Source organism: Nocardia sp. NPDC056000 (assembly GCF_042269265.1).
GTDB lineage: Bacteria > Actinomycetota > Actinomycetes > Mycobacteriales > Mycobacteriaceae > Nocardia.
This window is the reverse complement of record NZ_JBHJXS010000027.1, coordinates 1-44,176: the sequence shown is the minus strand read 5'-3', so window position 1 is coordinate 44,176 and position 44,176 is coordinate 1. Positions and strand designations below refer to the sequence as shown.

Sequence of the window (44,176 nt, the reverse complement as noted above, 5' to 3'; positions counted from 1 at the left end):
GGCCGGCCCGCCGTCGCGCCCGTTCCCGTTTTGGTTGGTCGGCCGATCCCTGCCGCGACTCCGTCCGACCCCCGCCGCAGAGTCTTTGTCCGGCATGGTTTCCCGTGAAACATCGCGCGAATTCCCTTCGGGGTGATCGATTATGCGTGTCGCGGGTGCGGGATTGCTGTTCAACTTCCGTATTGTGTCCGGTACTGGCAAGCTATGAACGTCGAGCGTGAGTGCCCCACAGTGGCGGTGCCCGGCGGCCTTCCCTACGCGCATCCACTCGGCCACGTGTCTTTGAGTTCTCGGGGTTAGGAGCCTGTATGTCCAACGGTCCGGCGAATGTTTCACGGGAAACAACGTCCCGGGTGCCCGGCATGCTCGATACCGGAGCTTTCGATGTAGAGGAGTTCAGCCGCACCCCGTTCGGAAATATCTCCCCCACCGAGACCCCGATCGCAGCGGAAGCGCAGCGCGCCAGCCAGGTTCTGCACCCCGGCAATACCGCGATCCCGCGCCCGCGCGAACAGCGCGTCATCACCATCGCGAATCAGAAAGGCGGCGTGGGTAAGACGACCACCGCCGTAAATCTGGCGGCGGCGCTGGCGGTGCAGGGGATGCGCGTGCTCGTGGTCGATCTCGATCCGCAGGGCAATGCCAGCACCGCGCTCGGCATCCCGCATCACTCCGGCATTCCGTCCAGCTACGAACTGCTCATCGGCGAGTGCACCGTCCGTGACGCCATCCAGCAGAGCCCGCACAATGAACGCCTGCTCTGCATTCCGGCGACCATCGATCTCGCCGGTGCCGAGATCGAACTCGTCTCCATGGTCGCCCGCGAGGGCCGGTTGAAGGCCGCCATCCAGGAGGCGAACCTCGCCGGATACGACATCGACTACGTCATGATCGACTGCCCGCCCTCGCTCGGCCTGCTCACGGTGAACGCGCTCGTGGCGGCCAAGGAGGTGCTGATTCCGATCCAGTGCGAGTACTACGCACTGGAGGGCGTGGGTCAGTTGCTCCGCAATATCGGTCTGGTGCAGGCGCACCTGAACCCCGAATTACATGTCTCCACCGTTGTTCTCACCATGTACGACGGCCGCACCAAGCTGGCCGACCAGGTGGCCGAGGAGGTGCGCGCGCACTTCGGTGACGCGGTGCTGCGCTCGGTCATCCCCCGCAGCGTGAAGGTTTCCGAGGCGCCGGGCTACGGCATGACCGTGCTCGATTACGATCCGGGTTCACGTGGCGCCATGAGCTATTTGGATGCGGGACGTGAGATGGCAGCCAAGGCGGCGCGCCCGGAGCCGGTGCCGACCACCGACGCCGGATCCAGTGTGTAATGACAATCGCGGCTGCGGTGCATGGTGAACAACGAAAGGGGTCCTAGACCGATGAGTCAGGCGAAGAAGGGTGGACTGGGACGCGGTCTCGCCGCGCTGATCCCTACCGGACCCGCAGTCACACCGGGGGGCCTCGGCAGCGCCGCAGCCAATGTCGTCATCGGGCTGGATCCGATCGGCCCGCAGCCGGCTTCGGCCTTCCTGCATCGGGTTCCGGATCCGGAGGAGCCGGCGGCGGTCGACGAGGTGGACGCGGGCGCGGTCTATCGGGAGATTCCGCCCGAGCAGATCGTGCCCAATCCGAAGCAGCCGCGTCAGGTTTTCGATGACGAGGCGCTCGCCGAACTCGTGCACTCGATCAAAGAGTTCGGTCTCATGCAGCCGATCGTGGTGCGTCAGATCGCGACCGTGCCGGAGCCGCAGTATCAGCTCATCATGGGTGAGCGGCGCTGGCGGGCGAGCCAGAAGGCGGAACTCGAGGCCATCCCGGCGATCGTCCGCGAGACCGCGGATGACGCGCTGCTGCGGGACGCACTGCTGGAGAACATCCATCGCGTGCAGTTGAATCCGCTCGAAGAGGCGGCGGCCTATGAACAGCTGCTCGAGGAATTCGGCGTCACCCATGAGGAATTGGCTTCGCGAATCGGCCGTTCCCGACCGGTCGTGACGAATATGATTCGCCTGCTGAAACTTCCGATTCCGGTGCAGCGCCGGGTAGCGGCCGGCGTGCTTTCCGCCGGGCATGCCCGTGCGGTGCTCGCGCTGGAGGCGGGAGCCGAGGCGCAGGAGGAGCTCGCGAAGCGGATCGTCGCGGAGGGCATGTCGGTTCGCTCGACCGAGGAAGCCGTCAAGTTGGCGAATCGGAATCCCGATAGCGTGGTCACTCCCCCGGCGCCGAAGCGTAAGCCGATTCAGATGCCGGGTTTGCAGGATGTCGCCGAGCGACTGTCGGAGTCCTTCGACACTCGCGTCACGGTGGCGCTCGGTAAGCGCAAAGGCAAGATCACCGTCGAGTTCGGTTCCATTGACGATCTCGAGCGAATTGTCAGCCTGATGGAGCAATCCAAGCTTTGAAATCGGCCCTACTCTGGGGTCGAGGCTGAAACGTCACTGTGACGTACACGATCCCAGGCCCCGAGAGGCGTGTTGCTTTGATCGCTTATTCTTGCTGGCGAGTAGATATCGATGCGGCGTGAGTGTGGATGAATCGGACAGCTGGAGGCTGAGCAGAGCGGTGTCGACCAGCGTTACCGCATTGACCCTCGGCGGACTCGACAAACTCCCCTCGCACGCGCGGCGGTGCGTGTTCTGGGAGATGGATCCGGCAGTGGCAGCGGACTCCCGCGAATTCAGTGACCCGGTCTTCGAAAAGGAGGCCTGGCTCTCGACCGTACTCCTGGAGTGGGGGTCGTGTGGGCAGGTCGCTCTGGTCGACGGACAGTCGGCCGGGGTGGCGCTGTACTCACCACCGAGCCGGGTGCCGCGCGCCGGGCTCTTCCCCACCTCCCCCGTGAGCCCGGATGCCGTCCTGCTGACCACGCTGCGGGCCGAAAGTCCCTATCAGGACACCGATGTCGCCCAGCAGCTCATTTCGGCCGTGGTAGCCGATCTGGTGCGTCGTGGTGTGCGCGCCATCGAGGCGTTCGGAATGCGCTGGGATCCACCGGCTACCGCGATGGCGGACCGGTTCGGTTCCATGACGCTGCTGGAGCGCATCGCACCCACTCCCCCGCGTGCGTCCAAGACTCCGCCGCCGTCGGCGGGGTGCGCACCGGACACCTGCATGATCGATGCCGATTTCCTGGAGGAGGTCGGTTTCAAAGTGGTTGCCGCGCATCATCGTTTTCCGCGGCTGCGGCTGGAACTCGATAGCGACCACCTGTGGAAGGAAGACGTCGAGCGCGCGCTGGATCAGCTGCTCGCGGCGGCGGCGATGACGATGCCGAACCGGCTCGTCACCCTCTAGCAGAGGCCGAGACGAACAAACCCCGCTGTGCCGAGGAATCGGCGCAGCGGGGTTTCTCGTTGTTCCGGTGAACTCAGATGCGGTCGGCCGCGGCGAGTTCTTCCGCGAGCAGTTCCGCGAAGGTGTACGTGCCGGTCGGCTGATCGTCCTGGCCGAGCAGGTACAGCCGCTTCACCGAGATGAGGATCGCCTCGGCGATGACATCGCGCATGCGCGGGTTGGTCAGCACCGTCGAGTCGTAATCGTTTGTCAGATAACCGATGTCGACCTGGACGGTCGGCATCTTGGTGAGTCGCAGCAGATCCCAGGTGCGGGCGTGCGTGCGGCAGTCCTGAAGTGAAGTGCGCGCGACGATTTCACGCTGGATGAACCCGGCCAGCACCTGGCCGATCATCGAGGTGGAGCCGTGCGAATTGCCGAAGTGGAAGCTGGCGACACCGCTGGCGGAGGTGCTCGGATTGCCCGCGCAGCGCAGCGAGATCATCAGATCGGCGTCGAAGGTATTGGAGGTCTCGGCGCGTTCGGCATCGGAGGGGTTCGCGCCCCAGGGCCGGGACAGGAAGGTTTCCATACCCGTTGCGGCCATGCGTCCTTCGAGGCGGCTGGCCAGATCCCAGAGGATCTCCGATTCGTAGACGTCACCGAATTCGCTGGGCACCGAGGAGCCCTTGTCGGGTCCGCCCATGCCCGGATCGATGACGATGCGCTTACCGGTCAGCTGCGGACCGGCGCGGTGTACGACTTCTTCCTCGGCGATGCGATGCGGATTGCCGCCGGTGACGCGCGCGCCCAGCAGTTCCAGCGAGCGCAGCGTGTCCGGCCCGCAGATGCCGTCCCCCGCGAGACCGATCTCGCGCTGGAAGGAGGTGAGCCCCTCATGTGTGTGCGGCCCGAAGTAGCCGTCCACCCGGCCCACGTAGAACCCCAGATCCTGCAGTCGCCGTTGCAGCGTGGCGACGTCGTCGCCGTACAGCGGTGCGGACAGCTGATAGATCAGGGTGCGTGCGCCGAGGCGGTAGGAGGCTTCCTTGAGGGCCCGGTAGGTGGCCGGGCCCACCACGCCGTCGACGAGCAGGCCGCGATGCTGCTGGAAGGCGCGCACCGCGGAGTCGAGGTCGTGGTCGAAGGTGGCTTCGATGTTCTTCCAGTACTCGCCGTTGCCATTGCCGTTGGTGTCGGCAATGGGGTGTGAGTTCAGGAATCCGAGACTTGCGAGGGTGCTCCGAACCTCAGCTACGGCTGGTCCAGTATCGCCGTGACGAAGTCGGTGCATGCGTAAGAGCCCTTTCCTTCCGCCAACCCGGGTACCCACTCGTGCACAGGTTTACACACCTGTGCACGACCGGAGCGTCGGTCGATTGTCTCAGACCCGGACCAGATTTCGGCAACTGTCGAGTGCAGGCATCGTACGGCGCGTCGTTAGATAACACCCTCGAGTTCGCGCAAGAGGGCCGCTTTGCCCTTTGCGCCGACGATCCGCTTGATCTCCTTGCCCCCTTGGAACAGCACCATGGTAGGCAACGACAGAATGCCGTAGTCCTTCGAGGCCTCCGGATTGGCGTCGGCGTCGACCTTGGCGATGGTCAGGGCGTCGGCGTGGGTGGCGGCGATCTCCTCCAGCACGGGCGCGACCATCTTGCACGGACCGCACCAGGCCGCCCAGAAGTCGACCAGTACCGGCTTCTCGCTGGCCAGCACGTCCTGCGCGAACGTCTTATCGCTGACCGTGATGGTGGCGGAGGTCTTGGCGTCGGACATGGTCGCTCCTTAGTTGTTCACTTCTACCGGCTGGCCGGCGTGATCGAGAGTATTGGTAGAGATGTCGCCCTGCTCGGCGAGCCAGCGTTCGGCGTCGATGGCCGCGCGGCAGCCGGTTCCGGCGGCGGTGATGGCCTGGCGGTAGGTGTGGTCGACCAGATCGCCCGCGGCGAAGACGCCCTCGGCCGAGGTGTAGGTGGACTGCCCCTGCACCTTCACGTAGCCCTCGTCGTCCAGTTCGACCTGGCCGGTGACCAGTTCGCTGCGCGGATCGTGGCCGATGGCCACGAACAGGCCGGTGGCGGGCAGTTCGCTGGTCTCGCCGGTGCGGGTGTCCCGGATCGTGAGGCTGGTGACGGCCGAATCCCCGTGCACCGCAGTGACTTCGGAGTTCAGCAGGAAGCGGATCTTGTCATTGGCCTTGGCGCGCTCGAGCATGATGCGGGAGGCGCGGAACTCCTCGCGGCGGTGGATGATGGTGACGCTGGAGGCGAACTTGGTGAGGAAGGTGGCCTCCTCCATGGCGGAGTCGCCGCCGCCGACCACCACGATGTCCTGGCCCTTGAAGAAGAAGCCGTCGCAGGTGGCGCAGGCGCTGACGCCGCGGCCGAGGAGATCCTGCTCACCCGGGATGTTCAGGTAGCGCGCGGCCGAGCCCATGGCCAGGATCACGGCGTAGGCCTCGAAGGTCTCACCGCCGACGGTGACCTTCTTGATCTTGCCGGAGAGGTCGAGGGCGTCCACGTCCTCGGTGCGGATGTCCGCGCCGAAGCGTTTGGCCTGCTCGCGCATCTCCTCCATGAGATCCGGGCCCATGATGCCGCCGCGGAAGCCGGGGAAGTTCTCCACCTCGGTGGTGGTCATGAGCGCACCGCCGAATTGGGTGCCTTCGAACAGCAACGGCTGCAACTCCGCTCGCGCGGCGTACACGGCAGCCGTGTATCCGGCCGGTCCGGAACCGACGATGATCAGGTCGCGAACAGCGGTAGTCAAGAGGGCCTCCGAAGGCAGATGTGAAACAGGCAGGTCGGTCAACAACAGGGTAAACGCTGTTGTTCCCGAACCCGCGTGGACCGGGCGCGCGCGTGAGCCGCCACACTCCGGGCGAAACCGCCCGGGCGTGCGGACTACATATCCCGCTGACCAGTGCCGTTGGGACTCAGCCGATTACCGGCACGCGGTATCGAACGGGCTTGCGCGATGCCGATCCACCGCCGGCGCGGACTCAGCCGATATCGACGCTGGTGAGCAATTGCGGATTGGTGGCGGTGCAGCCGTTGCCCAGCACCACCGCGGTGATCTGCGGGGCGCGCGGACCGGCGAGCAGCACCAGCACGGCCTGCTGGCCGCCGTAGGAGACGCTGCGGCTGCCGAGCACCCGATTGTCCAGCTGTGCGGCCGTCAGACAGTCCGATAGCGCGCTGCCGTGGGCGAGCGGGCCGCTGATGTCGTGGCGGCCCATCGCGGCCAGCGCCATGGACGGCGGGAAGTCGGCGGGCAGCTGATTGTCGGCGGGCTGGGCTGCGGCGGGCGCGGCGCTGCGGTTGTGCATGGCGTCGAAGGCCACCACCCCGCCCGCGAGCACGGCCGCCGCGGCCGCGGCGGCGCTGAGCCAGCGCTGGCGGCGGGTGAAGCGTTCATCGGGCCGGACCGAATCGGTGTCCGGTTCGTACTCGTCGTCGTCGAGTTCCTCGGGGGTGAGGTCGCCGAGTTCGCGCGGGTCGAGCTGACCGGTGTCGAATACCGCGGAGCCGTTCAGCACCGGCATGGGTGCGGTGGAAGGTGGTGCGGGATGGGTGGATTGGCGCGGCACGGGTAACCGGTGCACGGTGGCGATCTGCCCCGGATCGGTGATGTCGGTGGCGGCCAGGTCACCGATCATGCGCTCGAGCCGGGTGGTGATCTCGTCCGGCATGGGGTGGATGAGGTGGTCGTTGCGGCCCAGATCGCGCAGGCGCAGGTTCACCTGGTCGAGTGAGCGCAGATAGCGCATGGCCGCGGGATCGCGGCGCACTTCCGTCCACAGTTGTGCGGACAGATCCGCCGGGACGTTCCCGGCGTGCAGATCGGCGAGCAGTTCGTCGGACCAGGGCGGGCGCGGGATGGTTCCGGCGGTCGCCGTTCCCGGTGCCATTGATCCTGCGAGTACTGCGTCGTCCTCGTTCATTGCCCCTCCAGATCGGACCCGTGTGGGAAATCGCAGACCTGTCTTAGTTTTCGACGCACCGGAGTCGCGTCCGGTTCCCCGGATATCCTGCTCCGCGCGCGGCGGAATCAGGTGTTCATCGAGTGCAGATGTTCTTCGAGTCGCCGCCGCCCGCGGGCGCACCGGCTTTTGATGGTTCCGGCCGGAACACCGAGCAGCACAGCGGCTTCCGCGATCGAATAGCCTTCGAGCTCCACGGCGACCAGGGCGGTGCGCTGTTCGGCGGGTAGCGTGAACAACGCGGCATCGACCACGAGCGTTGCTTCCAGGCTCGCGAAATCGTCGCGGGGACAAAGGGGTTCGAGTACGGACTCGTCGGACAAAGGTACCGTGCGCCGGAGTTTGTTGCGACGGATGCGATCCAGGCACGCGTTCACCACTATTCGATGCAGCCAACTACGCACTTCGGACTCGCCGCGGAAGCCGCCCGCGCAGCGATGGACGGACAGCAGGGCGTCCTGAAGTGAGTCGGCGGCGTCCTCGGGGGTGTAGGAGGTGCGCAGCGCGATCTGCCAGAGATGGTCGCGATGGCGGCGTAATAGCTCGGCGAAGGCGTGCCGCTCGCCGAGGGCGTGGGCGGCGAGCAGATCGCGATCGGTGGCCTCGCAGACCCGGTGGCGGGTGCGGACAGCCGTCGCTGAGGCCCGAGTTCGTGACTCGGTCGCTACTCCGAAATCGTGAGCTGACGACAATGCGACTCCTGAAACCAGCAGAGAGTACGCAAGATCATATCGAAGATAACGATTCGGCAGCAATGGAATGCGCGATAAAAGCGCAGCTAGCGGGCGTTTTCGGGCGAACCGGACAGCGTCTTCGATAACCGGAACGACCCGAAAATCACGAAACTATGGAGCGGCCTCGAATCGGATCTCCCCGATGGAGGTCTGGTACTGACCGCCGTTCTGCGCCAGCGCGGTGATCCACACCAGCACGTAGCGGGCGGGCTGATCGGCCTGCACCGCGATCTCGGTGGTGCCGTTGCCGAGCGTCGCCGCCCCGATCAGCTGGGTCTGATCCAGCGTCGGTGAGGCGGTCGGCGAGGTGCGGATCTCCACCTGGGTGCCCGGCGTCGGCGAATCGATGATCACCTTGGTGAGCTTGCTGGGGCTGCCCAGCGTCGTCAGCACCCCCACCCCCTTCTTGAGGGCGGGGAACTGCTGGAAGTACGCGTCGGTGCGCCACAGCGTGCCCGGATTGTTGTCCAGTACCGCGCCGATGCTGCCGACCCCGTCGGGCGTGCCCTCGGGCGAGAACACCATGGCCCCGGTGACCGGCACCGGAACGCCCGCCGCCGCACCCGCGGTGGTCTGCGGCGAGCCCGGTGCGGGTGGGGCCAGGCTGGAGGTGGTGAGCCCGATATTGCGCTGTTCGTTGAGCGGCGCTTCGGAGCTGCCGGGCGCGAACACGCTCAGCAGCCACCAGATGATGACGCCGACCACCAGCGCGGCCAGCACGCCGAGCCCGACCAGGATCCACATCATCCGCTGCGAGCGTTCCTTCTCGGCGGCGAGCAGTTCCGGATCGGCGAGGGTCTCGTCCGGTGCGGACGGCGGCCGCTGGCCCAGGCGCAGCACCGGGATGAGATCGGTCTTCTGATCCACCACGGACGCCTGTTCCAGCACGTGCTGGACGGTGGCGGCGGTGCGCACGCCCTTGTTGGATTCCAGCGAGCGCACCGCGACCGCGGAGATCTCGAAGGGCACCTCGGGCCGAATCGTCCTGGGCTCCACCGGAGTTCCGTCCGGGCCGAAATCGGCCAGCGGCAGTCCGCCGATGGTGGCGGCGGTGCCGGTGACCCCGCCGACGCGGATCGGCCAGTGCGCGGTGATGAGCGCGTACAGCATGGCCCCGAGGCCGCGCACGTCCGATTGCGCGTCCGAATCGCCGAGGGTGCCGGGAAAGGCGAGCACGGCGTCACCGGAGGCGCTGATGCGCACCCGGTCCGGATGGTCGATGGAGAGCGAACCGCCGCCGCGGTGCGCGAGTTCGGCGGCCGCCGCGAGCGCCCGGATGGCGCGTGCGGCTCCTATCGGCGACGGGACGGTGTCTGCCATCTCCTTGAGGGAGCGACCGGGCGTCCATTCGGCGACCACGATGCCGCCGGAGGAACCGCGCACCACGTCGAGCACGCGCGCCAGGCCGGGCGAGTTGATTCGCCCGAGGCGCAGCGTGCGGGACAGGATGGCCTGCGGTCCGTCGTGCCCGGAGTTCTCGGCGGCCTGCTGGTCGGCGTCGACGAAGGTGAGCGCGACCTCGCGGTCGAGTTTCACGTCCAGCGCCTGCCAGAACTTGAGCCCGCGCGCGCCGCCGTGCCCGGCGAGCAGCCGGTACCGGCCGCCCGCGACCGAGGCGCCCGGCAGCAGTTTGGGCCCGCGCTGGATGCGTTTGGTGGCCTCCACCCGCATGGGTGGCATCTGCGGCGAAATCGCCTCGTAGACACCGGTTTCGGGGCCCGCCTGGGCCTCCTCTAGGTCGTCCGGATCCTCCCGGTCGTCCCGCCCGGTGTTCCGGTGCGTGGAATCGGCCGTGCCGCCCCGCTTTTCATCCGCACGATCCGGAGTCGGGGGCGCATCCGTGGAGAGCCCACCGCCCGCGGCCGCTGCGGATTCGGCGGCCGGGACGCCGCTCGCCGCGTCGTCGCTCACCCTCGTTCCTCCTTCGCCCTGGTATGTCGGAGACCGATGCTGTTGGGCCGGACCAGGTGTCCTGCGGACACCGTCGTCCGAAGCGGCGCGAGCACCCGGATCCGCCCTGCCACCGAGGTCGGGGAGGGCGTGTCCGGAGCTTGCGCTTGCCTGCCGAACAGGGTACGGGAACTCACCCTTGCCGGTGATGTCAACCGCATCGGGTCGGATGACGGGCAGCACCATGGTCTGCGCGTCGAGATAGGGATCGAACCGGTAGTAGTACGGCGCGGCGCGCAGATCCGGCTTGGGCAGCAGTGTGGTTTCGCCGAGATCGCCGACCAGTCCGCCGTCGAGTTCGAGATCCGGTGCGGGCGCGGTGAAGCCGAGTCGCCGGGAGATGGCCACGGTGATGGCGACGATCTCCGGGATGCCCGCCAGGCGCATGAGCCCGAAGGCCACGCCGAACATGATGAGCGCGGTGAGGCCGACGCGCACCAGTGAGCCGAGTCCGCCGAACGAGTCCGAGAGCCGGTGCAGCCCGATGACCTTGTCCGCGATCAGCATGACCGCGCCACCGGCGAGGGAGGCCAGCACGACCCGGGTGACGGTGCGCCCGACATTGGTCATGCGCAGATCGCCGAGGCTGCGGTGCAGCAGGAATCCGCCGATGACCGCGCCGGTGACGAAGCCGAGGCCGTTGGCGACGCTGAGCGCGATGACCACGTGCCGCTCATCGAAGAACACGGGGGCCAGCGCCGAGAGCGCGATCTTCACACCGGTGATGCCGAGGATGATCCAGGTCGGCGTCCACGCCTGTTCGCGGGCATAGAACACCCGTAGATGAATCAGCACGAGTGCGTAGGGAATCAGCGTGAAGGCGGACCAGGACACGGCCTCGCCGAGTCGCGCGGCCTGCCCGAGCCCGAAATGCCCGTAGCCGAACAGGGCTTCACCGATCTGCGGTCCGGCGAAGGTCATGAAGGTGACGACCGGGACGAGCGCGATCATGGTCAAGCGGGTGGCGGTGCCGAGATCGTCGACCACGGCCGGTGTGTCGTCGGCGGCGGCATTGCGGCTCAGTCGCGGCATGATCGCGGTCAGCAGGGTCACGCCGAGTACGCCGTACGGCAATTGCAGTAGCAGCCAGGCGTTTTGGTAGATGGCCGGTCCGGCCTTGTCCCAGTGCGAGGAGATGCGGGTCGCGAAGGTCCAGCCGACCTGGCTGATCAGCACGTACAGGATGATGGCCGCGCCCATGCCCGCGAACTGCTTGAGCCGGGCGTCCACGCCCCACAGCGGCCGCAGATCGATGCCCTCGCGCCGGATGGCGGGCAGCAGGCTGACCATCTGCACCACCACGCCGAGCGTGACGCCGATGCCGAGGATGAGCAGTTTCGGCTCGCCCATGCGCACCGGGTCGAGGCTGATCTCGCCCGGTGTCATCCGGTACGCGATGAGCACGGTGAGCACCACGAGGTTGTTCAGCACCGGCGCCCACGCACCGGGTTTGAACACCCCGTGCGTATTGAGGATGGCCATGAGCAGCGCCGAGGTGCCGTAGAACAGCACGGCGGGCAGCAGCAGGAAGGCGAGCGCGGTGGTGAGCGCGGTGCTGACCTTGCCGTCATTGGAGAGGAAAACGTGCGTGGTCAGCACCGGCGCGAGGATGAGGACTATCAGCGTGCCGGTGCCGAGCACGGTGAGCGCGGCGGTGAAGAGTCGCCGCACGAAGGCGCTGCCGCCATCCGGGTCCTCTTTCTCCGCGCGCACCAGGGTGGGCACCACGATGGCGGTGAGCACCGCGCCGAGCAGCAGCTCGGAGATCATGGTCGGGATGGTGCTGGCGACGGTGAAGGCGCTGGCGATGGCCGGGCCGAGCACGGTCAGCAGCAGCAGCTGTTTACCGAATCCGGTGATGCGGCTGGCGAGGGTGGCGATGGCGATGGAGCCGGAGTCGCGGACCAGGCGAGCGTTGGAGCTCTCCGGTTTCTCGGCGACGGCGACCCGTTGTTCGCGGGTGCTGGGTCCGCCGGTTACGCGCGGCAGCGGTTGTGATTGCCGCGGTAGCGGATTCGACCGCGGGGTCGGGTAGCGCTGTCCGCCGGTCGGCGTGTTGTACGGTCCGCCGCCGGGCGGCTGATTGGGGTCGCCGGGGCGGTGTCCCCAGTGGTAGCGGTCCTCGGGTGCGACGTGTGCGCCGCGGCCCTGCGGTGGTCCGGCGGGCCGGGGTGGCTGCGGGTTGGCCTGCGGTCCGGGTTGCGGGCGGCGCAGGGGCTGACCGGGCGGGCGCTGCATGATCGGACCGGATTCGCCGGTGCGCGGGCCGGGTCCGGGCCCGGTGGGCGGACCGGACGGTTGACCGGCTGGGCGACCGGGCATGACGGTCGGAATTCCCTGGGACGGCGGATTCCCGGTGCGCGGGCCTTGATTCGGCGGTCCGGGCCGTTGCGGGCGCTGCGGTGGGATGCCGCGTTCCCAGGGTGCGGAGGGTGCGCGGCGCGCGCCTGCCCCCTCCGGGGGAACGGGTCGCCCGCCCGCGCGGGGTGCGCCGCCGTCGGGGCGTCCCGTCGGCCGCGGTCCGTCGTAACCGTCGGGTCGGCCCGCGGGACGCGGTGCGTCGTAACCGTCGGGACGGCCGGAGGCATTGCCGTCGGGACGGCCGGAGGAGCGGGGATCGTCGCCGTACTCGCTCATCACGCCTCCTTTCGTTGCTCGCGTTTGGCGCGCGAGAACCTGTTCACCCGGCGTCGGGTTTCCGGATCCAGCCCCTCGTCGGCCGGATCGGACTGGCCGCGGAAGCGGTGCCAGAGCCGGCGTCCGGCCAGCAGGAGCAGCAGCGCACCGGCACTAGCGGTAATTATCGCCAACACACGACCGTAAGCGTTGGATCGCACGGATACCGATACCGCATTGCCGAGTGGCACCCCGTCGGGTGTGGTAAGTGCGATGGGTATCACCAGGTTTCGGCTGTCCGAGACCTCGGTCGGGATCTGGAAGGACCGGGTGCCCTTGGCGGGTAATACCTGTTCGCCGATATCGGTGATGTTCGTCTCGGCGGGCGCGTCGATCCGGAATTTGATGCGGATGGCGACGGGCAGGTCGTTGCGGGCGACCAGCAGCAGCGGGCTCTGTTCGGAGGCGAGGGTGTAGACGCCGCCGGGCGGCAGCACGGTGACCGAGCGGAAGAGGTCGTCGACGGTACGGGTGGTCTGGTCGATGCGGCGTTGCGCGAAGGTGTCGGCCTGTGCGCCGCCGGCGCGCCGATCGGACATGGTGAGCGCCCGGATCAGATCGTCGCGCAGCGGGGTGAGGAACCCGCGCGGGCTGAGTTCCTGCTGCGGCACATCGGCCAGCGCGCTCATCAGTTCGGTGATGTTGTGCGCCTGCTGCCGGACCGGTTCGGCGAAGTGCCCGGGGACGGCCTCATCGGCCGCGGCGGGCAGATAGTCCAGGTCGTAGGGCTGCGGATCGACCTGTTGCGCAAGCAGATCGGTGAGCGCGCGCGGGGCGGCGAGGTTGTCGCGGTACATCAGGTCGAGCTGTCCGAGCAGGGCGGTGGCCTCGTCGCGGTTGGGTCCCCACTGCTGGGGCGGCATGAGCAGCAGTGAGCGCGGGCGGCCGGGTTGCGGGTTGAGCGCGGTCCAGGTGATGGCGCCGAGCGCGTCCTGCAGCCGGGCGGCGCGGGAGTCGTTGGTGACGTCGTAGCGGACCCGGTCCGGGGTGTACGGCGGGGTCGGCGGGTGTGAGCCGACCGCGGCCAGGGCGGTGGCGGACCAGATGTCGAAGGTGGCGGCGTGCAATTCGGGTGCGCCGGGCGCCGGATCGCCGCCGCCGGGTGCGGGCAGCGTGAGCCCGTCCAGTCGCACCACGTCGGGGCTCACCGAATCCGCCGGGGCGGCCGGGCTTTTGGCGCTGGAGATATTGGAGCGGCCGTCGGCGGGCGTCACCGCGTTGTCGGCGAGCAGGGCGGTGCTGTAGCCGTGGTGGGCGAGCAGTTGCGCGCCCTCGGTGTCGATGCTGCCGGCGTCGGGCAGCGCCACCCCGCGCACGGATTTCACCGCGAGCAGCTGGTCGACCAGGTCGGCGGGTGCGTTGAGCGCCCGATCGGAGAGCGTGATGTCGCCGGTGGCGGCGAGGGCGCCGGGATCGACCTGTGCGAACGGCAGCGCGACCACGCACATGCTCGGTGCCAGGGAGCGCAGCCGGTCCAGCCAGGCTTTGGCGGCGTGATCGCCGGTGCCCGCGCGGGTGCTGCCGTCCGGATCGGACGGGCTGGCCAGGACGCGATAGCCGTCCTTCATATCGGAGACGGTGATCAGCAGGTCCGGGTCGACGGCCAGGCACAGCGAGGTGTTCAGGCTCTTATCGCGCGGGGTATCGGGTTTGAGCGTGGTCTCGAGCGCGGACAGCAGTTGGTCCAGGCGTCCGCCGGAGGTGAGCGAGGCGGCCAGGTCGTCATCGGTGAGCAGCGCTTCGCCGTCGGCGGAGCCGGGCTTACCGGCGACCAGGCGCGGCCGGTCGGCGAGCGGCCAGAGCATGGTGGTGGCGACGGGTCCGCCGTCCGGGGCGGCCGGAACCGCCGGTGGCGCGGGATGTTTCGGGTCGGCGGCCGCGGCGGGGATGCCGAGTACCGGCAGCAGGAAGCGGGCGTCGTCGAGCCGGGCCTGCCCGCCGTACGCGGGTTGCCCGTTCACATTCAGCAGCAGCGGATAGATGCCGGGTGCGGTGATGTCGAGAGTGGATATGCCGCTGGGCAGTTCGGTCGCCGAGTGCAGAGCGACGGTGAGGCTGAACTGCTTTCGCTGACCGGGCGTCAATTGGTCTGCGACATCCTGGAATTCGCCGGTGATGTCGTAGCTGCCCTGATCCAGGCGCAACGCGGAGCGCAGTCCGCTGGGGTTGGTGACGGGTGCGGCGCGCTGGATGCGCACGCTGACATCGTCGACCTGCCGGTCGCCGATATTGGTGACCGTCCCCGACACCACGAAATACGGGTCGCTGGTGGCGGTGATCGCCGTCGGCGTCACCGAATCCAGCGACAGTTTCAGGAATTTCGGCCCCGTGGACGTATTGCTACCGGTGGGCTCGGCCGCCGCCGGATGCGCGGTGAGCACAACCGGTACCCCGGTGAGCACAGCCAGCACCACCGCGACGAGCGACAGGATCCAGCGGTGCAGCGCCCCCGCGGTGTCTTGCCCAGGACGCCCAGACCCCGCACGCGTCATTGTCTGCCGTTCTCCATCCGGTCGATCAGCCGGTTCGCGACCTCGGCCAGCCTGCGTTCGTCAGCGTAGGCGAGCCGGGAATCGAGCTCGCTCAAGGGAACCCAGGCCACCTTGGTGACTTCGACGTCGGCGTCGGAGAGTTCGCCGTCGAGGAAGCGCATCAGATAGTGGTGCACGGTTTTGTGTACCCGCCGGCCCTCGGTGACGAACCAGTAGTCGATGCTGCCGAGTTCGGCGACCACGCTGCCGTTGATGCCGGTTTCCTCGGCGACCTCGCGGATGGCGGTCTGCTCGGCGGTCTCGCCCTCTTCTATATGTCCCTTGGGTAGCGACCAGAGCAGTCTGCCGCGGCGGTCGGTGCGCCCGATCAGTGCGGCGCAGCGCTTCTCCCGGGGCCCGTCGAGGCCGTCGACCACGAGTCCACCGGCGGAAGTCTCCCGCACCGTGCGCATACGAGGTTTCGCCGCATTACCGGCCGAACTACGGCGCCGGGGCTGGCGGCGTCGACTGTTCGCGCGATCGGCCGGAGACACCGCGCCAGCATATCCCGCCTCAGCGCGCCTTCTGCCGGTTGCCAGGTGCCGCGCGCCTTACGTCGCGGGCGCACGCTGGGAACGCGACGCTCCGATCAAAGGGTTTGCCCGGTCCACTAAGCTCGGATTTCGTGGTTTCGCAGAAGTCCGAGGAAGCAAACGTGGATCGCCGAACCCGATTGCTGGCCTCGGCGGCGATCACGGTGGGCCGGTTGTCCGATGTCCTGACCCCGCTCGGGGAATTGTTCGCCCAGCACGGGCATGAGCTGTATCTGGTGGGCGGCACGGTGCGCGACGCGGTGCTGGGCCGGTTGGGCACCGATCTGGATTTCACCACCGACGCGCGGCCCGAGGCGGTGCAGGAGCTCATGCGCGGGTGGGCCGATCATCTGTGGGATACCGGCGGGCTGGCGTTCGGGACGGTGAGCGCGTCCAAGGCCGGACAGCAGTTGGAGATCACCACCTTCCGCGCCGATTCCTACGATCGCGTATCGCGCAATCCCGAGGTCACCTTCGGCGACACCCTGGAAGCGGATCTGGTGCGCCGCGATTTCCGGGTGAACGCGATGGCGGTGCGCATCGGTGAACTGGGCGAACTGGAGTTCGTCGATCCCCTGAACGGGATGGAAGACCTGCTCGAGGGCGTGCTGGATACTCCTGCGCTGCCGCGGGATTCGTTCAACGACGATCCGCTGCGGATGCTGCGCGGTGCGCGCTTCGTCTCGCAGCTGGGTTTCCGGCTCGCGCCGCGGGTGCGCGAGGCGATTGTGGAGATGGCCCCGGAGATCGACCGCATCACCGCCGAGCGGGTGCACGCGGAGCTGGACAAGCTGATCGGCGGCGAGCATCCCACCGAGGGCATCGACATCATGGTCGAGACGGGGCTGGCCGAGCGGGTGCTGCCCGAGGTTCCGGCCATGAAGCTGGAGATCGACGAGCATCACCAGCACAAGGACGTCTACGAGCATTCGCTGACGGTGCTGCGCCAGGCCATCGATCAGGAGGAGGGCGATCCGGATCTGGTGCTGCGCTGGGCCGCCCTGCTGCATGACATCGGCAAGCCGCCCACCAAGAAGAATGAGCCCGGCGGCGGGGTGAGCTTCCATCACCACGAGGTGGTGGGCGCGAAAATGGTGCGAAAGCGTATGCGCGCCTTGAAATACCCCAAGCAGTTCACCGAAGACGTGGCCCGCCTGGTCTACCTGCACCTGCGCTTCCACGGCTACGGCAAGGGCCAGTGGACCGATTCCGCGGTCCGCCGCTACGTCACCGACGGTGCCGAACTGCTGCCCCGCCTGCACAAACTGGTCCGCGCCGACTGCACCACCCGCAACAAGCGCCGCGCCGCCCTGCTCCGCTCCACCTACGACGACCTCGAAGTCCGCATCGAGAAACTCGCCGAACAGGAGGATCTGGCCCGCGTCCGCCCCGACCTGGACGGCAACGCCATCATGGAACTCCTCGACATCAAACCCGGCCCCGACGTAGGCAAAGCCTGGAAGTTCCTCAAAGAACTCCGCCTCGACCGCGGCCCCCTCCCCCGCGAGGAAGCCGAAGCCGCCCTGTTGGAATGGTGGCAAACCGCCAAGAGCTAGAAGACGATCAGTGTCGTTCCGGCGACGATGGCCGACCGGATCTGCGCCAGGTCGAAGGATCCGGCCAGTCCGGGCAGGTCGGCGGTGAACCGCACGTGGTCCCCGAGCCGCTCGGTACGACTGATCCGCGCCTGATTCGGCAAATCCACCAGCGGAATCGGCTTCAGCGTCGTAAGTCGTTTCGGCGCACGCACTTTCCGCCAGTGCGCACTGTGCACGGTGATGGTGAGCAGATTGTCGGTGATATCGGCATCGACCAGCGCCCTGATCCGTTTCCGTTTATGTCGTGCCAGCGCGAGCCCGTCCGCGGCGGGTTCCAGCTCCCAGTCCGGCTGCCAGCTGTTGACCCAATCCAGCAGCGCGGCACGCGATATCACCCCGGTGACATCGAGTTGCGCGGCCCGCAGTTTGGTCGGCACCCCGGGTACCAGCCGCACCCCGTGCGCGATGACCGTCAGTTCCTCGATCGGATGCTCATCCCAATACATTTCGGTGAGCACGGTTTTGGTCTGGAAATGCGCTCCCCGCCGCCGCACCTTGAGCGTGTGCAGGTTGGCCCGCACATCGTGTCCGAGGAAGGTGGCGCTCACCTCCTGCCCGCCGAATCGGCTGAGTATCCCCTCGGATAGCAGCGTCATGAGCACATCGGGCATGAGGGCGGTGACGGTGCCGACCCCGAGGTCGGCGACGGGATCGAGCCAGGCGGTGGTGAAGCCGGTCCACTGGTCGACCCAGGTCTGGTCGAACAGGCGTTTCCCCAGGTCGAGCCCCATGTCCACCGCCCGCAGGGGTGACCAGGCCCTGGGATCGAAATACGTGGCCATGATTGTTTCGAGCGTACTGGCCGGTGCCGACATGGGACATGGTGTGCCCAACAGGTGAACCGCGTCCGGATATGACCTGAGTCACGAACATTCCGGCAGGCATGTTGTCCGCGGCGTCGCCCGCGACCACAATCGTTGGCATGACGGTGGACCTGAACAGCGATCTGGGCGAGGGTTTCGGCACGTATCGCATGGGTGATGACGCCGCCATGCTGGACGTGGTCACCAGCGCGAACATCGCCTGTGGTTTCCACGCGGGCGACCCGTCGATCATGCGCCGCACCTGCGCGCTGGCTGTCGAGCGGGGTGTACGGATCGGCGCACATATCGGTTATCGCGATCTCGCCGGTTTCGGCCGCCGCGCCATCGCGGTCCCGCCCGCCGAGATCCGCGATGAAACCCTGTATCAGCTGGGCGGTCTCGATGCTTTCGCCCGCGCGGCGGGTGACCGTGTCCGCTATGTGAAACCGCACGGCGCGCTCTATCACGCGGCCGCCGCCGATCCGGCGCTCGCGTCCGCGATCGTCGCGGCCATGCGCGAATTCGATTCCGCCCTCGCATTGCTCGGCCCGGCGGGTACGGAGATGGAGACCGCCGCGAACGCCGCCGGAACCCCTTTCCTCGGTGAGGGTTTCGCCGATCGCGCCTACACCGCCGACGGCCTGCTGGCCCCGCGCGGTACCCCGGGCGCGGTGTTGTCGCCGGATAATGCCCTGGCCCAGGCTCTTTCGATCGCCCGCGACGGCAAGGTGATCACCGTCGACGGCGGCACGGTCGCGATCTCGGCGGCGAGCATCTGCGTGCACGGCGATTCCCCCGCCGCGGTGGAAATGGCCGCCCGCATCCGAGCGGCCTTGGCCGATGCGGCAATTCCCGTCCGCCCCTTCACCTGATGCTCGCGGACTCTCGTCGCCGACCCGTCCGCAGTGCGCGTTTTCACCCGCCGCGCGCCGAATCGCGCGATATTTCATATGCGGCGTATGAATTCCGGCGCGGCGGCCCGATGATCGTGGTCCGCGCACGGGGTGGTGTTCGGGCCGCGGCATTCGGCGGTGGCGGTCGCCGGTGGGACAACTTCGAGTAGTGAGCGAGGGTCCGATGCGGAGCGAGATACGTGCGGCGGGAGATTCTGCGCTGCTGGTGATTCCGGCGGCGCGAGCGCTGGTGGCCGATCTGGTCGTGGCATTGCGGCCCCGGCCCGAGGGGGTGGTGGATGTGCTGCCCGCGGCCGAAACAGTACTGGTCACCCTGTCGGAATCTCTTGCCGCCGAACCGGTCCGCGCGCGCTTGAACGCACTGCTCGCTCGACTGGAAGCGGATGCGCGGGTGGGCGCGGGTGCTCCGGTAGCACCCGGCGGGCGATCCCTGCCCGACGCGCCCCCGGCCGGTTCCGATCCCGACGCGGAGCCGATCCGCATCCCGGTGCGCTATGACGGCGCGGACCTACCCGAAGTGGCCCGCCTGCTCGGACTGACCCGGGACGAGGTGATCGCGCAGCACACGTCCACCGTATGGCGTTGCGCCTTCGTCGGTTTCGCCCCCGGTTTCGGATATCTGGAATCCGCGGACGGCCGTCTCACGGTGCCGCGCCGCCCGGAGTCGCGTACCGCGATTCCGCCGGGCGCGGTGGCGCTGGCGGGCGGTTATTCCGCCGTCTATCCGCGTCGCAGTCCGGGTGGCTGGCAGTTGATCGGCAGTACCGACGCACCGCTGTGGGATGTGGATCGTGATCCGCCCGCTCTGATTCGCGCCGCGGCCGCCGTCCAATTCGTCGATGTGGAAGCGAGTCTCGCGTGATCCGGGTCGAGCGGGTGGGCCCGCTGGCCACGATTCAGGATCTGGGGCGTCCCGGCTGGTTCGATTCCGGTGTGGGTATCGCGGGGGCGGCGGATCGCGCCTCATTACGGCTGGCCAATCGCCTGGTGGGAAATCCGGAGGGCGCGGCCGGTATAGAGGTGCTGCTGGGTGGGCTGGAGTTGCTGGCCGATCGGCATCTGACGGTTGCCGTGACCGGAGCGGCCGCGCCCGCGTCGGTGGACGGCCGTCCGATGGGTGCGGCCAGTGTGCTGGAAATCGAAGCGGGCCAACGGCTTCGACTGGGTTTCGCAATGACCGGTTTGCGCAGTTACGTGGCGGTGCGGGGTGGCATCGATGTGCCCGCGGTACTCGGATCACGCAGTCGCGACACACTGTCGGGTCTCGGCCCGGATCCGTTGCGGGCGGGCGATGTCCTGCCGGTCGGCCCGCCGCCGCGGTTGTATCCGATCGTGGATGTGGCTCCGGTCTTGCCGCCGGCGTCGGGCCTGCTCACCGTTCATGTGATTCCGGGTCCGCGCGATGACTGGTTCTCGTCCGTCACAGCTCTTTTCGCGGGCGACTGGACGGTCTCGTCGGCGACCGATCGCATAGGTGCGCGCCTGGATCGGCGCAGCGGTCCCGCCCTGGAACGTCGCGTATCGAGCGAATTGCCCACGGAGGGAATGGCACTGGGCTCGATTCAGGTCCCGCCGAGCGGTCAGCCGGTGGTGTTCCTCGCCGATCATCCGATCACCGGCGGTTATCCGGTGATCGGCGTGGTGGCCGATGCCGAAGTGGATCTGGTCGCGCAGGCGCGGCCGGGTCAGCGCATCCGCTTCCGGCCCTGCCTGACATGACTCCGGTTGTGCCGCACGCATTTCAGCTGATCGCGGGCGGATCCGTGCTCAGTCTTCGCGATTCAGCGTGGCGTGCATGAGATACACGTTGTAGCTGTTCCAAGCGGACATCGTGAAGTACAGGTCCTTCGCCGTCGACCACGGATGGATGAACCCGCCGTACGCGGTCGGATAGTCGTCGGTGTCCAGCAGCGCGACGGGTTCGGTCCAGGTGCCCTGCGGTTCGGCGGCGGTGCGCAGCACGATCTGATGCCGTTGCAGATCGAGGTACACCATCTGCCATTGCCCGCTGTCCTGGTCGTAGCGCACGGACAGTTCGCTGGCGGTGCCGGAAACCAATGGGGTGGCGAGCAATTCGTTGGCCCCGTCGGCGGCGGTCCAGCCGCCGTTGATCCAGTACTGGTAGGCGGATTTGTTCAGCACCTGTGCGCGCGGCACCCGGGCCAGCCCGATGACGCCCATGCGCCCGTTGGGCGTTCCGAACATGTAGACGTAATCGCCCTGCGGCGCCATGGTGGCGACCTGGAAGCGGCCGAGTCCGAACAGGTTGTCCCAGCGCGCCCATTGGGATTTGGTCCAGGTGCGCCCGTTGTCGTCGGACCAGGCGAGTCCGCCCTGGTTGGTCCACCACATGCCCGGGATCCGGCTCCAGCGGTTGACCGACATATAGCTCAGGTACTGCCGGTCGCCGATGGCGAATCCGGAGGTCGGGATGGTGGTGATCTCGAAGTTCCGGATCTTACGGCTGTCCAGGATCTCGGCGGCGTGGCAGCGGGTGTCCTGGACGAAGTCGTCCAGCACCAGCCCTTCGGAGAGGTCCCGATTGCTGCTGTAGGCGATGGTGTTGCTGCGCCAGTCCTGGTCGCCGGTGCCCGCGCCGATGGGTTCCCAGCCTTTGCCGAAGGTGTCGCCGAAGACGACGGCGACCTGTCCGGGCTTGTTCTCCCACATCAGGCCGAGGTCGGTGCCGTCGACGCCCCAGCGGATATCGGTGCGGTTGACCGACCCGTGCCCGGTGATCTGGTTGACCAGGTCCACCGAGTCGACCCGGGGCAGTGCGACCGGTGCCGCAGCGGGTGCGGCGGCGGGCGGTTGGACGGCCGGTTCTGGCATGGGTTGCGGTTCGGGTGGTTCACCGCCGGGGACCGGGATGGGGATGGGTTCGGTCTCGGGCGTGATCTCGATGCGCGGCAGTTTCGGCAGCGAGCCGGAGCCGGAGCCGCCGGGCGCGGTGGTGGTCGGGGCGGGCGCGTCGGTGGTCGGATCGCTTTCCGCCGGAGCGCCTTCCGGCGGTGTGGTGACCGGCGGCGGCTTGGGATTGTCGCGAATGTCCGGGCAGGGCGCGGCGCACGGATCCTCGGGCAGCGCCTGGGGTTCGATGCGGGTGTTGTCCGGCGGCGGTCCCGGAATCGGCACCTGGGTGATCTCGGGGACCGGTATCTGGATGCGAATGGTCGGATCCGGCTGCGGCGGAGCGGGTTCGGGCGCGGTCTCGCGTCTGAGCGGATCGAATCCCGTTTCCCCGCAACTGTTCACCGGCGGCGGCTGCCATTGCGGCAGCGCCCCGGCGGGTGCGGCGGGCAACAGGATCGCGCCGACCGTCAGTACGCCTGACAGGATCAGGGCATCGGTCGTGCGGAATCCCATGCGGCGCGGGTCTCCTCGTCCGGGTTGCGCGAGATCGAACGGCCCCCACCGTAACCGGCGAGGGCGTCTTGCGCGTTCAGGGGTGGCGGTTTTCGCCCGGTTGTGATCGAGCCGATACCAGCGCGATGGCGGCGATTCCACAGCAGTACACCCCGGCCGCCACCAGCACGACCATCGGTGAGCGCCCGTCGGCCGGAATCCACAGTGCGGTGCCCGCCAGTGCGCCCACGTAGGTGATGTTGAAAATGGTGTCCTGCAGCGCGAATACCTGTCCGCGATGCAGATCGTCGATATCGATCTGCATGGCGGCGTCACCGGTGAGTTTGATGGTCTGCCCGGCCAGCCCGAGCAGGAACGCGGCCGCGAGCAGGCACAGTTCGGCCCGCCGCTCCCCGGTCCCGTCGGCGATGGTGATGGGCGTGACCAGCGCGACCTGCACCACGATGGCGGTGAGCAGTCCGGCGACGATGGTGCGCGAACGCCCCAGCCGCGGAATGAGAATGGGCGCGATGACGGCGGCCAGCAGCATTCCGGCCCCGGTCGCGGAGATGGCGGCGCTGAATTTGGCGATGTGATGCCCGCCCCCGCCGCCGCTGCCGGATCCGCGCCGCAGCACCAGCACCATGAGCAGCGTGTCCGCACCGAATACCGCCCGGTGCGCCGCGATTCCGATCATCGCGGTGGTGACCTCCCGCGACCGCCACGCCGCCCCCGCCCCGGACCGCAATCCGGAGGCAATGGCCCGCAGCGAGCTCTCGGCGGGTGGCGCGCCCGCGCCGGATTGCCCGGACTCCCGCGCCGCGTCGGACCCGGCGAGTGGTTCGTCCGGGTCCGGCCCCAGCGCGTGTCTGCGGAATCCGGCTGCGGCCCAAGCCCCCACGATCGATCCGATGGCGCTGACCGCGACCGCGGTGGCCGAGGCGCGATCCCCCGCGCCGATGGCCGCGATGAGCCCGAAGGCGACGCCCGCGCCGAGGATCGCGCAGCCGGAGGCCACGGTCGCCAGGATGGAGTTGGTCGCCACCAGTCGCCGCTGTGCGAGCACGCGCGGCAGCGAAGCCGACACGCCCGCACCGACAAACCGCGACACGCCGACCACCGAGAGTGCGAGCAAGAGCAGCGGCGTCTCGCGCACCCCGCCGAGCAGGCTCACCGCGGTCACGCCGATGAGCAACCCGCGCAGGATGTTCGCGATGAGCAGTACCGTGCGCCGGTCCCACCGATCCAGCAGTGCGCCCGCGTACGGCCCGATGATCGAGTACGGCAGCAGCAGCGCCGCGAACCCGCCCGCGATGGCCAGCGGATCGGTCTCGCGTTCCGGGTTGAACAGGATCGCCCCGGACAGCGCGGCCTGGAACATGCCGTCGCCGAACTGCCCGGACAATCGCACGGCGGCGAGCCGCAGCGCTCCCGGACTCTCGCGCAGCGCGGTGCGCAACGTGCTCGCGCCACGCCGGATCCGCTCCAGCCGGTGCGGTTCCGGTGGCGGTGCGGGTGTGGTCGGTACCTCTGCGGGTTCGATCTCGGCCCCGTTCACCTGGAAGGGTGGGTGGTGACGAGTGCGAATACGGCGGCGCGCATATCGTCCGCCATGGGTAGGTTGTCCAGACTGTCGGCGTCGATCCATTGGAATTGATCGTGTTCGCCGGGCGCGAGCAACACTTCCCCTGATTCCGCTTCGACTACGAAGCTGTATTTGCGTACGCGGGATTTGGTGCGGGTGGCGTAGTCGAATCCGCCGAGCACATCGGTGATGCGCAGTACGCGCAGTCCGGTCTCTTCGAAGAGTTCGCGCTCCACGCATTGCGCGAAGCTCTCCCCCGATTCCACTCCGCCGCCCGGGAGTTCATACATCCCCCCGTGATAATCATCGGCAACACGCCGTACGACCAGGAGTTTTCCCCCACGGAAAACGGCCACGCCCACTACGAAGTGGGTGATCCCCTCGCTGTTGGCCTGCTGCCGGAGTTCGCGTTCGATGCCCGCGAGTACGTCGGGTCGCATCCCCTTGCTCTCCCTCCGGTTTCACTTGCGGCACATCATGATACGGTCGCCGACCGAATGCCGCTGGCAGGGCATGAACAATGACGCCCCGGGTGTCCTGCCTGGTAGGCGGCGTGCGGGCGGCGCTGCTCGCACGCTAAAATTTACCCGGAGTTCAGCCCGGGTCACCGAATGTGGCCCTACCCTGGATTCCGATCGGTGCACGCCGGTGAAGGGAGTAGGGCGGTGTCCACGCTCACGAGACCACACATCGATGTCCATCGGGGCGGCGACCGCATGAAAACTCGTGTGGCGTGGCTGGATTCGAAGCATTCGTTCTCGTTCGGGGAACATTACGACCCCGACAACACACACCACGGTCTTTTGCTGGTGAACAACGAGGACATCGTGTTGCCGGGTGAGGGCTTCGAAACTCATCCGCATCGCGATATGGAGATCGTCACCTGGGTGTTGAGTGGCAGCCTGGTGCATCAGGATTCGCTCGGCCACAACGGTGTCATCTATCCGGGTCTGGCGCAGCGGATGAGCGCGGGTTCGGGGATTCTGCATTCGGAGAAGAATGATTCGTGGCGCATCAGTACCGCGCCCGAACACGAGGAACCGGTGCATTTCGTCCAGATGTGGGTGGTTCCGGATGAGCCGGGCTCCGCGCCCGGTTATCAGCAGCTCGAGGTGGATGACGAGCTGGCGTCCGGCGGTCTGGTGACGGTGGCCTCGGGCCTGCCCAGGTATCGGGATCGCACGGCCATCGCGATCGGCAGCAGTCATTCGGCCATGCATGTGGCGCGGATGCCGGTGGCGGCCGACGCGCCGGAGGTGCGACTACCGGAATCGCCGTATCTGCATCTGTTCATCGCGCGCGGTGAGGTGGAGTTGGAGGGTGTCGGCACCCTGTACGAGGGTGACGCGGTGCGCATGGCGCGCAGCGGCGGTCAGCGGGTGACCGCGAACCTGCCGTCGGAAATCCTGGTGTGGGAAATGCATGCTCGTCTGGGTGGCCAATAGCATTTCGGGATAACTTGATTCCGGACGAACCGGACCCGTTAACGGCTGGTCGCAGCGTTGGCGATACCGGGAGCAGCACCGACGGAAGGACGACGCCCATGTCGCAGTACCCGCCCCCGCCCCCCGGTAACTACGGCGAATACCCCGCGCCGCCACCCGGTGGCTACCCGCCGCCCGGCGGTCAGCAGCCGCAGTACTGGCAGGAATCGCCGAAGGGCAAGGGCCTGGCGATCACCGCCCTGGTGCTCGGCATCATCGCGGTGCTGACGTTCTGGACCATCATCCTGACCGTGGTCGGCGTCTTCTTCGGTTTGCTCGCCGCCATTTTCGGCCTGATCGCCATGATGAAGGCGCGCAAGGGCACCTCCGGCGGTTTCGGTATGGCCGTTGCCGGTCTGATCCTGGGCGTGCTGAGCCTGATCGGCGGCATCGTGGTCGGCATTCTGGTCTGGGTGGTGTTCAAGGACAACGGCGGCACGGATCTGGTCGACTGCCTCAACAAGGCGGGCAGTGACACGACCGCGCAGCAGCGGTGCCAGGACGAGTTCCAGCAGCGCATCGAGGACAAGTTCAGCGTCACGCTGACACCCATGCCGACCCGCTGAGCCCTTTCAGGCTCGATGAGCGCCGCGGGCTACTGCTGCACGGTGCCGCATTCGCGGGTGGCGCCGACGACTTCGGCGAGTTCGGGCCGAAAGTCGCTGTCCGGCGGGCAGATCCAGATCCGGTAGCCGCTGTGCTCATCGGTGGGTGAGGGCAGCACGATGTGGCTACCGGGCAGCGCCACCGCCGCGCAGTCCCGGAACAGGTCGGAGAACAGCGCCATATCGAGGTAGGAATCGTCGGTCGGCCCGGTGAGGAAGGTCCAGCGCCCGGAGCGCGGATGACTGATCACCGGGCCGCAGCGGCGGCGCGCGATGAGGTGGTCGCGGACGCGTGCGCCCAGTTCGGCGGGCATGGTGACGGCTCCGACGGAGCCGATCTCCAACATGATCCGGCCCAGCGCGGAGTCGACTATCCCGTAGAGGCCATGCTCCTTGCGGTAGCGCCGGCAGCGGGCAAGCGCCTCCTGGGTGGCGGTGTACGAGGACGGGTCCAGCGCGCTCATGGCGAACCTCCTGCTACCGACCCTATTCTCCCGCAATCGGTATGACAATAGTCACACGCCGGTGAGTTGAGAGCGTAGAGTCAGCAGTCATGGCGCCCGTGTCACCCACCGTCGCCCGGTGGGAACTGGTACTGCGATTACGGGAGCTGCGCGAGCAGCGCGGCTTCGATTCGGCGACCTTCGCCAAGCGGGTCGGGTTCACCCCCGCCAATTGGTCCCATGTGGAGAAGGGCCGCCGGGTGCTGACCGCCACCACCATCGGCCCGGTGCTGGAATTGCTGGAGGTGGAGGGTGAGGAGCGGGACGAGCTCCTCGAATTGCTCACCGCCAGTAAGGAACGCGGCTGGTGGGCCAAATCCCCCGCGCTGATCGGCCCGGAGCTGCAGCGCTACTACGGAATGGAATTCGGCGCCGACGCCATTCGCAGTTACGACTCGCTCGTGGTGCCCGGTCTGCTGCAGACCGAGGATTACACCCGGGCGCTGATCAGCGCCGATGTCATGATTCGCCCGGTGCAGGTGGAGCAGTTGGTCGCGGTGCGAATGCGAAGACAGGAACGATTACGCGACGGCGATCATCCGGAGTTGACCGCCGTCATCGGCGAGGCCACGCTCGTGCAGCAGATCGGCGGCCCGAAAGTCCTTCGGGGACAACTGGAACACCTGGCAACACTCTTGGATGACCTGGATTCGGTGACGGTGCGGGTGATTCCGTTCGCCGCCACCCGCGGTGCGATTCTCGGCGGCTCCAGTTTCCATCTGCTGGATTTCCCCTCCACCGCGCTGCATACCTTCGGCTGGGTGGAGAGCGCGGTTTTCGGTGGGGCCGTGGAGGATCCGGATCTGATTCGCGATCTGGATTTCGCATTTGTGCGTGCACTCGACCAATCTCTCAGTCGTGCAAAGTCTTTGGAAATGATCAAGAGTTATTCGCAAGGGTAGGAGACGCATGCGAGACCGTAGAATGCTGCCTATGCTGAAAACCGCGAAGTATCAACCGGAATCCACCGGCTGGTTCACGTCGACGCGCACCAATAATGGGAATCAGTGCGTCGAGGTCCGATTCGACGGTGCGGCGGTGTTCATCCGTGACAGCAAGTACCGGCGAAATCCGGCCAACAGCTCACACGATGAACCCATCATCACCGTCAGCGCCGTCGAATGGATGTCCTTCCTGGCCGTTCTGCGGGACCGCCCCGCGGGTGGTGCGGAGCTCACCGCGCACACCGCCGCCGACGGATTCACCACACTCGGGTACGGGGAGATCGGTCTCGTCTACACCCCTGGCGAATGGGATGCCTTCCTGGCGGGCGTGCGGGATGGCGAATTCGATCGGATCGCGCTCGCCGCCTGATCTTGTTTCGCTCTCCGCGTGATCCCGCCCCGACCGTGCCGGGATCGGCATACTGGAGGGCGTGACTTCGCAGCTGACGCCTCCCTCCGGTATCGATCTGTCCTTCCGTAACGAGGGCGTGCGGGTGCAGGACGACCTGTTCGCCCACGTCAACGGCGAGTGGCTGGATAAATACGACATACCGTCGGACCGGGCGGTGGACGGTGCCTTCCGCACGCTCTACGACCAGGCCGAGCGGGATGTGCAGACCATCATCCAGGAGGCGGCCGCCTCCGATGCCGCGCCCGGCAGCGAAGAGCGCAAGATCGGCGATCTGTACAACAGCTTCATGGACACCGCGGCCATCGCGGCCGCCGGGCTGACCCCGATCGCGGCGGAGTTGTCCGCGATCGCCGAGGTGTCCGACCGGAGTGAGTTCGCCGCGCTCATCGGCCGTCATCAGCGCACGGGTGTGGGTGGCGCGCTGGGGTTCTACGTCGACACCGACGACAAGAATTCCGAGCGCTATCTGGTGCACGCCTCGCAGTCCGGTATCGGCCTGCCCGACGAGTCGTACTACCACAAGCCGGAGAATGCCGAGATTCGCGAGAAGTACGTCGCGCATATCGGCCGCATGTTCGCGCTCGCGGGCCTGGACTATGACGCGCAGCGGGTTTTCGAACTGGAAAAGAAGCTGGCGCAGGGCCATTGGGATGTGGTGCGCCGTCGCGATGCCGAAAAGAGCTACAACCTCACCACTTTCGACGCCCTGGCCGCCGAGAATCCGGAATTCGACTGGAATGCCTGGACTTCCGCCCTCGCCGCGGGTGTGGATCGCTCCGGACCGGAACTGTTCGCCGAACTCGTTGTCCGCCAGCCCGATTATGTGCGCACATTCGCACAGTTGTGGGCTTCGGAATCGCTGGACGATTGGAAGGCGTGGGCGGCCTGGCGCGTGGTCAAGGCCCGCGCCGCGTACCTCACCGATGACCTGGTCGAGGAGAGCTTCGACTTCTACGGCCGCACCCTGACCGGCGCGCCGGAGAACCGCGAGCGCTGGAAGCGCGGGGTCTCGGTGGTGCAGGATCTGCTCGGCGAGGCCGTCGGCAAACTGTATGTGGCCCGGCACTTCCCGCCCGCCGCCAAGGCCCGCATGGTCGAGCTGGTGGAGAACCTGCAGGAGGCGTACCGCCGCAGCATTTCCGGTCTGGAGTGGATGGGCCCGGACACCCGGCAGGCCGCCATCGCCAAGCTGGAGAAGTTCACCCCCAAGATCGGCTACCCGGACGAGTGGCGCGATTACGCCGCCATCACCATCGATCCCGCGGACGTGGTCGGCAACTACCGCAGCGGCTACGCCGCCGAACACGATCGCGATCTGGACAAGCTGGGCGGTCCGGTGGACCGCGGCGAATGGTTCATGACCCCGCAGACGGTCAATGCCTACTACAACCCGGGCATGAACGAAATCGTCTTCCCCGCGGCGATTCTGCAGCCGCCGTTCTTCGATATGAACGCCGACGACGCCGCCAACTACGGCGGTATCGGCGCGGTCATCGGCCATGAGATCGGCCACGGCTTCGACGATCAGGGTTCGAAGTACGACGGCGACGGCAACATGATCGACTGGTGGACCGAATCGGATCGCACCGAATTCGGTAAGCGCACAAAGGCTCTCATCGACCAGTACAACGCCTTCTCCCCCAAGGAACTCTCCGACGACCACACGGTCAACGGCGAGTTCACCATCGGCGAGAACATCGGCGACCTCGGCGGTCTCACCATCGCCCTGGCCGCCTACGAAATCGCCATGGAGGGCAAGGAGATTCCCGTCCTCGACGGCCTGACCGGTCTCCAGCGCGTCTTCTTCGGCTGGGCCCAGGTCTGGCGCACCAAGGCCCGCCAGGAGGAAGCCATCCGCCGCCTCGCCGTGGACCCGCACTCCCCGCCCGAGTTCCGCTGCAACGGCGTGGTCCGCAACCTGGACAGCTTCCACGAAGCGTTCGACGTGAAACAGGGCGACGAGCTCTACCTCGATCCCGAGGAGCGCGTGAAGATCTGGTGACCGGAGCCGTCTACCTGATCACCGGCATCCAGGCTGCCGGTAAATCGACCGTGGCACAGGCGCTGGCGGAGCGATTGCCCCGCTCGGCGCATGTGCGCGGTGACGCCTTCCGGCGTTTCGTGGTGTCCGGGCGCGCCGATATGCGCCCGGATCCGCCGGAAGAGGCGCTGTCCCAGTTGCGGTTACGGCATCGCCTGGCCGCTCAGGCCGCGGATGCCTATGCGGCCGAGGGTTTCACCGCCGTCGTCCAAGACGTCGTTCTCGGTGACTTCCTGCCCTACTTCGCCGACCAGATCCGCACCCGCCCACGGTATGTGGTGGTGCTGGCCCCGCGCCCGGAGGCCGTGGCCGCCCGGGAGGCGGGCCGCGCCAAGCAGGCGTACGGCCCGTACACGGTCGAAGACCTGGACACCGGCCTGCACGCCACCACCCCGCGCCTCGGATTATGGCTCGACACTTCGGATCTCACCGTCGACGAGACGGTGGACGCGATTCTCGAACGGGCCGAGCCGCTCCCCTAGCGCAGGCGGTCTTCGGTTTCGGCGTCGAAGAAGAAGAGTTCGTCCTGTTTGGGGGTCAGGTGCAGGCGGTCGCCGAGGGCCACCCGGAAGCGGCGGTCGACGCGGGCGACGACGCGGCCGGAGCGACTGGACCATTCGTCGGTGATGCCGTGCGAGTAGAGGAAGGACTCGGAGCCGAGTTCTTCGAGGAGTTCGACCTCCACGGCCAGGGAGTTCTCCGGATCGGTGGTGACTTCCCAGGACTCGGGGCGGATGCCGATGATGATCTTGTCGCCGGAAGCGTTGTTCGGCACCGGGATTCGCAGATCGTTCAGTACGGCCGCACCGTCTCGGACCGAGGCGGTGAGCAGGTTCATGCCGGGTGAGCCGATGAAACCGGCGACGAACGTGTTGACCGGGTTGTCGTAGAGCTCGCGGGGTGCGGCGATCTGTTGCAGGTGACCGTCCTTCATGACCGCCACCCGGTGACCCATGGTCATGGCCTCGACCTGGTCGTGGGTGACGTAGACGGTGGTCGTGCCGAGTCGCTTCTGCAGCGCCGCGATCTGCGAGCGGGTCGAAACCCGCAGCTTGGCATCGAGATTCGAGAGCGGTTCGTCCATGCAGAAAACCTGGGGACGGCGCACGATGGCGCGGCCCATGGCCACGCGCTGGCGCTGACCACCGGAGAGTTTGGCCGGTTTGCGGTCCAGCAGTTCTTCCAGTTCCAGCATGGCGGCGGCTTCCTTGACCTGAATCAAGGTGTCCGCCTTGCTGACTCCGGCGTTGCGCAGGGCGAAGCCCATATTCTCCGCGACCGTCATATTGGGGTAGAGCGCGTAGCTCTGGAACACCATGGCCACATCGCGGGAGCGGGGCGGCAGGCCGGTGACATCGATGCCGCCGATGCGAATTCGCCCGGCGGACACCGCTTCCAGGCCCGCCAGCATGCGCAGACTGGTGGATTTGCCGCAGCCCGACGGTCCGACCAGCACCAGGAATTCGCCGTCGGCGATCTCCAGGTTCAGGTCTTCGACCGCGGGGCGGGGCGCACCCGGGTAACTGAGGGAAACACCCTCGAACTGCACAGTCGCCATGCGGGCGGGTCTCCTAGCTCGGTATTACTTGGGCAGCTTGGGCGTGATCTGCCGGTCGATGATGGTCTGCAGCTGGCTGCTGATATCCGCGAAAGCCGAAGTCACATCGCGGTTCTGCAGGCCGATCTGCTCCATGCCGGTGCCGATGATCTGATCGCCGCCGGGCACGAACACCCGGGCGAAGTCCTGCGACTTGGTCACCGCGAGCTGATCGATGGCCGTCTTGGAGTTCGGGTTCTTGGCCAGGAAGTCCTGCTCGCTCGGATCGCTCAACGCCGACTTGCGGACCGGCATGTATCCGGTGCCCTGCGAGAAGTACGCGGTGTTCGCGGCATTGGTGATGAACTCGATGAACTTGAGCGCGTTCTCCTTGCGCGCGTCCGAGATGCGCGACGGAATCGCCAGTCCCGCACCACCGGTGGTGGCGCCCGCGCCGTTCGGGTGCGGCAGGAACGCGGTGCCGACGGTCAGCTTGCCCTCGGCGTTCTTCATGATGCCCTTGAGGTCACCGGTGGAGGCGATGGTGGAGCCGAGCAGCCCGGTGCCGAATTCATTGGCGATCTGCGGGCGGATGCTGGCGTACTTCTTGACATTGATCATGTCGCTGAAGAACTTGCCGGCCTCGATCGACTTGGGGTCGCTGAACTTCAGCTTCCAGTCGTCGGAGTAGCCGCCGCCGAACGTCCACATCGGTCCCTGGAAGGTCCAGCCCAGGTAGTTCTTGGCATCGCCCCAGCCGTGCGCGAACTTGTCGCCGCCCATGACGCCCTGGATCTTCGGGCCCCACTCGTCGAATTCCTGCCAGGAGTTCGGGCCGCGGTCCGGCAGTCCGGCCTTGGCCCAGACGTCCTTGTTGTAGTAGAAGATCTGCGTCGAACGCGCGTACGGCAGCGCGTAATGCTTGTTGTTGAACTTGTAGTCGTTGGCCAGCGAGTCGACGTAATCGTCGAGTTTCACACCGGCGGAACCGAAGTGCGAGTCCAGCGGTTCGATGGTGCTGTTCAACGCGTAGTTGAACCACCAGACATCGGACAGCACAACCACATCGGGCAGGTCGCCGCCGGACAGCGCCGCGTTGAACTTCTGCGACACCTCCTCGTAGTTCTTACCGGCGTCGACGAGGTTGACCTTCAGATCCGGGTACTTGGCCTGGAACCGGTTGATGAGCTCGAGCTCCAGGTCCTTGGAGGTGCCCGGGTGGTTGGACCAGAAGGTGATGGTCTTCGAGTCGCCGCCCTGCTGGCTGCCGCCGCCGGATCCGGCGCACGCGGTCAGCGCGAGTCCGGCCGCCGTGGCGCCGGCCAACCCTAGGAACCCGCGCCGGGACAGAGCGGGAAAACGTGCTTCGGACACGGGAATCTCCTTCTGGGACTTACCCCTTGACCGCACCGGAGGTGAGGCCCTTGATCATGTGACGCTGTAATGCCAGGAAGACGATGAGAATGGGAAGCATGGTGAGCAGGGTTCCGGCCATCACCGGACCCCAGTTGGTGACGCTCGGGTTCTCGGTGTTCTGCAGCAGGGTGAGGCCGACCGGCAGCGTGGCTACGCGCGAGTCATCGGCCATCAGGAACGGCCACAGGTATTCGTTCCATTCGTTCACGAGCGTGACCACCGCGAACGCCACCATGGTCGGCCCGGACATGGGCAGCACCACCCGGGTGAGCAGTCGCCACCAGCCCGCACCGTCCATGCGCGCCGCCTCGATGACCTCGGCGGGCAGCGACAGGAAGTGATTGCGCATCAGGAAGGTGCCGAACGCGACGCCGCAGAGCGGAACGATGATGCCCTGGAAGGTGTTTCGCCAGCCCATTTGCGCGACCAGCGCGTAATTGGAGATGACGGTGATCTGATTCGGCACCATGAGCGCGGCGATGATCACCAGGAACAGCACCGTCTTGCCCGGAAACCGCAGGAAGACAAGGCCGTACGCGCTGAGCACGCCGAGCACGAACTTCACCGCCGAGATGACCCCGGTGATGATCAGCGAATTGCGCAGGAAGGTCCAGAACGGCAGCGTGGTGGTGGCCTCGCTGTAGTTCTCCGGATGCCAGCTGTGCGGCCAGTACACCGCGGGCTGCACGTAGATGTCACCGCGCGTCTTGAACGAGGTGATGATGATCCAGAACAGCGGTACGCCGACGATGATCAGCACGCACGCCATGGCGAGATAACCGAAAATCGTTGCCCAGCGGTCATTGTCGAGCTTGTTCAGGGCACTGCTCACTGTTCGTTCCGATCCATGATGCGCACCTGCACGAGGGTCACGGTCAGCAGCACCAGGAACATGATGGTGGCGACGGTCGCGCCGTATCCGGCCCGGAAGTTCCGGAACGACTCCTCGTAGACCTGGAAGACCATGGTGGTGGTGCCGGTGCCGAGCGGCCCGCCGCGGGTCATCACATTGATGATGTCGAAGACCTGCAATGAATTGAGCAGCACGGTGATGGACAGGAAGAACGTGGTGGGCCGCAATTGCGGCAGCAGCACCCGGGTGAAGGTGGTCCACCGGCTCGCGCCGTCGATCTCGGCGGCCTCCATCAGATCGGCCCGAGTCCCCTGCAGGGCGGCGAGATAGATGACGAAGGTGTAGCCGAGGTTCTTCCAGATGTAGGTCACCGTGATCATGAACAGTGCCCAGTGCGGGTCCTGATAGAAGTCCGGGGCCTTGTCGACGCCGAGCCGGTGCAGCACATCCTGCACCAGGCCGAAGCCGGGATCGAAGATGAATTGGAAGGCCACGCCGATGGCCGCGCCGGAGATGACGAATGGCGCGAAGATCGCGGAGCGGACCACATTGCGCCCGAACAGTTTCCGATCCAGCAGCAGCGCCAGACCCAAACCCAGCACCATACTGCCGATAACGGCGGCCAGCGTGAAGATGACCGTGTTGCTTACGATTTGCCACGAATCATGCCGACCCCACCACTCGGTGTAGTTGTCGACGCCGATGAAAGTGGCCGAGGTATCGGAGATATTGAAGTCGAAGAACGACAGGCGAATATTGTCGATCAGCGGCCGATACACAAATACCGAGAGCAGCACCAGGTTTGGTGCGACGAGCACTATGAACAGCGCGTAGTCCCGCCAGGGTCTACCTCGCCATCCGCGCCCGGCGGGCTGCGGCAGTACTCGTTCCGGGCTCGATCTCACCCGCGCAGCGTGACGGTTGCTTGCGACTAGCCGGTAACGACTGGATGCCGCCCGGTTGAATAGTCGGCGCACGGGCGCAACCGACTGTTCACCGGACGCACCCGCTGGAGGCGCGGACATGCGCCGAATCGTACGTCCGCCCAGTCTCTTTCAAGGCCGGAATCGATCACCACCGTTGGTGAGCACTCGGTGAGTGCTCGGTGAGGACTCCCCGCGACGCTGTGTCCAGCACCGAAACCCGAACGGCACAGGAGTTCACCATGTCTCTCAACGGTAAGCACGCACTCGTCACCGGAGCCTCCCGCGGCATCGGCCGCGCCATCGCACTGCGGCTGGCCGCGGACGGCGCGACGGTGGCCGTGCACTACGGCAGTAATAAGGAAGCAGCAGACCGGACCGTCGAGGAGATCCGGGCCAAGGGCGGGCGGGCCTTCGCCGTGCGAGCCGAACTGGGTGCGCCCTCCGGCATCGACGACCTCTTCGACGGATTGGCGGCGGGCCTGGCCGGTGGCCAGCTGGACATCCTGGTCAACAACGCGGGCGGCGGCGGTGGCGGCGGTTCCATCGAACAGCTCACCCCCGCCGACACCGACCGGCTGTTCGCGGTGAACGTCTCCGCACCACTGTTCATCACCCAGCGGGCGCTGCCGCTGCTCGCCGATGGCGGGCGCATCGTCAATATCTCCTCGTGCGCACCGCGCATCGCCGCTCCGTCGCAGGTCGCCTACGCCATGACCAAGGGCGCGCTCGATGTGCTCACCAAAACCCTTGCCGTACAGCTGGGTCCGCGCGGCATCACGGTGAACTCGGTGGCCCCGGGCGCGACCGAGACCGAGGGCATGGCCGCCTTCCTGGACGCCAACCCCGGGGCCCGCGCGCAGATGAGCGCCATGACCGCGCTCGGCCGCATGGGCCAGACGGCGGACGTCGCCGATGTGGTCGCGTTCCTGGCCTCGCACGATGCCCGCTGGGTCACCGCCGCGGTGATCGACGTCAGCGGCGGATCGGCCATCAGCCCGGCCATCGGCGGCTGATCATCCCCCGCGAGACGGTCGCACTCCCCGGCCGCATGCGTCCGGACGCCCGGTTATCGGGGTCGATCGTCCGATACGACCGCGGCGAGCGCGCGGGCATACTGACGGGCGTGCAGTTCGGAATACTCGGTTCGATCGAGGTACGGCGGACCGACGGTGATCCGATAGCGGTCGGCGGACCGCAGGTGCGAGCACTACTGGCGCTCTTGGCGCTGGACGCGGGCAAACTCGTCAGCCGGGAACGTCTGATCGACGGACTCTACGGCGAGGACCCGCCCGGAGACGCCGCCCACGCCCTGCAATCCCAGGTCTCCCGCCTGCGCCGCGCCTTGCGCGCCACGGCCGGGTCGGCCGCGAGCGAGTTCGTCGAATCCTCGCCCGCGGGTTATCGATTGGCGGTGGAACCGCGGGCGGTGGACGCGCACCGTTTCGCGCAGCTCGCCGAACAGGGACGAAACGCGTTGCGCGACAGGGATCCGGCCGCCGCGGCGACGCTGCTGGATCAGGCGCTGGCCTGCTGGCGCGGACCCGCGCTCGCCGATGTCCTCGACGCGCCTTTCGCCGAGGTGCAGGTGGCGCGCCTGGACGAGGCCCGCCTCATCGTGCTGGCGGATCGCGCCGAAGCCGCACTGGCACTGGGGGATCACCATTCGGTGGTGGCCACGCTGCCGGAGCTGGTGGCCGCGTATCCACTGCGCGAACGCCTGCGCGCCCTGCTCATGCGCGGGCTCTACGCGGCGGGCCGTCAGGCCGACGCACTGGAATCGTTCGAACAGGGACGACGCCTGCTCGCCGATGAGCTCGGCGCTGATCCGGGCACGGAATTGACCGAGGCGCACCTGGCGATCCTGCGCGCCGACGCCGCTCCCGCTCCCGCACTGCGGCGGCTCCCCGCCCAGTTCACCAGCTTCATCGGCCGCGAACCCGAACTGGCGCAGCTGATTCCACTGCTCGCCCACGCACGCCTGGTGACGATCGCGGGACCGGGCGGCACCGGTAAGACCCGGCTGTCGCTGGAGGTCGGCGCGCGCGTCCAGGGTGAGGTGTGCGTCGTGGAACTGGCCGCCCTCGCCGATGGAGCCCAGGTGGCCCCCGCCGTCGTGGCCGCCCTCGGCGGGCGTGACTCGAGCGGCGGCCGCGATCCCGAAACCCAGCTGCTGTCCATACTCGCCGATCGCCCGCTGCTGCTCATCCTCGACAACACCGAGCATTTGGTCCTGGACACCGCGCGCCTCACCCACCGCCTGCTGCGCGCGTGCCCCGGCCTGCGCGTGCTGGTCACCAGCCGCGAACCGCTCGCCATCACCGGCGAATCCGTCTTTCCCCTGGGCCAATTGCCCATCGCCGCACCGGAAGCCGCGCTCGCCGACCAGGTGAACAGCCCTGCCATCCGCCTCTTCGCCGACCGCGCCGCCGCCGCGAAACCCGGATTCACCGTCGACGCCGGCACCATCGGCGCGGTCCGCCGCATCTGCGCCCGCCTCGACGGCCTCCCCCTCGCCATCGAACTGGCCGCCGCCCGCCTGCGCACCCTCGATATCGACGATATCGACGCTCGCCTCACCGACCGCTTCCGCCTCCTGTCCCGCGGCGCCCGCACCGCCGAACCCCGCCACGCCACCCTGCACGCCGTCGTAGCCTGGAGCTGGGACCTACTCACCCCCGCCGAACGCCAACTAGCCCAACGCTTCACCGTCTTCGCCAACGGAGCCACCCTCACCGCGGCCCAGCACATCTGCAACCCGGCCATCGGCAGCGAAACCCTTCGCGGCAGCGCCGAAAACACCGACACCAGCGCCGAACGCCGGAACGCCGGTGCCGAAAACCAGAACGTCGGTGCCGAAGACCGGAACGGCGGTGCCGAAGACCAGGGCGCTGGTGCCGAAACATGGCTGGACGACCGCGAATTCCCGGGTGACGTTGACGAACTACTGTCCGGTCTGGTCGACAAATCCTTGGTGGTGGCAGTATCCGGCCGCTACCGGATGCTGGAGACGATCCGCGAATTCGGGCTGCGCGAACTGCGCGATTCCGGCGACCACGACCGCCTGCTGCGCGCGCACGCGGAGTTCTACCTCCGCCTGGCCGAACATTCGGAACCGGCCCTGCGCGGCCCCGACCAGCTCACCCACCTGGCCCGCCTCACCGCAGACCACGACAACCTGCAAGCTGCGCTGCACTGGTCAGCCCGCGCCGATCCCGCACTGGCACAACGCCTCATCGCGGCGCAAGCCTGGTACTGGTGGCTGACCGGACGCCCCGGCGACGCCCCCGACCTGGCCGAACGCCTTCTCCTCAACACGAATTCCGGTGTCGTCGAAGCAGGATCTCGTACCGCCGCTGCCAATACCGGCGCGATCGAGCCCCACCCCCATCCCGATGGTGTCGACTCGACTCCTGTTCGGGCGTACGGAGACTCGGGAGAACCGCGCAGGGGGTCACGGTATGCCGAGACGGGGGTCGGCGTGGAAACCACACGTGCCGAGCCGGATTGGAGCATCGGGGCTGAAGAGTTCGCCCTGTGCGTCACCGTCGCCGCACGCGGTGCCTCGGGCTTGGGAGCAGACAATCACCTGGCCGCCGCGCAATTTGCGGCCGCTGTCGAGAATGCGGCTGCTGCCGTGGCGGAGCTCGAAAGTCCGCTGCGGCGGCCATATCTCGTTCTCTTGCTGGCCTTCGCCGGTGGGCGCATACCGGGCGATCCGGACAAGGTGCGCCAACTGTTCGGCCCAGATCCTTGGTCGCGAGCCTTCTTGCGGCTGGGTGATGGTCTGGGGTTGTTCATGTCGGGCCGGGCGGCGGAGGCCGAGCCTGAATTCCTTGCGGCCCTGGCAGGTTTCCGTGCGATCGGCGACCGCTGGGCCATTTCCGCCACCCTGGACAAGCTCGCCGCCATCGCCGAACTGCGTGGTGACCGCAGGACCGCGCTGACACTGATCGACGAGGCCATCGCGGTGGGCACGGAACTGGGTATGGCCGCCGATATCGCCGATCTGCTCAGCCGTCGCGGCGATATTCACGCAAGTGGCGATGAAGCCGAACGCGACCGGGCCCGCGCCGATTACGAACGCGCGGCCGAGTTGGCCCGCACGATAGGCGCATCCGATATGCGCGCCAACGCTTTACGTGGGCTCGGTGACCTCGCCCTCGACACCGATCGGGTGGCCGCGCGAGCCCACTATGAAGCGGCGCTGTCTCTTCCCGCCGACGGCTCCATCGGTGCCGCCGAGTCCCGCGCTCGCACTCTGATCGGCCTGGGCAGGCTGGGTATCGTCGAGAAGGATGCGGGACAGGCGTTTTCGCACTATCGGGCGGCTTTGGATCTAGCAGTTGGCAACGGCCTGTCGCCCGTCGCGGCTAGCGCGGTCGAGGAGATGGCTGCCGCATCTTTCGGAACCGGCGCTGTGGAAGCGGCGGCGGTGCTGCTCGGAGCGGCCGAGGGTATGCGCGGTCTGACACGAACCGGCGATTCCGAGGTATCGGACGTCACCGAACAATGCCGGAAGATCCTGGGCGACCGCGATTTCGAGGCCGCCTTCAGTCGCGGTGTCGCATTGCCGGTAGATCAGGCCATCGCCCTGGCGCAGATCGGTCCTGTTCAGGAGCGGTGATCGGCGGGCGGTGAGCCGACGGTGAGTCGGCGGTGAGGGGTGCGGATGATGCTTCGGGCATGACGAAGCGGCAGTTCAGCAGCAAGACGGTTCTTATCTGTGGTGCGAGCGTGGCGGGTCCGGCGCTGGCCTACTGGCTGCATCGGCACGGGTTCACCGTGACGGTGGTGGAGGAAGCGCCCGCACTGCGGGAGGGCGGATACAAGGTCGATATTCGCGGGGCCGCCATGCGGGTGGTGGAGCGAATGGGGCTGCTGCCGGAGTTGAAGCGCGCCTCGACCGCCATGCGCGGGGGTGAGTGGGTGGATGGTTCGGGGAAGGCGCTGGCCACGCTCGGGCCGGATCTCATCGGGCTGCGCGCGCCGGGTGACGATGAGGTGCTGCGGGGTGATCTGGCCCGAATCCTGTTCGATGCCACCAAGAATGACGTCCGGTACCTTTTCAGTGATTCCATCGCGGATATGTCCCAGGGCTCGAACGGCGTCTCGGTGCGCTTCCGGAACGCGCCCCCGGAGGTCTTCGATCTGGTGATCGGCGCGGATGGCGCGCATTCCACGGTGCGCCGCAGCGCATTCGGCCCCGAGGAGCAGTTCGCCCGGCACACCGGTATGGCCGCGTGCGTCATCTCGGTGCCCAACTATCTGGGCCTGGATCACTGGGAGATCATGCATCCGATGCCGGGCCGCGTCGTGCAGGTGTACAGCACCCAGCGACATTCGGCCAAGGCGCAGTTCATCTTCGGCGCTCCGGACGGCCTGCCCGATCGCCGCGATATCGCCGCCCAGAAGCGGCTGGTGGCGGAGTCGTTCGCGGACGCGGGCTGGGAAACCCCGAACCTGTTGCGCCACCTGGCCGATTCACCGGACTTCTATTTCGATTCGGTCAGCCAGATCCACCTGGAGCGCTGGTCGAGCGGCCGCGTCGCGCTGGTCGGCGATGCCGCGTACTGCCCGTCGCCGCTGTCCGGGCAGGGCACCAGCATGGCGCTGGTCGGCGCGTATGTCCTTGCGGGCGAACTGAAAGCGGCCCGCGGCGACCACCGTATCGCCTTCGCCCGCTATCAGGACCGCATGCGCGAATACATCGACCTGAACCTGACGATCGGCTGGGACAACGCCACCCGCATGGTCGCCGCCGACAAATTCGCCGTGTGGATTCAAACCACCGCCATGCGCGCCCTGCGCCACCTCCCCTGGAAGGGCATGGCCCTGCGCTCCATCACGAAACCACTCGAGCACGCCGCCAACGCGATCCGCCTCGAACAGTATTGAGAGGCTGGCGGGTACGGCCACCACGACGGGCATCCGACCCCGCCGTATCTCGTGGGGCCTGCCCCGCATCCCTCCCCTCTACGCCCGCAGGCCCCGCCTGTTAAAGGCGGGGCCTGCGAAAACTCCTGTGGGAGAGCGCGGAACGTCAGTTCCAGTCGCCCCAGCCGTCGCTGGTGCTCAGGGTGCCGCCCTTGGTGTTCTTGACGACCACCGGGTCACCCTTCTTCACATTGTCCATGTACCACTTGGCATCCTCGGTGGACACGTTCAGGCAGCCGTGCGAGGTGTTCGAATAGCCCTGCTGCGCAACGCTCCACGGCGCGGCGTGCACGAAGATGCCGCTGTTGGACATGCGGGTGGCGTACTCGACCTCGAGCTTGTAGCCCTCGGGCGCGGTGGTGGGCACACCGTAGGTGGACGAGTCCATGATCATCTTGCGATTGCGCTCGCTGACGATGTAGGTGCCGTTCGGGGTCTCGTGTCCGGTCTTGCCCATGGAGGTGGGCATGGTGCGCACCACTTCACCGTTGCGGGTGACCACGATCTCGTGGGTGGTGTCATCGGCGGTGGCGATGAATTCGTCGCCGATCTCGAAGGCGGTCTTGGTGCCGCCGCCTTCGACGGTGACCTTGGAGCCGGACGGCCAGAACTCCTCGGGCCGCCAGCGCACCTGGCTGTCGCCGCGCCAGTAGAAGTGCCCGTCCACCTTGTTGGTGGAGGTGATGCGAATGGACTTCTCGGCGGCGGCGTGATCGCTCACCGGCTCCTTGAAGTTGATGATGATGGGCTGCGCCACGCCGACGTTGTCGCCGTCACCGGGGGTGATGTTCGGTGCGGTGAAGTTCGCGGGCGGCAGCGGCGAGCTCGCGCCGGGCGCGGTGGGCAGATCGCCCGGTACGGGCTGCGGCATGACGGCGGAGGGCACACCCGGGACTTCCGGGCCGCCCGGCCATAGTGGGGCGGCTGAGGCGGGCGCGGCCACCAGGGCTCCGGTCGCCGCGATGGCGGCGAGGGAAATCAGTCCATACCGGGTGTTGCGCACAGCTAGGTGTCCTTCCGATCCTTGTTCATACGCAGATCGCGGGCACAGCTCTACCCGCGTAGGTCCCAACCCCGGGTTCATTCCTACCTTGCGATTCTGCGTGTGCCAATCGACTTGCGCCGGTTATGCGTACAGACCTCTTGGTGTGTTCCGGGGCACACAACCGGGAAGCGCCGAATCGCCGGTGTGTTATCGCCGTTCGCGTCGGCGATTCCCTAATCAGACCGGTTGTCCGGTCACGGCGGCCGAGTCGATATGCCCAAACCTGGTTGTGATCGAAATCACTGACGTCGCATCAGGGTTCGAGCACATCGAAGGTAATGGCCGCACGCGGACCGGTCGCGATATTGTGCGGCACCGTCCACGGCGCGCGCCCGCGCGCGAACCGCGGCGACAGCCGCAAGCGCACCGATCCGAGCAGCGTCGCCAGCACTATCCGCAGTTCGTAATCGGCGAGCGCGGCCCCCACACAGCGCCGGTGCCCACCGCCGAACGGTGCGAATTCGAATGGGCTGTACCGGCGTTCGAGGAAGCGTTCGGGCCGGAACCGCTGTGGTTCACTCCACACCTGTGGATCACTGTGCAGTAATTGTACGGAGAGCCCCATGGTGTCCCCCGCCACCAGCGGTGCGCCGCGCAGTTCGAAATCACCGGTGAGCCTGCGCAATACGATCGGCACCGGCGGGTGCAGGCGCAGCGTCTCCTGACAGACCGCGTCCAGATAGGGCAGTTCGGCCAGTTCGATCGGATCGATATCGGTTCCGGCGGAGGCGAGTTCGGCGCGTAACCGCTCCAGCACCGCCGGTTCGCGGTGTAATCGGTACAGCGCCCACACCAGTACCGTCGCGGTGGTCTCGTGTCCGGCCACGATGAGCGTGCGCAATTGTTCGCGCAGTTCGATATCACCGAGCCCGCTGCCGTCCGTATATCTGGTCTCCAGCAGCATTCCGAGCATATCCGCGCCGCCGTTCGCGCCCGGATCCGTACGCCGCCGGTCGATTTCGGTATCGATGAGCGCGTCCAGCCGATCCCGGGCCGCGAGAAACCCTTCCCAGCCGGACAATCCGAGCATATTGCGGCGCAGGGCCGGAACCAGGAACAGCGGCCCGCCGAACGATGAAAGAAATTCCGTTGTGGCCGAGGTGTACTCGGCCAGCAGCCGCGGATCCTCGATCCCGAACACCGCCGCCAGGATGACCCGCAATGTCATGGCGCGCGCGGCGTCCCGCGCATCGATCCGCGTGCCAGGCCGCCAGGCCCGCCCGGTGCGCGCACCGTCCAGTTCGTCCCGCGCGGTCTCGCGAATCACATTGCCGTAGGCGCTGATTCGCTGTCGATGGAAGGCCGGGGCCAATACCGACCGTTCCTTCCTGTGTCGTTCCCCGCGCGCCAGGATCAAGGAGGCCGGGCCGACCATGGGTTCGATCGGATTGGGCAGCGGCGGTTCCAGCAATTCCACCGGCGCGCGGAACATCTCGCGCGCCCCCGCCGCGGTGCCGGTGAACACCGCGGATCCGAAGGCCGGGAAGCGCATCAGGAACGGATCGCCGTCCCGCCCGCGCCGCCAGTCGAAATAGCGCTCCAGATCGATCGCGGCGGCCAGCGCGTGCAGCGGCACCGGCCGGGGTTCGCGCAGCGGCGGCCCGGTGGCGGATCGATCGGTGCTACTCATGCTCCCCTATACGTTGTCGGTACCCGCTCGGGTTCGAGGATCGGCTGGTGGGTGGCCATATGGCTCGACGTTTGTCGTATTTGTCGTGTATGCATGGGCATTGAACTCCGCGCCTGGTATTACTCGAATTTAGGACAGTTTCGTGTTGCGTCAGCAGATCTCCGCCCGGATTGCCGCCCCGGCCGTCGCCGCCGCAGCCCTGCTGCTCGCGGGTTGCGGCACCACCATCTCGGGCACACCGGTGGCCGCCCCGCCCGGACTGGATTCGGTCGTCACCACCACCACGCCCAAGCCCTCCGGTAAGCCGACGCAGGGCAACCGCCCGACCACCACCAACGCCGACAAGGGCGGCGACACCGATTTCCAGGCCAGCATCGGCGATTGCGTGAAACTCGGCGGCACCACCGAGAACGCCACCATCCACAAGGCGACCTGCGGGAGCAAGGACTCCAATTACAAGGTGGTGGCCAAGGCGCGCACCAACGCCCAGTGCCCGAGCGATATCGATCAGGCCTATTACGAGACCGTGGTCGGCGTCGAGACCGGCGCGCTCTGCCTCGATATCGACTGGGTCGTGAACGACTGCCTGGATCTGGGCGCCAAGGGCAGCAATGCCGATCCCAAGCGCATCGACTGCTCCACCCGCGGCGCGGCCAACGGCGTGAAGGTGCTCGCGATCATGAAGAACAGCACCAGCGTCGACGAATGCGCCGACGGCGACTCCGGTTACGTCTACGACGAGCGCAAAATCGTCATCTGCGTCAACACGCTGTAGCGGCCCCATAGATATAAGGAGCGGGGCGGTGATACAACCGGTAAACGCCCCCCGCAGGCTGTGTCGCGCCACCGCGCGGGTCGGCTCGCCCGGCGAGATAGGGTAGTAACCCGGGGCGCAGCCGCCCTGCCCCTTCAGAAACCC

36 protein-coding genes are annotated in these 44,176 nt (G+C 67.2%); 17 read left to right on the top strand and 19 right to left on the bottom strand.

The genetic code is table 11. The features are described from left to right. Window positions 1-362: 362 nt before the first annotated feature. The 3 genes from ACFC4D_RS46100 (at window position 363) to ACFC4D_RS46090 (ending at window position 3,294) form a co-directional block, all read left to right on the top strand. Window positions 363-1,328 carry a ParA family protein gene (locus ACFC4D_RS46100; RefSeq protein ID WP_375963794.1) on the top strand — a complete coding sequence of 322 codons (966 nt, stop codon included), beginning with the start codon at window positions 363-365 and terminating at the stop codon, window positions 1,326-1,328. Window positions 1,329-1,379: 51 nt separating this feature from the next. Then, entirely contained in the window at window positions 1,380-2,402 is a 1,023-nt protein-coding gene (locus ACFC4D_RS46095) for a ParB/RepB/Spo0J family partition protein (protein WP_376073232.1), read from the top strand. 160 nt (window positions 2,403-2,562) lie between these two features. After that, the gene (locus ACFC4D_RS46090; protein WP_364637940.1) at window positions 2,563-3,294 is read left to right on the top strand and encodes a GNAT family N-acetyltransferase; all 732 of its coding nucleotides are present in this window, start codon (window positions 2,563-2,565) and stop codon (window positions 3,292-3,294) included. A gap of 73 nt (window positions 3,295-3,367) precedes the next feature. Here the strand turns inward: ACFC4D_RS46090 and ACFC4D_RS46085 are convergent, their stop codons facing one another. From ACFC4D_RS46085 to ACFC4D_RS46050, 8 genes are all read right to left on the bottom strand, one after another. Next, complete coding sequence (locus ACFC4D_RS46085) at window positions 3,368-4,567, bottom strand: peptidoglycan-binding protein (RefSeq protein WP_375961503.1); 1,200 nt, start codon at window positions 4,565-4,567, stop codon at window positions 3,368-3,370. A gap of 146 nt (window positions 4,568-4,713) precedes the next feature. Beyond that, on the bottom strand, window positions 4,714-5,052 hold the full coding sequence (trxA, locus tag ACFC4D_RS46080; RefSeq protein WP_364636807.1) for a thioredoxin: 339 nt from the start codon (window positions 5,050-5,052) through the stop codon (window positions 4,714-4,716). A 9-nt stretch (window positions 5,053-5,061) separates the two neighbouring features. Then, window positions 5,062-6,045, bottom strand: coding sequence for a thioredoxin-disulfide reductase (gene trxB, locus ACFC4D_RS46075; RefSeq protein ID WP_376073229.1), 984 nt, complete (start codon window positions 6,043-6,045; stop codon window positions 5,062-5,064). A 232-nt stretch (window positions 6,046-6,277) separates the two neighbouring features. Beyond that, window positions 6,278-7,186, bottom strand: a complete 909-nt coding sequence (locus ACFC4D_RS46070; protein ID WP_376073226.1) for a hypothetical protein — start codon at window positions 7,184-7,186, stop codon at window positions 6,278-6,280. A 140-nt stretch (window positions 7,187-7,326) separates the two neighbouring features. Further along, window positions 7,327-7,845, bottom strand: a complete 519-nt coding sequence (gene sigM, locus ACFC4D_RS46065; protein WP_375963791.1) for an RNA polymerase sigma factor SigM — start codon at window positions 7,843-7,845, stop codon at window positions 7,327-7,329. 258 nt (window positions 7,846-8,103) lie between these two features. Next, entirely contained in the window at window positions 8,104-12,579 is a 4,476-nt protein-coding gene (locus tag ACFC4D_RS46060; protein ID WP_376073224.1) for a lipid II flippase MurJ, read from the bottom strand. Further along, window positions 12,579-15,110: a DUF6049 family protein gene (locus tag ACFC4D_RS46055; protein ID WP_376073221.1), complete on the bottom strand. Its 2,532-nt coding sequence runs from the start codon at window positions 15,108-15,110 to the stop codon at window positions 12,579-12,581. The genes ACFC4D_RS46060 and ACFC4D_RS46055 overlap by 1 nt, the downstream gene beginning before the upstream one ends. Next, a complete protein-coding gene (locus tag ACFC4D_RS46050; RefSeq protein WP_364636795.1) occupies window positions 15,107-15,643 on the bottom strand; it encodes an NUDIX hydrolase in 537 nt (178 codons plus the stop codon). The genes ACFC4D_RS46055 and ACFC4D_RS46050 overlap by 4 nt, the downstream gene beginning before the upstream one ends. Before the next feature lie 161 nt (window positions 15,644-15,804). Between ACFC4D_RS46050 and ACFC4D_RS46045 the strand changes: the two genes are divergently transcribed. After that, entirely contained in the window at window positions 15,805-17,238 is a 1,434-nt protein-coding gene (locus ACFC4D_RS46045; protein ID WP_375961491.1) for a CCA tRNA nucleotidyltransferase, read from the top strand. Here ACFC4D_RS46045 and ACFC4D_RS46040 read toward each other — a convergent pair. Next, window positions 17,235-18,062: a hypothetical protein gene (locus ACFC4D_RS46040; protein ID WP_376073219.1), complete on the bottom strand. Its 828-nt coding sequence runs from the start codon at window positions 18,060-18,062 to the stop codon at window positions 17,235-17,237. The genes ACFC4D_RS46045 and ACFC4D_RS46040 overlap by 4 nt on opposite strands. Window positions 18,063-18,202: 140 nt before the next feature. On the opposite strand from ACFC4D_RS46040, the gene ACFC4D_RS46035 reads away from it, so the two are divergent. The 3 genes from ACFC4D_RS46035 to ACFC4D_RS46025 all read left to right on the top strand — a co-directional run bounded on the left by ACFC4D_RS46035 (window position 18,203) and on the right by ACFC4D_RS46025 (window position 20,716). After that, a complete protein-coding gene (locus tag ACFC4D_RS46035; RefSeq protein WP_376073217.1) occupies window positions 18,203-18,955 on the top strand; it encodes a LamB/YcsF family protein in 753 nt (250 codons plus the stop codon). A gap of 205 nt (window positions 18,956-19,160) precedes the next feature. Continuing rightward, on the top strand, window positions 19,161-19,859 hold the full coding sequence (locus ACFC4D_RS46030) for an allophanate hydrolase subunit 1 (protein WP_376073215.1): 699 nt from the start codon (window positions 19,161-19,163) through the stop codon (window positions 19,857-19,859). Beyond that, entirely contained in the window at window positions 19,856-20,716 is an 861-nt protein-coding gene (locus ACFC4D_RS46025; RefSeq protein WP_364636785.1) for a biotin-dependent carboxyltransferase family protein, read from the top strand. Before ACFC4D_RS46030 ends, ACFC4D_RS46025 begins: the two co-directional genes overlap by 4 nt. Window positions 20,717-20,764: 48 nt before the next feature. Here ACFC4D_RS46025 and ACFC4D_RS46020 read toward each other — a convergent pair whose 3' ends face one another. The 3 genes from ACFC4D_RS46020 to ACFC4D_RS46010 all read right to left on the bottom strand — a co-directional run bounded on the left by ACFC4D_RS46020 (window position 20,765) and on the right by ACFC4D_RS46010 (window position 24,367). Beyond that, window positions 20,765-22,363: a DUF4185 domain-containing protein gene (locus ACFC4D_RS46020; RefSeq protein ID WP_376073212.1), complete on the bottom strand. Its 1,599-nt coding sequence runs from the start codon at window positions 22,361-22,363 to the stop codon at window positions 20,765-20,767. Window positions 22,364-22,439: 76 nt separating this feature from the next. Further along, window positions 22,440-23,831 carry an MFS transporter gene (locus tag ACFC4D_RS46015; protein WP_376073235.1) on the bottom strand — a complete coding sequence of 464 codons (1,392 nt, stop codon included), beginning with the start codon at window positions 23,829-23,831 and terminating at the stop codon, window positions 22,440-22,442. A 65-nt stretch (window positions 23,832-23,896) separates the two neighbouring features. Beyond that, window positions 23,897-24,367, bottom strand: coding sequence for an NUDIX hydrolase (locus tag ACFC4D_RS46010; protein ID WP_375961477.1), 471 nt, complete (start codon window positions 24,365-24,367; stop codon window positions 23,897-23,899). Between the two features lie 276 nt (window positions 24,368-24,643). On the opposite strand from ACFC4D_RS46010, the gene ACFC4D_RS46005 reads away from it, so the two are divergent. Next, a complete protein-coding gene (locus ACFC4D_RS46005) occupies window positions 24,644-25,372 on the top strand; it encodes a pirin family protein (RefSeq protein ID WP_375961475.1) in 729 nt (242 codons plus the stop codon). Between the two features lie 98 nt (window positions 25,373-25,470). After that, entirely contained in the window at window positions 25,471-25,977 is a 507-nt protein-coding gene (locus tag ACFC4D_RS46000) for a DUF4190 domain-containing protein (protein WP_375961472.1), read from the top strand. Window positions 25,978-26,006: 29 nt separating this feature from the next. On the opposite strand, the gene ACFC4D_RS45995 is transcribed toward ACFC4D_RS46000, so the two are convergent. Beyond that, window positions 26,007-26,480, bottom strand: a complete 474-nt coding sequence (locus ACFC4D_RS45995; RefSeq protein ID WP_364636775.1) for a hypothetical protein — start codon at window positions 26,478-26,480, stop codon at window positions 26,007-26,009. A gap of 89 nt (window positions 26,481-26,569) precedes the next feature. Here ACFC4D_RS45995 and ACFC4D_RS45990 point away from each other — a divergent pair, with 89 nt between their 5' ends. The 4 genes from ACFC4D_RS45990 (at window position 26,570) to ACFC4D_RS45975 (ending at window position 30,398) form a co-directional block, all read left to right on the top strand. Beyond that, a complete protein-coding gene (locus tag ACFC4D_RS45990) occupies window positions 26,570-27,421 on the top strand; it encodes a Scr1 family TA system antitoxin-like transcriptional regulator (RefSeq protein WP_375961470.1) in 852 nt (283 codons plus the stop codon). A gap of 31 nt (window positions 27,422-27,452) precedes the next feature. Next, window positions 27,453-27,833, top strand: coding sequence for a DUF397 domain-containing protein (locus tag ACFC4D_RS45985; RefSeq protein ID WP_375961467.1), 381 nt, complete (start codon window positions 27,453-27,455; stop codon window positions 27,831-27,833). Between the two features lie 61 nt (window positions 27,834-27,894). Further along, window positions 27,895-29,877: a M13 family metallopeptidase gene (locus tag ACFC4D_RS45980; protein WP_376073210.1), complete on the top strand. Its 1,983-nt coding sequence runs from the start codon at window positions 27,895-27,897 to the stop codon at window positions 29,875-29,877. Further along, the gene (locus ACFC4D_RS45975) at window positions 29,874-30,398 is read left to right on the top strand and encodes an AAA family ATPase (protein ID WP_364636767.1); all 525 of its coding nucleotides are present in this window, start codon (window positions 29,874-29,876) and stop codon (window positions 30,396-30,398) included. The genes ACFC4D_RS45980 and ACFC4D_RS45975 overlap by 4 nt, the downstream gene beginning before the upstream one ends. Here the strand turns inward: ACFC4D_RS45975 and ACFC4D_RS45970 are convergent. The 4 genes from ACFC4D_RS45970 to ACFC4D_RS45955 are packed head-to-tail and all read right to left on the bottom strand — an operon-like array spanning window position 30,395 to window position 34,627. After that, window positions 30,395-31,474 (bottom strand): ABC transporter ATP-binding protein, encoded by a 1,080-nt coding sequence (locus tag ACFC4D_RS45970; RefSeq protein WP_375961461.1) that lies wholly within the window; start codon window positions 31,472-31,474, stop codon window positions 30,395-30,397. The genes ACFC4D_RS45975 and ACFC4D_RS45970 overlap by 4 nt on opposite strands. A gap of 24 nt (window positions 31,475-31,498) precedes the next feature. Beyond that, a complete protein-coding gene (locus tag ACFC4D_RS45965) occupies window positions 31,499-32,827 on the bottom strand; it encodes an ABC transporter substrate-binding protein (RefSeq protein WP_375961458.1) in 1,329 nt (442 codons plus the stop codon). Between the two features lie 19 nt (window positions 32,828-32,846). Next, the gene (locus ACFC4D_RS45960) at window positions 32,847-33,638 is read right to left on the bottom strand and encodes a carbohydrate ABC transporter permease (protein ID WP_375963785.1); all 792 of its coding nucleotides are present in this window, start codon (window positions 33,636-33,638) and stop codon (window positions 32,847-32,849) included. A gap of 59 nt (window positions 33,639-33,697) precedes the next feature. Then, window positions 33,698-34,627, bottom strand: coding sequence for a sugar ABC transporter permease (locus ACFC4D_RS45955; protein WP_364636761.1), 930 nt, complete (start codon window positions 34,625-34,627; stop codon window positions 33,698-33,700). A 260-nt stretch (window positions 34,628-34,887) separates the two neighbouring features. Here ACFC4D_RS45955 and ACFC4D_RS45950 point away from each other — a divergent pair, with 260 nt between their 5' ends. The 3 genes from ACFC4D_RS45950 (at window position 34,888) to ACFC4D_RS45940 (ending at window position 40,543) form a co-directional block, all read left to right on the top strand. After that, complete coding sequence (locus ACFC4D_RS45950; protein ID WP_376073207.1) at window positions 34,888-35,661, top strand: SDR family NAD(P)-dependent oxidoreductase; 774 nt, start codon at window positions 34,888-34,890, stop codon at window positions 35,659-35,661. Window positions 35,662-35,771: 110 nt separating this feature from the next. After that, on the top strand, window positions 35,772-39,272 hold the full coding sequence (locus tag ACFC4D_RS45945; protein ID WP_376073205.1) for a BTAD domain-containing putative transcriptional regulator: 3,501 nt from the start codon (window positions 35,772-35,774) through the stop codon (window positions 39,270-39,272). Between the two features lie 59 nt (window positions 39,273-39,331). Beyond that, window positions 39,332-40,543, top strand: a complete 1,212-nt coding sequence (locus tag ACFC4D_RS45940; RefSeq protein ID WP_376073202.1) for an FAD-dependent monooxygenase — start codon at window positions 39,332-39,334, stop codon at window positions 40,541-40,543. A 145-nt stretch (window positions 40,544-40,688) separates the two neighbouring features. On the opposite strand, the gene ACFC4D_RS45935 is transcribed toward ACFC4D_RS45940, so the two are convergent. Beyond that, a complete protein-coding gene (locus ACFC4D_RS45935) occupies window positions 40,689-41,585 on the bottom strand; it encodes a L,D-transpeptidase (RefSeq protein ID WP_375961447.1) in 897 nt (298 codons plus the stop codon). Between the two features lie 295 nt (window positions 41,586-41,880). Next, entirely contained in the window at window positions 41,881-43,257 is a 1,377-nt protein-coding gene (locus tag ACFC4D_RS45930) for a cytochrome P450 (RefSeq protein WP_376073199.1), read from the bottom strand. Window positions 43,258-43,399: 142 nt separating this feature from the next. Between ACFC4D_RS45930 and ACFC4D_RS45925 the strand changes: the two genes are divergently transcribed. Further along, the gene (locus tag ACFC4D_RS45925) at window positions 43,400-44,032 is read left to right on the top strand and encodes a hypothetical protein (RefSeq protein ID WP_375961442.1); all 633 of its coding nucleotides are present in this window, start codon (window positions 43,400-43,402) and stop codon (window positions 44,030-44,032) included. Window positions 44,033-44,176 lie beyond the last annotated feature (144 nt).

Excerpts from the sequence above, each read along its gene's own strand:
- ACFC4D_RS46070 (WP_376073226.1), bottom strand. The coding sequence starts at position 7,186 with ATGGCACCGGGAACGGCGACCGCCGGAACCATCCCGCGCCCGCCCTGG.
- ACFC4D_RS46095 (WP_376073232.1), top strand. The coding sequence starts at position 1,380 with ATGAGTCAGGCGAAGAAGGGTGGACTGGGACGCGGTCTCGCCGCGCTG.
- ACFC4D_RS46035 (WP_376073217.1), top strand. The coding sequence starts at position 18,203 with ATGACGGTGGACCTGAACAGCGATCTGGGCGAGGGTTTCGGCACGTAT.
- trxA (WP_364636807.1), bottom strand. The coding sequence starts at position 5,052 with ATGTCCGACGCCAAGACCTCCGCCACCATCACGGTCAGCGATAAGACG.
- ACFC4D_RS46000 (WP_375961472.1), top strand. The coding sequence starts at position 25,471 with ATGTCGCAGTACCCGCCCCCGCCCCCCGGTAACTACGGCGAATACCCC.
- ACFC4D_RS45990 (WP_375961470.1), top strand. The coding sequence starts at position 26,570 with ATGGCGCCCGTGTCACCCACCGTCGCCCGGTGGGAACTGGTACTGCGA.
- ACFC4D_RS46055 (WP_376073221.1), bottom strand. The coding sequence starts at position 15,110 with ATGACGCGTGCGGGGTCTGGGCGTCCTGGGCAAGACACCGCGGGGGCG.
- ACFC4D_RS46020 (WP_376073212.1), bottom strand. The coding sequence starts at position 22,363 with ATGGGATTCCGCACGACCGATGCCCTGATCCTGTCAGGCGTACTGACG.
- ACFC4D_RS46010 (WP_375961477.1), bottom strand. The coding sequence starts at position 24,367 with ATGCGACCCGACGTACTCGCGGGCATCGAACGCGAACTCCGGCAGCAG.
- ACFC4D_RS46085 (WP_375961503.1), bottom strand. The coding sequence starts at position 4,567 with ATGCACCGACTTCGTCACGGCGATACTGGACCAGCCGTAGCTGAGGTT.
- ACFC4D_RS46060 (WP_376073224.1), bottom strand. The coding sequence starts at position 12,579 with ATGAGCGAGTACGGCGACGATCCCCGCTCCTCCGGCCGTCCCGACGGC.
- ACFC4D_RS46100 (WP_375963794.1), top strand. The coding sequence starts at position 363 with ATGCTCGATACCGGAGCTTTCGATGTAGAGGAGTTCAGCCGCACCCCG.
- ACFC4D_RS46005 (WP_375961475.1), top strand. The coding sequence starts at position 24,644 with ATGAAAACTCGTGTGGCGTGGCTGGATTCGAAGCATTCGTTCTCGTTC.
- ACFC4D_RS45995 (WP_364636775.1), bottom strand. The coding sequence starts at position 26,480 with ATGAGCGCGCTGGACCCGTCCTCGTACACCGCCACCCAGGAGGCGCTT.
- ACFC4D_RS45970 (WP_375961461.1), bottom strand. The coding sequence starts at position 31,474 with ATGGCGACTGTGCAGTTCGAGGGTGTTTCCCTCAGTTACCCGGGTGCG.
- ACFC4D_RS45960 (WP_375963785.1), bottom strand. The coding sequence starts at position 33,638 with ATGGCGTGCGTGCTGATCATCGTCGGCGTACCGCTGTTCTGGATCATC.
- ACFC4D_RS45950 (WP_376073207.1), top strand. The coding sequence starts at position 34,888 with ATGTCTCTCAACGGTAAGCACGCACTCGTCACCGGAGCCTCCCGCGGC.
- ACFC4D_RS46040 (WP_376073219.1), bottom strand. The coding sequence starts at position 18,062 with ATGGCCACGTATTTCGATCCCAGGGCCTGGTCACCCCTGCGGGCGGTG.
- ACFC4D_RS45940 (WP_376073202.1), top strand. The coding sequence starts at position 39,332 with ATGACGAAGCGGCAGTTCAGCAGCAAGACGGTTCTTATCTGTGGTGCG.
- ACFC4D_RS45930 (WP_376073199.1), bottom strand. The coding sequence starts at position 43,257 with ATGAGTAGCACCGATCGATCCGCCACCGGGCCGCCGCTGCGCGAACCC.
- ACFC4D_RS46030 (WP_376073215.1), top strand. The coding sequence starts at position 19,161 with ATGCGGAGCGAGATACGTGCGGCGGGAGATTCTGCGCTGCTGGTGATT.
- ACFC4D_RS45985 (WP_375961467.1), top strand. The coding sequence starts at position 27,453 with ATGCTGAAAACCGCGAAGTATCAACCGGAATCCACCGGCTGGTTCACG.